Origin of the sequence: Acinetobacter sp. FDAARGOS_724, from assembly GCF_013364475.1 — a bacterium.
Taxonomy (GTDB): Bacteria; Pseudomonadota; Gammaproteobacteria; order Pseudomonadales; family Moraxellaceae; genus Acinetobacter; species Acinetobacter variabilis.
Genome location: NZ_CP054908.1, coordinates 1,496,745 through 1,554,415, shown reverse-complemented (window position 1 = coordinate 1,554,415; position 57,671 = coordinate 1,496,745). Strand labels below are relative to the sequence as shown.

45 protein-coding genes and 4 pseudogenes (2 of these 49 cut by a window edge) are annotated in these 57,671 nt (G+C 40.8%); 17 read left to right on the top strand and 32 right to left on the bottom strand.

Translation table 11 applies throughout. The annotated features are described in order from the left end of the window. Positions 1 to 1,341: the 3' portion of an Asp-tRNA(Asn)/Glu-tRNA(Gln) amidotransferase subunit GatB gene (gene gatB / locus FOC32_RS08635; protein WP_175966983.1), read on the top strand. Its footprint begins 135 nt before the window's first position; 1,341 of the gene's 1,476 nt are visible here — the last part of the coding sequence; the start codon falls outside the window, past its left edge; the stop codon is at positions 1,339 to 1,341. Positions 1,342 to 1,625: 284 nt separating this feature from the next. Here the strand turns inward: gatB and FOC32_RS08630 are convergent, their stop codons facing one another. Genes FOC32_RS08630 through FOC32_RS08615 form a run of 4 tightly spaced genes read right to left on the bottom strand, consistent with a single transcriptional unit; the run spans position 1,626 to position 4,844 of the window. Next, complete coding sequence (locus tag FOC32_RS08630; RefSeq protein WP_080633168.1) at positions 1,626 to 2,654, bottom strand: transposase; 1,029 nt, start codon at positions 2,652 to 2,654, stop codon at positions 1,626 to 1,628. A 39-nt stretch (positions 2,655 to 2,693) separates the two neighbouring features. Continuing rightward, on the bottom strand, positions 2,694 to 3,332 hold the full coding sequence (locus tag FOC32_RS08625; RefSeq protein WP_175966982.1) for an SIR2 family protein: 639 nt from the start codon (positions 3,330 to 3,332) through the stop codon (positions 2,694 to 2,696). Beyond that, entirely contained in the window at positions 3,325 to 3,873 is a 549-nt protein-coding gene (locus FOC32_RS08620; protein ID WP_175966980.1) for a non-canonical purine NTP pyrophosphatase, read from the bottom strand. Before FOC32_RS08620 ends, FOC32_RS08625 begins: the two co-directional genes overlap by 8 nt. Then, positions 3,873 to 4,844: an adenosine deaminase gene (locus tag FOC32_RS08615; RefSeq protein ID WP_175966978.1), complete on the bottom strand. Its 972-nt coding sequence runs from the start codon at positions 4,842 to 4,844 to the stop codon at positions 3,873 to 3,875. The genes FOC32_RS08620 and FOC32_RS08615 overlap by 1 nt, the downstream gene beginning before the upstream one ends. Before the next feature lie 121 nt (positions 4,845 to 4,965). Between FOC32_RS08615 and FOC32_RS08610 the strand changes: the two genes are divergently transcribed. Continuing rightward, positions 4,966 to 5,571 (top strand): hypothetical protein, encoded by a 606-nt coding sequence (locus FOC32_RS08610; protein WP_175966977.1) that lies wholly within the window; start codon positions 4,966 to 4,968, stop codon positions 5,569 to 5,571. 567 nt (positions 5,572 to 6,138) lie between these two features. Next, positions 6,139 to 7,074: an aromatic amino acid DMT transporter YddG gene (gene yddG / locus FOC32_RS08605; RefSeq protein ID WP_175966975.1), complete on the top strand. Its 936-nt coding sequence runs from the start codon at positions 6,139 to 6,141 to the stop codon at positions 7,072 to 7,074. 42 nt (positions 7,075 to 7,116) lie between these two features. On the opposite strand, the gene FOC32_RS08600 is transcribed toward yddG, so the two are convergent. The 5 genes from FOC32_RS08600 to sbmA all read right to left on the bottom strand — a co-directional run bounded on the left by FOC32_RS08600 (position 7,117) and on the right by sbmA (position 15,252). Beyond that, positions 7,117 to 7,611: a hypothetical protein gene (locus FOC32_RS08600; RefSeq protein ID WP_175966973.1), complete on the bottom strand. Its 495-nt coding sequence runs from the start codon at positions 7,609 to 7,611 to the stop codon at positions 7,117 to 7,119. A 153-nt stretch (positions 7,612 to 7,764) separates the two neighbouring features. Continuing rightward, positions 7,765 to 9,813, bottom strand: coding sequence for a M13 family metallopeptidase (locus FOC32_RS08595; RefSeq protein WP_175966971.1), 2,049 nt, complete (start codon positions 9,811 to 9,813; stop codon positions 7,765 to 7,767). A 193-nt stretch (positions 9,814 to 10,006) separates the two neighbouring features. After that, complete coding sequence (locus tag FOC32_RS08590; RefSeq protein ID WP_228761295.1) at positions 10,007 to 11,977, bottom strand: M13 family metallopeptidase; 1,971 nt, start codon at positions 11,975 to 11,977, stop codon at positions 10,007 to 10,009. A gap of 481 nt (positions 11,978 to 12,458) precedes the next feature. Further along, positions 12,459 to 13,442, bottom strand: a complete 984-nt coding sequence (locus FOC32_RS08585; RefSeq protein ID WP_175966968.1) for a hypothetical protein — start codon at positions 13,440 to 13,442, stop codon at positions 12,459 to 12,461. Between the two features lie 616 nt (positions 13,443 to 14,058). Beyond that, positions 14,059 to 15,252: a peptide antibiotic transporter SbmA gene (sbmA, locus tag FOC32_RS08580; protein WP_175966966.1), complete on the bottom strand. Its 1,194-nt coding sequence runs from the start codon at positions 15,250 to 15,252 to the stop codon at positions 14,059 to 14,061. A gap of 513 nt (positions 15,253 to 15,765) precedes the next feature. Here sbmA and FOC32_RS08575 point away from each other — a divergent pair. The 3 genes from FOC32_RS08575 to FOC32_RS08565 all read left to right on the top strand — a co-directional run bounded on the left by FOC32_RS08575 (position 15,766) and on the right by FOC32_RS08565 (position 18,803). After that, positions 15,766 to 15,960, top strand: a complete 195-nt coding sequence (locus tag FOC32_RS08575; RefSeq protein WP_125279298.1) for a hypothetical protein — start codon at positions 15,766 to 15,768, stop codon at positions 15,958 to 15,960. A gap of 571 nt (positions 15,961 to 16,531) precedes the next feature. After that, positions 16,532 to 17,377: a trehalose-phosphatase gene (otsB, locus tag FOC32_RS08570; RefSeq protein WP_175966964.1), complete on the top strand. Its 846-nt coding sequence runs from the start codon at positions 16,532 to 16,534 to the stop codon at positions 17,375 to 17,377. Further along, complete coding sequence (locus FOC32_RS08565) at positions 17,370 to 18,803, top strand: alpha,alpha-trehalose-phosphate synthase (UDP-forming) (protein WP_175966962.1); 1,434 nt, start codon at positions 17,370 to 17,372, stop codon at positions 18,801 to 18,803. The genes otsB and FOC32_RS08565 overlap by 8 nt, the downstream gene beginning before the upstream one ends. Positions 18,804 to 18,832: 29 nt before the next feature. Here the strand turns inward: FOC32_RS08565 and FOC32_RS08560 are convergent, their stop codons facing one another. From FOC32_RS08560 to katE, 7 genes are all read right to left on the bottom strand, one after another. After that, positions 18,833 to 20,080 carry an MFS transporter gene (locus tag FOC32_RS08560; RefSeq protein WP_034705524.1) on the bottom strand — a complete coding sequence of 416 codons (1,248 nt, stop codon included), beginning with the start codon at positions 20,078 to 20,080 and terminating at the stop codon, positions 18,833 to 18,835. A 204-nt stretch (positions 20,081 to 20,284) separates the two neighbouring features. Next, positions 20,285 to 20,998: a glycosyltransferase gene (locus tag FOC32_RS08555; protein ID WP_175966960.1), complete on the bottom strand. Its 714-nt coding sequence runs from the start codon at positions 20,996 to 20,998 to the stop codon at positions 20,285 to 20,287. Then, positions 20,995 to 21,609, bottom strand: a complete 615-nt coding sequence (locus tag FOC32_RS08550; protein ID WP_175966959.1) for a class I SAM-dependent DNA methyltransferase — start codon at positions 21,607 to 21,609, stop codon at positions 20,995 to 20,997. Before FOC32_RS08550 ends, FOC32_RS08555 begins: the two co-directional genes overlap by 4 nt. Next, on the bottom strand, positions 21,599 to 22,384 hold the full coding sequence (locus FOC32_RS08545) for a PIG-L deacetylase family protein (RefSeq protein WP_175966957.1): 786 nt from the start codon (positions 22,382 to 22,384) through the stop codon (positions 21,599 to 21,601). The genes FOC32_RS08550 and FOC32_RS08545 overlap by 11 nt, the downstream gene beginning before the upstream one ends. After that, positions 22,372 to 23,355: an acyl-CoA dehydrogenase gene (locus FOC32_RS08540; protein ID WP_175966955.1), complete on the bottom strand. Its 984-nt coding sequence runs from the start codon at positions 23,353 to 23,355 to the stop codon at positions 22,372 to 22,374. Before FOC32_RS08540 ends, FOC32_RS08545 begins: the two co-directional genes overlap by 13 nt. Before the next feature lie 51 nt (positions 23,356 to 23,406). Beyond that, positions 23,407 to 23,616, bottom strand: a complete 210-nt coding sequence (locus tag FOC32_RS08535; protein ID WP_175966953.1) for a hypothetical protein — start codon at positions 23,614 to 23,616, stop codon at positions 23,407 to 23,409. 57 nt (positions 23,617 to 23,673) lie between these two features. Next, positions 23,674 to 25,797 carry a catalase HPII gene (katE, locus tag FOC32_RS08530; protein ID WP_175966951.1) on the bottom strand — a complete coding sequence of 708 codons (2,124 nt, stop codon included), beginning with the start codon at positions 25,795 to 25,797 and terminating at the stop codon, positions 23,674 to 23,676. Positions 25,798 to 26,469: 672 nt separating this feature from the next. Here katE and FOC32_RS08525 point away from each other — a divergent pair. The 4 genes from FOC32_RS08525 (at position 26,470) to FOC32_RS08510 (ending at position 32,621) form a co-directional block, all read left to right on the top strand. Next, complete coding sequence (locus FOC32_RS08525; RefSeq protein ID WP_004783133.1) at positions 26,470 to 26,967, top strand: Dps family protein; 498 nt, start codon at positions 26,470 to 26,472, stop codon at positions 26,965 to 26,967. Between the two features lie 279 nt (positions 26,968 to 27,246). Then, positions 27,247 to 27,993 (top strand): IS5 family transposase, encoded by a 747-nt coding sequence (locus FOC32_RS08520; RefSeq protein ID WP_175966949.1) that lies wholly within the window; start codon positions 27,247 to 27,249, stop codon positions 27,991 to 27,993. Positions 27,994 to 28,331: 338 nt separating this feature from the next. Beyond that, on the top strand, positions 28,332 to 29,918 hold the full coding sequence (locus FOC32_RS08515) for a sensor domain-containing diguanylate cyclase (protein WP_175966947.1): 1,587 nt from the start codon (positions 28,332 to 28,334) through the stop codon (positions 29,916 to 29,918). 150 nt (positions 29,919 to 30,068) lie between these two features. Then, positions 30,069 to 32,621, top strand: a complete 2,553-nt coding sequence (locus FOC32_RS08510; RefSeq protein WP_175966945.1) for an EAL domain-containing protein — start codon at positions 30,069 to 30,071, stop codon at positions 32,619 to 32,621. Here FOC32_RS08510 and FOC32_RS08505 read toward each other — a convergent pair. Next, positions 32,611 to 33,096, bottom strand: a pseudogene (locus FOC32_RS08505) (ATP-binding cassette domain-containing protein); the annotation flags it as partial. The gene FOC32_RS08510 and the pseudogene FOC32_RS08505 sit on opposite strands and share 11 nt — an antisense overlap. Positions 33,097 to 33,171: 75 nt before the next feature. On the opposite strand from FOC32_RS08505, the gene FOC32_RS08500 reads away from it, so the two are divergent. Continuing rightward, a protein-coding gene (locus tag FOC32_RS08500; protein WP_100834114.1) for an IS3-like element ISAba14 family transposase occupies positions 33,172 to 34,316 on the top strand; the annotation gives its coding sequence in 2 pieces (ribosomal slippage) (positions 33,172 to 33,436 and positions 33,436 to 34,316; 1,146 coding nt in all). A 62-nt stretch (positions 34,317 to 34,378) separates the two neighbouring features. On the opposite strand, the pseudogene FOC32_RS08495 reads toward FOC32_RS08500, so the two are convergent. The 13 genes and pseudogenes from FOC32_RS08495 to FOC32_RS08435 form a co-directional block, all read right to left on the bottom strand. Beyond that, positions 34,379 to 34,537, bottom strand: a pseudogene (locus tag FOC32_RS08495) (ATP-binding cassette domain-containing protein); the annotation flags it as partial. Position 34,538: 1 nt separating this feature from the next. After that, positions 34,539 to 35,222, bottom strand: coding sequence for a molybdate ABC transporter permease subunit (modB, locus tag FOC32_RS08490; protein WP_175966941.1), 684 nt, complete (start codon positions 35,220 to 35,222; stop codon positions 34,539 to 34,541). 26 nt (positions 35,223 to 35,248) lie between these two features. Then, entirely contained in the window at positions 35,249 to 36,010 is a 762-nt protein-coding gene (gene modA, locus FOC32_RS08485; protein ID WP_175966939.1) for a molybdate ABC transporter substrate-binding protein, read from the bottom strand. A 14-nt stretch (positions 36,011 to 36,024) separates the two neighbouring features. Further along, positions 36,025 to 37,254, bottom strand: a complete 1,230-nt coding sequence (locus FOC32_RS08480; protein ID WP_175966937.1) for a molybdopterin molybdotransferase MoeA — start codon at positions 37,252 to 37,254, stop codon at positions 36,025 to 36,027. Further along, positions 37,254 to 38,177 (bottom strand): bifunctional molybdenum cofactor biosynthesis protein MoaC/MoaB, encoded by a 924-nt coding sequence (moaCB, locus tag FOC32_RS08475; RefSeq protein WP_175966935.1) that lies wholly within the window; start codon positions 38,175 to 38,177, stop codon positions 37,254 to 37,256. Before moaCB ends, FOC32_RS08480 begins: the two co-directional genes overlap by 1 nt. Positions 38,178 to 38,226: 49 nt before the next feature. Beyond that, positions 38,227 to 38,766: a molybdenum cofactor biosynthesis protein MoaE gene (locus FOC32_RS08470; RefSeq protein ID WP_175966932.1), complete on the bottom strand. Its 540-nt coding sequence runs from the start codon at positions 38,764 to 38,766 to the stop codon at positions 38,227 to 38,229. Between the two features lies 1 nt (position 38,767). Continuing rightward, positions 38,768 to 39,019: a MoaD/ThiS family protein gene (locus FOC32_RS08465; RefSeq protein ID WP_005234437.1), complete on the bottom strand. Its 252-nt coding sequence runs from the start codon at positions 39,017 to 39,019 to the stop codon at positions 38,768 to 38,770. A 1-nt stretch (position 39,020) separates the two neighbouring features. Then, the gene (moaA, locus tag FOC32_RS08460) at positions 39,021 to 40,073 is read right to left on the bottom strand and encodes a GTP 3',8-cyclase MoaA (RefSeq protein ID WP_175966931.1); all 1,053 of its coding nucleotides are present in this window, start codon (positions 40,071 to 40,073) and stop codon (positions 39,021 to 39,023) included. A 135-nt stretch (positions 40,074 to 40,208) separates the two neighbouring features. After that, complete coding sequence (gene mobA / locus FOC32_RS08455; protein WP_175966929.1) at positions 40,209 to 40,847, bottom strand: molybdenum cofactor guanylyltransferase; 639 nt, start codon at positions 40,845 to 40,847, stop codon at positions 40,209 to 40,211. Further along, positions 40,844 to 43,624, bottom strand: coding sequence for a nitrate reductase (locus FOC32_RS08450; RefSeq protein WP_175966927.1), 2,781 nt, complete (start codon positions 43,622 to 43,624; stop codon positions 40,844 to 40,846). Before FOC32_RS08450 ends, mobA begins: the two co-directional genes overlap by 4 nt. Before the next feature lie 185 nt (positions 43,625 to 43,809). Next, complete coding sequence (nirD, locus tag FOC32_RS08445) at positions 43,810 to 45,420, bottom strand: nitrite reductase small subunit NirD (protein WP_175966925.1); 1,611 nt, start codon at positions 45,418 to 45,420, stop codon at positions 43,810 to 43,812. A 24-nt stretch (positions 45,421 to 45,444) separates the two neighbouring features. After that, positions 45,445 to 47,991, bottom strand: a complete 2,547-nt coding sequence (nirB, locus tag FOC32_RS08440) for a nitrite reductase large subunit NirB (protein WP_217706280.1) — start codon at positions 47,989 to 47,991, stop codon at positions 45,445 to 45,447. Positions 47,992 to 48,031: 40 nt separating this feature from the next. Beyond that, a complete protein-coding gene (locus FOC32_RS08435) occupies positions 48,032 to 49,372 on the bottom strand; it encodes an MFS transporter (protein ID WP_005234426.1) in 1,341 nt (446 codons plus the stop codon). Positions 49,373 to 49,858: 486 nt separating this feature from the next. Between FOC32_RS08435 and FOC32_RS08430 the strand changes: the two genes are divergently transcribed. Continuing rightward, positions 49,859 to 50,821 carry an IS30 family transposase gene (locus FOC32_RS08430; protein ID WP_125279925.1) on the top strand — a complete coding sequence of 321 codons (963 nt, stop codon included), beginning with the start codon at positions 49,859 to 49,861 and terminating at the stop codon, positions 50,819 to 50,821. A 157-nt stretch (positions 50,822 to 50,978) separates the two neighbouring features. Here the strand turns inward: FOC32_RS08430 and FOC32_RS08425 are convergent, their stop codons facing one another. Further along, positions 50,979 to 51,680: a VIT1/CCC1 transporter family protein gene (locus FOC32_RS08425; protein WP_175966924.1), complete on the bottom strand. Its 702-nt coding sequence runs from the start codon at positions 51,678 to 51,680 to the stop codon at positions 50,979 to 50,981. Positions 51,681 to 52,011: 331 nt separating this feature from the next. Continuing rightward, positions 52,012 to 52,494 (bottom strand): annotated as a pseudogene (locus tag FOC32_RS08420) (VOC family protein). 277 nt (positions 52,495 to 52,771) lie between these two features. Between FOC32_RS08420 and FOC32_RS17250 the strand changes: the two are divergent. From FOC32_RS17250 to FOC32_RS08400, 5 genes and pseudogenes are all read left to right on the top strand, one after another. Next, positions 52,772 to 52,928, top strand: a pseudogene (locus FOC32_RS17250) (MFS transporter); the annotation flags it as partial. A gap of 504 nt (positions 52,929 to 53,432) precedes the next feature. Further along, positions 53,433 to 54,494, top strand: a complete 1,062-nt coding sequence (gene hppD / locus FOC32_RS08415) for a 4-hydroxyphenylpyruvate dioxygenase (RefSeq protein WP_175966922.1) — start codon at positions 53,433 to 53,435, stop codon at positions 54,492 to 54,494. A gap of 170 nt (positions 54,495 to 54,664) precedes the next feature. Further along, positions 54,665 to 56,065 (top strand): amino acid permease, encoded by a 1,401-nt coding sequence (locus FOC32_RS08410; protein ID WP_175966920.1) that lies wholly within the window; start codon positions 54,665 to 54,667, stop codon positions 56,063 to 56,065. Positions 56,066 to 56,094: 29 nt separating this feature from the next. Further along, positions 56,095 to 57,321: an aromatic amino acid transaminase gene (locus tag FOC32_RS08405; protein WP_175966918.1), complete on the top strand. Its 1,227-nt coding sequence runs from the start codon at positions 56,095 to 56,097 to the stop codon at positions 57,319 to 57,321. Positions 57,322 to 57,486: 165 nt separating this feature from the next. After that, on the top strand, positions 57,487 to 57,671 hold the start of the coding sequence (locus FOC32_RS08400; protein ID WP_005233700.1) for a transposase. Its footprint extends 199 nt past the window's final position; only the first 185 of its 384 coding nucleotides appear in the window; its start codon is at positions 57,487 to 57,489; its stop codon lies off the right edge, out of view.

Sequence of the window (57,671 nt, the reverse complement as noted above, 5' to 3'; positions counted from 1 at the left end):
CCAAACACTCAGGCGAGCCTTGTAGACCTTGCGATGCCGGGCGTATTGCCAGTACTGAACAAAGAAGTCGTTGATCTTGCGATTCGCTTTGGTCTGGGTATCGATGCTTACATCGACCAAGCCTCTGTATTTGCACGTAAAAACTACTTCTACCCGGATTCTCCAAAAGGCTACCAGATCAGCCAGATGGATAACCCGATTGTAGGCTTGGGTCATATCGACATCCAGCTTGAAGATGGCACGGTTAAACGCATTGGCGTGACTCGTGCGCACCTTGAGGAAGATGCAGGTAAATCAATCCATGACCAGTTTGAAGGCATGTCAGGCATCGACTTGAACCGTGCCGGTACGCCGCTTCTTGAAATCGTATCTGAACCGGATATGCGTTCGGTTGAAGAAGCAGTTGCCTACATTAAAGCGATTCACACACTGGTACGCTGGTTAGGTATTTCTGACGGTAACATGGCAGAAGGTTCGTTCCGTGCGGACTGTAACGTGTCTTTACGCCGTCCGGGTCAACCATTCGGTACACGTTGTGAGTTGAAAAACCTGAACTCATTCCGTTTCATTGAGCAAGCGATCAATGTTGAGATTGAACGTCAAATGGAAATTCTGGAATGGGACGGCACCATCGACCAGGAAACTCGTCTGTTCGACCCTGTGAAGATGGAAACCCGGTCAATGCGTTCTAAAGAAGAAGCGAACGATTACCGCTACTTCCCTGACCCAGACTTGTTGCCTGTGGTGATTGCGGATGAGCAAATCGAAGCAATTAAAGCAACCATGCCTGAGTTGCCTGCTGCACGTCGTGCACGTTTCGTGGCTGACTTTGGTGTGACTGAGTACGATGCTCACGTTCTTACACTGACTCGTGAAATGTCAGAGTTTTACGAAGAAGTCGTTAAAGCTGCTGGTGGTGCTGCGCAAGGCAAGATTGCGGCAAACTGGGTGATGGGCGAATTCTCAGGTGCTTTAAACAAAGCTGGTCTAGACCTTGCTGACTCTCCTGTATCTGCGGAAAAACTTGGTGGCATGATCGCACGTATTGTGGACAACACCATTAACGGTAAGATCGCGAAGCAAGTATTCGGCTTTATGTGGGACGAAGGCAAATCTGCGGACGAAATTATTGCTGAAAAAGGCTTGAAACAGGAAACTGATACAGGCGCAATTGAAGCGATTATTAAGGAAGTACTTACTGCTAACGAGAAGATGGTTGAAGAGTATAAATCTGGTAAAGAGAAAGCTTTCAACGGTCTTGTTGGTCAAGTGATGAAAGCAGCAAAAGGTAAAGCAAACCCTGCACAAGTAAATGAATTAATGAAAAAATTGATTGGTTAATGCTGATTAATTTTAGAATAAAAAACCCGCTTTAGAGCGGGTTTTTTATCAAGAAGATATTACGTCTAAAACTAATTTATTCTGTTTATTTCTATCTGTTTCACTAATTCCTAATTCTGCTGCAGTTATTGGCATAACATTCCATGATTTAAAAACTGTATCCAATATTTCATTATGATCCTTAACCAAGATATAGCATGGGGGCTTATTCATGCGATTCTTTTCATTCCACATTTGATTAAGCAGATAAAGAATATTTCTAATATTATAGGACTTACGCACTATTACTTATAGATTCTCTGTGGTAGCAGATGATTTTTATCGAGAATAAAGTCATCAATGAAGTTTTTGATAATTGGTCTAAATAATTTCTTCTGCCAACGATATATATTTTCAAAGATCCGCTCAAACTGGTTCTTTTGTATCTCAACGTAGGCCATCAAGGCTGAAAAAATATGATTCAAAATCAGTTTAGATCGTCTTACTTGAAACTTTTCAATATGACAAACCTGTTTAATCACCCGGTGATATTGCTCTATTTTCCAATGACTTGAATGTAATTCATGAAAACCTTCAAAGGACAATAAATCATCTTCATCTTGATGCACAATATAAAACCTCTGCTGTTCTTTTAACTGAGTCTTAAATAATTGTACAAAGCCAAAATCTTTGAGCCAGACCACTTGACCCTGATGGAAATCTGGCAATAAACGCAGTTGAAACCATTGTCCTTTTTCTGGGGAAACCTTACGGTTACAGTCGATACCAAACATAAATCGAATACCATATTTTCTTATGGTTTTTAGATTTCCAGTCGATGAATACCAACTATCACCTGTAATAAATTGAATCTTTGCACCCCAACTGAGTACTTCACTTAACATATCCATAAAGTAATCATTCTTGGTTTTACTTTCAGATTTGTCATAAATTCGGAAATTAATTGGAATATTTTGACCATTTTGATCTGTCGCATACAAGGTAATGAGATTAATACCCTTGACGGATCGGTGGTGTTTGCCTGACCAAAAATAGCTAACCAAGTCCATATGTTGACTATATGGTTTATCTAAAACAGTATCATCAATACTGACTATAAGTTTATTATTATCAATATGTTGAATTGATTCTTGATATAGGTCGTGAGGTGTGTAGTCTTCACGCTCTAGAAAGCGATTTACACTATCATGCGAGATATTATAAGTCTCGGCAAGTTGTGTGCAGCTAATAGAGTTCGGTTCTGTCATGAGAAAGCCCATATAAATGGGTAATGTACAAGTTGCTGTAGAAGCATGTTTAATTCGTCTGATCACAGATACTTTATAAAGTATTTTAATACTTTTTTGAATCCGTCAATGCGTAAGTCCTATATTATTATCTGTAAGTGAATAACCCATGAATAGAACAGTATTACTTAAGATATCGCTTCTAAACTTTATATCTAAAGGATCTTGAAATGTCATTCTTCTAAAATAACTAGATTCATTTAGAATAATACTATCATCGTCTGAAAAATCACCATGAAACTTAACAATTTGGCTATGGTTGACGTTATGAGAACTTATATCAACAATATTTGTAATTTTTGAATACGGTTTTTTATAAAACTCAAAAGCCTTCTCAATCCATTCATCATAATTAGTTGTGTAAATCAATGGAAAATTTCTATTTGCTAAAAGCTTATGGAATTCAGAAAGCTCTAATTTTTCCTGTTTATCACTAGAATGCCACTCTTGATCCAACTTTGTTCTTAAGCGACCAAAATGAGAATTTCTTTTTAAATAATAGTATTCAGCCAAAATATATGAATTATTGTCAGCATATGACTTAAAAATAGCTGAATCATATCCCAGGTCCTCAGCCATAATCTCTATCAATCGCTCCCAATTAGGTAACCCCAAAGTCGCTGATATACCAGCTCCAAGAAATAATATAAGTTTTCTATCTCTATAAGCACTTTTTAATGCTGTTAATTCCTTTAAATTAGACATAATTATCTCTTATATATTTCTCAAATTTATCAAATGCCAACTTTCTCATAGAAATTTTTAATTTTTCATCACCTAGCTCTGCAAAAGTTTTGTCGTATCCTTTTGGTATAAATACACAATCCCATTGAAAGCTATCATCCCCTCTAGGCTCATTAGCAACAATCCCTTCAATTTCACCTTCGAAATAATGATTTTGCTTTCCATCACAAAAACCTATAACCGTCTTAGCCTTTAGGGGAGTAGATTTAAAATAATGACAAAATTTTTCCTTTTGTAACTTATCCCAAAATGGCTGAGTTAATCCGCCTGGAAAACCATCAAACTCATCTAAAAATAGGCCTGTATGTTCAACTATTACAGGAGATTTAACAAATTGAAAAGCCTTTATCAACTTATCCTTAATTAGCTCTTCTACATTCAGAGTCTGGATTTCATTTATTTCTTTGGCATATTCTTTGACAGATACTTCAGCTAAACTCTCTAAATATTTTCTCAATTCAGTTTGTTTATGCGGATTTCTTGAGACTATATAAATATCCATCACACCCCCTTTATAAAAGTAAATTTTCTTTGATTATCAAAAAAATTTTGTAAAAAATTCACATCCCCAGTTAATTCATAAAATTTTAAATAATCTTCTGATATTCCCTTATTATGTAATTGTGGATTATCTGAACAAATTATAAAAGGCACTTCATATCTCATAAAGTCTAAAAAAGAATATTTTTCATCTTTAATCGAGTTAGTCAAATAATTTGAATTAGGGCAAACTTCGATGGGTATATTTTTATGAGCTACTTCTTCCATCATTTTTTCAGAAGTTACCAATGCATTAGCATGACCTAATCTATCAGCTTCGAAAACATGAATAGCCTGTTCAATATTTTGAAGTATTCCTGTTTCACCAGCATGAATAGTAATTCCAAGACCTAACTCTTCTTTAGACTTTTTGAAAAAAATGGATAAATCATTATTCACAGGAATATTTTCATTCCCTGCTAAATCAACCCCTACCAAGTTAGGAGGATAGTTTAAATTTTTCATAGCATCAAAAATAGCTAAACTTTTTTCTTTTGTAAGTTGAAATCTACTCAAAGTAACTATTAATCCTAGTCTTATACCCACTTTATTCTCAGCATTCAATAAAGCTTCTAGGAGCCACTCCAAAGCCACTTCCAAGCTGATTCGGTTTAATTCTGCTATATAAAAAACAGTATTTCTTAGTTCTGCAAATTTTACATTGTCTTCTGATAGACCTTGAGCTGCATGTAATACTTGAAGATTTAAGTCGCTTTGACTTGTTGGAATTTTATTCAAAACTCGCCACGGCTTTAGATATTCCTCCAAACTCGTTTGCCTTTCTAATATATTTAAATCAGTGTCAATATTGAAATTATCAGGTAGGCTGATGGCATTTTCCAATAGCATTTTCTTAATCAAACTGGTAGGTATAGCCCCGTTTAAATGAAGATGAAGATCCCCTTTCGGCAATTGCTTAATATGTTCGTACATTACATTTTTATCAAAATAAGTAACTATATTATATAAGAAAAAAATATTCTCGTGATACTAACTCTTATACGCTAAAATATTGTTTTTGACTTAAGCCTTAAAAATTCACTCAAAAAACAACATGACCATCAAAAAAGTAAGCTCCATCGCCAAACTCGAAGACTTAGGACGTGTTCAACTATCAAAGTCCTTTTTCATGCGTGACTTCCTCTATAGCGAAATTGCCAATTGGTACGGTGTACCTAACTTCCCAGACCATCCAGAAAAAGCTATCTACACAGGTACACAACTGTGTGAGCAACTGCTCGAACCATTACAAGAGAAATTCGGACGTATTGCCATTCGATCCGCTTATCGTTCGCCACAAGTGAATCAACTCGGCAATGAAAAAGGACATAACTGTGCTAGCAATGAAAAAAACTTTGCCAGCCATATTTGGGACTATCCCGACGAAAAGGGTTATGGTGCAACGGCGTGTATTGTCATTCCGTCATTTTTAGAACTTTATGAGAAAAACCAAGCCAATTGGCAACAACTTGCCTATTGGATTCATAACAATTTGAACTATAGTCATCTGCAATTTTTCCCAAAACTTTGTGCTTTTAATATTGGCTGGCACGAACAACCAGCACGGGAAATTTATAGTTATATTCAACCGAAAGGTTATTTGCTGCGAGGTGAAGCGGTGAATCCAGAGTTTGAAAAGTTTTATCCTGATCTTATTTAATTGTTCCTCTCATCCTCTGCCTTCTCCCAGTGGGAGAAGGAGCTTTCATTACAAATTTGAAATCCCTCTAAATCTCCCTTTAAGAAAGGGAGGCTTTGCCATGTGATTAAAATGATACGCGGTGTTCCCTCTCCTGAGCGAGTTTTAAAGCATTGCTTTTAAAACAAAGCGTAAGAAAGGACGAGGGCTAGGGAGAGGATTTAAAACATGCTATAAAATCAAAAAACAAACCGAAGAAAAACAAAAACATGTCAAATTACATTATCTTAATTAGCATTATCCTGATCATTCTTGTGTTTATCATTGGCGCATATCAGTCAAGACGACGCAAACCCATCAAACCACGGAGGCACACAGCCAGAGAAAGCAAAATTGCTAATCTTTCCGATGGTATCGAGCTAATTTTCACGCCCATTTTCTGGATCATTAAACTCATGATCGGGATATTCAAATCATAAAGCGGTTATTAACGATTTTTTTGAATTTGATCATAAAATCGTGTCTGTCCCATATTGAAAATCACTCAACAGGAATACAATCTGCACATTCTCCCATCCCGCCCTTATCATGTCGAAAAACCTCGCTACGCTGATTGGCTTAAGTGCTATTTTACAGTGGTCATCTATCGTAGGATTGCTCAAAAAAATCAGTTTTAGTATTGGACCTGACCTGGCTGTACTCATGATGTATAGCTTAAGCACCCTGCTCTTACTGGCTGTTTTTGGCGTTCCCAAACTCAAAACCATACCCAAATTTTATCTGCTGAGTGCAGCTGTATTATTTCTGGTATATGAAATCTGCTTTGCCTATGCCGTAGCACTTGCACAAACTGCACAGCAAGCCATTGAAATTAGTTTAGTGAATTATCTGTGGCCCAGTATGACCATCGCCATGCTGATTTTATTTCATGAACTAAAATTTCACAGCTTAGTAGTGGTAGGGCTCAGTATTAGTCTGGCAGGTATTTTTTATATCCAGACGGGCAACGGCGATATTCATTTAGCAACCGTCATTCACAATATACAAGGCAATCCGACCAGTTATATATTGGCATTTATTGGGGCGAGTTTATGGTCGCTATATTGTGTATTTACCAAAAAATACAGCCAAGGACATAACCCGATCGTGTTCTTTTTCGCGATGGTAAGTGTGGTTCTCTGGAGCAAGACGCTGCTGTTAGATCCCGAACAACTACCACAACTTCTTAATATTGACTTGAATATCATGCTATATATGTTGCTGGTGTCGATCGTAACTGGCTTGGGTTATGCAGCGTGGAATATCGGAATTAACCAGGGCAATATCGCAATGCTGGTCGCGTTATCTTATTTTAGCCCGATTTTTTCGTCTGTCATTTCCATGTGGGTACTGAATACCAGTCTATCCCACACCTTTTGGATCGGCACGATGATGGTTACCTTAGGTTCCTTTATTTGCTGGCTATCGACCAACTGGGATGAAATTCGAGACCGCCTGTTTCCAGGCAAGCTCTACAAAACTTAAACCACATTTTTGCGGTTTAAGTTTGGCTGCATCTGCAATTAATTAACGGGTGAGGCTTAATCTATTCCACACGTCAGGTGTCAAAAACGTCGTGACCAATTTGCTCATATCGATATATTTGAGTACGCCACTTAGCTGACTTTTGATTTCCGGATTTTTCAGTATTTCCTCACCTGTGACCTGCCCAAGCTCCTGGAAACTTTCACCCACTGCTTGTACTCCTTCAGCCTGAATCACCGCTTTGGTTTGGGTTGGACATTGCTCAACCAGAATCCGCTGTAAAACTGTCGCTAAATTTCTGTCGAGTGTTTCCTTTTGAGTTGCGGTTACATTGCTAAAAGCTTTCAGATCGGGATGATTACCCAATGCCACAAAGGTCCATTGCAAGACTGTGGTTTTATCAGTGGCTGTCGTGGATTTCATTAAACAGTCACTAAGCTGATCAACTGTTGGACCAGCTGTCGCAATCTGAGTTGCACCCAGTAATGCTGTAGTCATGAAGACTGCCCGAAGACCAGATAAAACTTTAAAACCCATAATCTTTCCTTTTTCACCCGTTCAAACTGCTTGAACAATGTAGTTTCTTTGTAGCATGTAAAAGGTTGGAAAACCTGTAGAACTCTGTAACCTGAGAGATAAAAAAATCCCGACATCAGCCAGGATTTTTGGAATCGAATGAGGAAATCAGACTTACCAGATTTTTACCCGTTTATCTTCTTCCAGATACATCGGATCTTCTTGCTTGACGCTAAAGGCTTCATAGAAAGGTTTCTGGTTAACTAAGGTCGCACGGCCACGAATGGCTGCTGGTGAATGCGGATCTGTTTTTAACAGCTGTAATGCCAGTTCCGGACGAACTTTGGCACGCCATGCTTGCGTCCAGCCAATATAGAAACGCTGATCTCCAGTATATCCATCAATCACCGGTGCAGACTTGCCATTCAGTGACAGTTTATAAGCTTCATAGGCAATCGCCAGACCTGAGTTATCGGCAATATTTTCACCTAAGGTCAGCTCACCATTGACATGATAGCCCGGTATCGCTTCATAAGCATTATATTGCTCGACCAGAGCTTTGGTTTTTTCCTTGAATTTTTTATCGTCTTCTTCAGTCCACCAGTTTTTCATATTGCCGTCCGCATCAAAACGGCTGCCCTGATCATCAAAGCCATGACTGATTTCATGCCCAATTACTGCCCCGATTGCCCCATAGTTCACGGCATCATCGGCATTCATATCAAAGAATGGCGGCTGTAAAATCGCAGCAGGGAAAACAATTTCATTGCCCATCGGGTTGTAGTAAGCATTTACCGTTTGCGGCAGCATATGCCATTCTTCACGGTCAACCGGTTTGCCCAGTTTATCCAGCGCGATGTCATAATTGAAACTGTTGGTACGACGCAGATTACTAATCAGGTCGCCATCTTTAATTTCCAGCTTGCTGTAGTCACGCCATTTATTTGGATAGCCGATTTTCACTCTAAAGCTTTTCAGCTTACGGTGTGCCTGTGCTTTGGTTTCTGCACCCATCCAGTCCAGTTTTTCCAGATTCTGTTCAAATGCCAGCAACAGGTTCTCTACCAGTTTTTCCATGCGCTGTTTCTGTTCAGGCTGGAAATGTTTTGCGACATAGACTTGTGCCAGACTTTCACCGAGTACCGCATTGGTCATATCAACCCCACGTTTCCAGCGTGCCCGTTGCTCGGTCACACCGCGTAAGGTTTTGCTGTACATTTCAAAGTTTGCATCAGCAAATTCCTGACTTAAGTAAGGTGCAGCACCATCAATCAGATGGAATTTGAAATAGGTTTGCCATACATCGAGGGGTGTGCTGCTTAAAATCTTGTTTAAATCTTCAAAATAACTTTTTTGCGCCACAATTACGGTTTTGGTTTTTTTGTCTAAACCCGTCGCTTTAAAATAGGTTTTCCAGTCAAATTCTGGCACCAGGCTTTTGACGTCTTTTAATGTATAGACGTTATACATTTTTTCGAGATTACGGTTCTGCACGTTATCCCAATGAATTTTGGCAATTTCAGTTTCTAACTTCAGAATAGATTGTGCATGTGCAGCCGCTTCTGCCTCTGTTTCACCCGATAGCGTCAACAGCTTAGCAATGTGTTTAACATAAGTTTCACGGGCACTTTTCAGTTTTTCATCGTCTTTTAAATAGTAATCACGATCCGGTAAACCTAAACCACTTTGACCCAAAAACACCGCCATTTGATCAGACTTTTTCAAGTCAGGCATCACGCCAAACTCAAAAGGCGTGCTGACACGGTTTTTTGCATAGTCTGCAAGCAACAAAGTAAAATCTTTCTTGCTTTTCATGGCCTCAATTTTGGCGATATCTGCTTTTAGCGGCTGGATACCTTTTGCATTTAAAGTTTCCGTGTCCATAAAGCTGGCATACAAACTCCCCACTTTCTGCTCATTGCTGCCATATTCCGATTTGGTTTTCGCCAGCTCTTCTACAATGTCATGTAATTGCTGGGTCGAATTTTCACGCAAAATTGTGAATGCACCCCAGTTTGGCATATCAGCTGGAATTTCCTCATGCTCTAACCAGTGCCCGTTTACATGCTGATAGAAGTCCTGTTGTGGTGCGATTTTTTTATCAAAATGTTGAAGATGAATCCCCGAGCCAAGTGCTGCAATAGCGGTTTGATCTGAAGCATAATTTGCAGAGGAAACGGCTAATAAAGCACTTACCAATGCGGTTTTTAGAAAAATTTTCAAAGCTTGCTATCCTCGCGCTTCACTGCGCAGTTAAATTTATCAATACGTGTTGACCTAATAATCAAACACTTAAATCTTTACAAGCAGCATATATGCCAATTTTTAAACTGGTCTTGGCTCTGCCTGCTGGTCGTTTAGATAAAAAAATAGGCCTGTCTCTTTTCAGATAAATAGACCTGTTTTTTAAAACCTGTTACCAGATGGAGATTCGTTTTTCAGATGATAAATACATCTTGTCCCCTTCTTTAATCTCAAAAGCTTCATAGAAACTTTGCTGATTACGGACAGCGCCATTGCCACGTACATGACCTGGTGCATGGCTGGCAAGGTTTAGGCTATTTAACAGATATTCAGGATTACTTTTACTACGCCAGACTTGTGCCCAGCCTATATAAAAACGCTGATCTCCACTAAAGCCATCAATGACAGGTGCTGGCTGACCCTTGAGCGATAACTTGTAAGCCATATGAGCGATCCCTAAGCCCAAGTTGTCAGAGATATTTTCACTTTTATTTAATTCCGCATTCACCTTATGCCCTGGGAGAGCTTCGTATTGTTTATATTGCTCGACTAAGGCTTTAGTGCGTTCATTGAATTTTTTACGGTCGCGCTCGTTCCAGGTTTCTTCACCCTTGCCTTTGGCATCAAAGCGGCTTCCTCTGTCGTCAAAACCATGACTAATTTCATGTGCGATAACAGCCCCTATAGCACCATAATTCACCGCAGGATCATGACTATCATCATAATAAAATGGCGCCTGCCAGATGGCCGCAGGTAATACGATTTCATTGAGCTTGACGTTATAGTAAGCATTGGCTGTTTGTGGCGACATGTGCCAGGCTTCTGGATCAATCGGCTCTCCCACCTGATCCAGTTCACGCTGGTAATTGAACAGCCGGGTCCGCTGAATATTACCAATCAGATCATCTTTACGAATCTCTAGGGCTGAATAATCCCGCCATGTTTTCGGATAGCCGATTTTAATATTGATGCTGTCCAGTTTATGCCGTACTTGTTTTTTGGTATCCGAACCCATCCAGTCTGCCTGATCCAGTTTCAGATAAAAGGCTTTACGGACGTTTTCCACCATTTCCAGCATCGCTGGGCGCTGGCTTTCATTAAAGTGCTTTTCTACATAAAGCTTGCCAAGCACATTGCCTAAAATACCATTAGTTAGCTTCAAGGCAGAGTCATTCCGTGGAGAACGTGCTTGTACACCCTCTAGCGTTTTGTCATAAAATTCAAAATGATGATTTTGAAAAACTTCTGTTAAAAATGGTGAATAACTATTGATCAGGTTGAATTTCAAATAGGTTTGCCAAGTTTCAATTGGAACGACCTTCCATAACTGATCCAGCTGACGCAAATAATTAATCTGCGAGATCGCAACCTCTTTTCTTGCACCTTTTAAGCCCAGTTCTGAGAAATAATTCATCCAGTCAAAAGAAGGCATATAGTTAATGATATTTTTAGTCTCAACGAGATAGGTTCTCACCTCATCATTGCGTAGCTCCACAGCGGACCAGCTAATTTTTGCCAGTGCCTTTTCCAAAGCCAGGATAGTGCGAGCATCTTCAATCGGCTTAGGCTGACCGGCAAAATTCAGGGTATTGGCGATATAAAGCAGATAAGTATTGCGAATTTCCTGTTGTCGAGGCTGCTCACTCAGGTAAAAATCACGATCAGGCATCCCCAAGCCACCTTGCCCTACATACATCATAGCCTTGGAAGAAGCTTTACGGTCCTGATAAAAACGGGTAGAGAAGGGCAAATTCAAATTGATTTTTTCCGCATAGGCAAAAAACTCTGCCAGATCTTTTTTGGTCTTGATACTTTCAATCCGCTGCAGGTCTTGTTGCAATGCCTCAAGCCCAAGTTGTTCCAGCCGATCGGTATCCATATAACTGGCATAGAGATCTGCGACCTTTTGTTCATTGCTACCTTGCGGATACTGTTTTTTAGCCAGCTCATTAAAAATGTCAAATAACTGCTGGGTTGATTTCATACTCACTTCAGCAAATGCACCCGACAATGCCTGATCTTCTGGAATCTTTGCGGTTTTCAGCCAGTTTCCATTCACGAATTGATAAAAATCCTGCTTTGGATCAACCGTCCGATCAATCGCATTCAGATCAATTGCCGATTTTAATGAAGTTGTACTCACTGCATAACTCACAGACGAATGTAGAAATGCACCCACAAGAATCAAATGACTTAAAATATGTTTTCTCAAGCGATAAATCTCATTATTGTGTATGTTAAAAATCAATTAGTTTTTCTTGCTCAGTCCATAAGCACAAGACTGATAATTTTTAAGCAAAAGATATACCAATAATTTCTAAAATATGCCGTTGAATTAGCTTGTATTTAACAGGAGATATAGAAGAGAAAATCTGAGATGGCGATGGGAGATTCACTGTGAAATAAGGTTCGATTTGCAACCTAATACTAATTAATTTTTATTCCTATCAACAGAATAACTATTTATCTTTTATCATTGATCTTCAAAAGAAAAATATTATTTTTAAGTCCGCCTATGCTTAAGAAATACTTTTTTCAATATCACCAATCCTTAAAGTAGATGACTTTTCATGAGCATCTAATCTGCTAAATAAATGATCAAACTGCATGTGAAAATAATAGACTTATTTTAACTGTCTCAACTGATTCTTCGCCCCAGTATGGTTATAGTTGGTGGCCAGATTCTGCAGTATTCGTTTGGCCTGAACCTTGGAATTTGGAATACGGTTAGCATAGACTGGAATACTGCTTAAACAGCGTGCCACTAACATACCTGATTCAGTATAGACACGTGTTCCTTCTGTACCCTGTAATTTGCCATAGTTATAGGCACGCTGGGCATTATTGCAGGCATTGTTCAGGTTCTTGCCGCTATTGATATCACGACGTGCAGCTACATACAATTTCATCTGTTGCTGTTGTGGCGTTTCGATACTAGTTGTACGAGCAGCAGGGACAGCAACCACTGTCGGTTCAACAGCAGGTATTTTTATTTCTTTCTTATCAGCTTCTTTTTTATCTAATTCCTTTTTCTCATCTTTGACTGAGGTTTTGGCTGCATTCTTCTCGGCAATTTTATTAGACTTAGTCGTAGTCTTATGGCCCTGATAGAAATGACGCGCTTCAGCTGGGCTTTGAAGTTTGCTTAAGATCCGGACTACACGCGTAGTATTATTCTTATCTGGCTGATGTTCAGAAATCGGCTCAATAGAAACAATCCAGTTTTGCCCTTGGGGCATCGTACATTGATAGGCACCAATACCCTGAGTGACATAACGGTTTTTGCTTAAACGGTTCTTCTGGGCAGAATCTTTTACTGAAGCCAATTGGCTCTTATACAGTAGAGAAAACTTGCCGCCCCGTTCATGACAATACTGGCTTAAGGTGGTTCGTGGATAGAGGGATTGTGGCTCCAGATGCTGCTTGGATTTTTCCCATGAATAAACATATTCTTTTGCCGAACCGTCAGCCTGATTCAAGTTTCTTTTAACAATCAGTTCTTGAGGACTTACATAAGGATGCTGCATATCTGATTTCATTTGCTGAATACTGTTACATCCAGCCAGGCTTGCTACACATATTGTTGGAATTATTAATTTTAGCTTCACTGCTTATCTCCCCCAAGCCTCTATAACATATAGCAAATGTGCCAAAACAACAATCTCAACAGATTGATAAATATAAAAATATAGCGAGACCTATCACTAAAAATGGGAAATAGAATGCCTAATTCATCTAGCTTAAAGCCAAATAAATTGATCAAATTAACATTCTTCAATATCAATAAATACGCTGGATTACTCATCAATTGAAAGATGAAGCAGTAGAAAAAAGATATAAAAAAACCGAAGAAACAGATCAGTTCTCCGGTTAGTCATTCAACAAAAATTAGAGATATTATTATCATGTATGATAACGGCAATTATGCTCTCTATCGCTGTCTGAATGAGATTATAATTTGAATAATTTCCTTTACGTACACTAATTGTTTTTATACGCCATATTATTGGAAATTAAATACCACCCTGGCTGGCCTTTAAAATTCTAGACAAAAAAAATAGCTTGAATACCCTAATATTGGGATGTTTGGGTACCACTCATCCTATTTTTTTGTACTTCTGCAGATCGTAATTTTCAATTTGATTTTGGATAAAAATTAATCAATAAAAAAGCCAAACCTATGCTGGTCTGGCTTTTAAAATTGTCTATGAATATAAGAAAAAATTATTCGAGATGGGATTCAAATGCTTTCAAACGTTTATAGATGGAGAGTAATTCAATAATCGTAGGCCAGGATAAAATCAGATACTGGAAAGACTCACGAACCTTACCGAAAACATTCAAGATCTGCATCATTAAACCCAGTGTAATCGCACCCGCAGCAATACTTGGAAACAAAATAAATAATCCGTAAATATTATTCAGTTGTAGATACCAGATGCGGACCATATTGAAATAGGCATAGTGGAAATACAAGCGGAAATAATTCTTACGGACCCGGCTAAACAGTTCTTGCAAGGTAAGCGGGTGAGCACGATCGGCATAATCTTCACCATAAACCAGCTCTTTACGATAAGCTGCTTCTACTTTCTGATTATTGAATTCCAACCCAGGTAGTTTCATCCCGACAATCATTAAAATCACAGTTCCCAGAACTGCCCAACCGATCGACGCCCACATTAATGCATGCGGTATTTCACCGACAATCGGCAGTACTTTTACATGACTCGATAATTCATACAGGATTGGCAGGAAAGCCATTAATAGCATCAGAGATTCAATAAGTGAGACACTCAGCTGTTCCGTAGTTTTGGCAAAACGCATGGTATCTTCCTGAATACGCTGTGACGCCCCTTCAATATGACGTAACTTTTCCCAATGCGCCGTATAGTAGTCATTCATCGCCGTACGCCAGCGGAATACATAATGACTGACAAAGAACAGGTTAAACACCGCCAGCGTGACATAGACCATGGCAATATAAATAAAGGTCAATGCACCTTGATATAATAGGCTGACATCTCCGCCCCCTTGGGTGAGCATATTCTGGATCTGGTCATAGAACGGGCTATACCATTCATTTAAGACGACATTAACCTGCACCCCAAACCAGATATTGAACAGGATAAAGGCCGAGCCCCACACGGACCAGCGCTGCCAGGGATGTTTCGCTTTAAAATACCAGAAGGTAGCGAATATCGCGGTACTTACAAAAAACCAGAGATAGAACCAGAGAAATTTTGGCGCCCAGAAACGGCTGATTCCTATCGGCATTTTAAGATCATGATAACCTTCAGTCATACCTAAATAGACACCCCAGCCTGATCCACCACTATGCCAAAGGCCAAGATTGATCAGAAACCACAGTACCAGACTACTAAAAAACCACACTGGTTGTGGAAAAAATGACTTAAACATTGGGGCTTAATTCTCCTTATAGATGTAGGGGTCATCCAAATGACGCACAGTTTATTCTTATTTTCAGACTTTCAACGAACTGCAGCATAAATTTGCAATTCAATGTAAAAAATTACATACAAACACAAAATCGCTAAAGCCAAATTAATATCAGATTATATGATTCTTGCTTTAATACTAGCGCATAACGTATGCAATAGAATGGAGGAGATCATGACTGGCCTGTCAAAAAGTGACAAGCAGATTTTGCGCTAGATTTACTATTTGGGGCCGTTTGTCTCCTTCTCTTCTTTTCGTTAGTAAATGGACTAAAATGTTCGGGTTTAAGAAATACAAATCGTTTGAAAATTAAATCTTAATCTCTAGCCCTTTAAGTTACTGGCTTCAGCGTTTTTTAAGAAAAAATTGACCGACTTGTTGACTTATATCTCGGTTTTTCAAAAATTAGTTAAATTTGCAAAAATCATGTTAAGATTAAAAAATAGCGAAGTATCAATATTTGGGAATAAAAATATGGAAAGTTCTGTGATTGAATTACTTAAGCCAGTGACCTTGGAAAAGGAAAACTGTCACCCGATTATTTTTGAAGCTGGTACTGTTTTAAAAGTTTTGATGCAAACCCCTACCAGTCTTTTAGTCAGTAATGATGATGACTTTAACTTTACTATTCCATTGAAAGATGAGAACGATGTCTGGAGAGAGCTATAAGCACTCTGCTCTCCTCTTTATGATGGGGTTATGTCTACACCTAGTCTCTCAACGATATAAACCTCTCTCTTCTATGTAGCACCAAGATTTTATAATTTATCCTTCCTTTCAAAACCGGCTTTAATAAAAAATTAATAGGCTGCGCTATATTTATATTTTATATTAAATGTGTTTTTAAATATTTCTAATTTAATGCCTATTATTTAATAGAAATCTAATGAATTAATTTCTAGAAATATAAATTAAAACCATTTTTTACACTAAATAATCAAAAGAATCTTATTTATAGCAATTAAACTTACTCAATCACTTAATATGCAATACCTTAAATATCATTATTAATATATTAAAAATCACTGAAAAATTATTTTACAAATACATAAAGAATATCAACCTTTTCTGCTGAATATTTCCAAATTTTACAAAGTAACTTTACATGTCAAAAGTGTTTCTTTTCTGCGCCTAAAGCCATTTAAAAAAATAGAATATGTTATAAAACTAATTAGATTAAAAATCACACAGTTTAACTCTAAATTTTAATCTATTTTATATCATGCACTTAGGTGGATTTATGTCAGGCATACATAGGGAACAAGATTTAGAAGATTCATCTAGCTCATCTTTTTATATATCGCCAAAGATGATTTTAAATGATTGCAACCTGAATATGGACTCAGACCAGGTTGTTTTATTTCTTGATATTGACGGAACAATCTCTGAATTTCACCCAGATCCAGATAAAAGTATAATTCATTCTGAAATTATAAATATATTGGAAAATTTACAACAATATATTCAGCTGATATTAGTTACGGGTCGTTCTATTTTACAAGCACAAAAACTTATTCACCCTCTGCAATGGAATATCGCTGGATCACATGGTCTGGAATTAATCTATCAAGCTGATTTAAAGACATTAATCTCTTTAAATAAGTCGCAGCTACAAGCCCTAAAACAATATATTCAGGAACAGGCAGTTCAAATCCCTGATTTGCGGATCGAGGTTAAAGATTATTCTGTTGCGCTACATTTTCGTGAACATCCTCAACTAGAAGATCGCGTACATGCTTTTGCGCTGGAATGTCTCAACCAGTTTTCCGACTTTGAGTTAAAAGCTGGCAAGTATGTTTTTGAACTGGTGCCCAAAGGCGCCAATAAAGGTTCAGCGATTCAACAGATTATTCAGCAATACCATCTCACTGATCATTACCCCATGTTTATCGGCGATGACCTGACCGATGAAGCCGGATTCAAGGTCATCAATGCCCTTGACGGCTGCTCAATCAAAGTAGGCCCTGGCCAGACCCTAGCACGGTACAGACTGGAAAACGTCTCTCAAGTTCAGGCCTTCCTGAAAGAATTTTTAAATGTAATTGAAGTACAAGAACAACAACGATTGGAGAAATCACATGTCTAAACTCATTGTGTTATCAAACCGTGTGAATCTACCTAACCCAGAAAGTATGAAGGCTGGTGGATTGGCTGTTGCATTGCAGGATGCATTGCAAGATATAGGCGGTATCTGGGTTGGATGGAATGGCTCCAGAGTTGACCAGAACAAGGAACAGAAATTTCAGATTCTGAAACATCAGAATGTGGAATATCATACCAGTGCACTGAGCGAAGCCCAGTACCAGGGTTATTATTGCGGCTTTTCTAATAATGCCTTATGGCCGTTAATGCATGACCAGCATCAACGTGTCGAATATCAACCGCAGGATTTTAAAACCTATAAAGATGTCAATTTGCGTTTTGCCAAACACCTGAAACAGGTGGCTTCACCGCATGACATCATCTGGATTCATGATTATCATTTTCTGAGTGTTGCGCATTACTGTCGTAAATTAGGCATGCGCAACCGGATTGGGTTCTTCCTGCATATTCCTTTCCCGGAACTGAAACTTTGGCAAACGCTGCCTCCTTATCAGGAACTGGCCCGACATCTGGCAGATTTTGATGTCATCGGCCTGCAAACTCCACGCGATCAGGCCAACTGTATCGATTTCCTGGAACAGGTATTAAATATCCAGCATCGCAATGATGAAATCCTGAGTTATCAGTCTAAACGGATTTATGTGAAGGCTTATCCAATCGGTGTACATCCAGCACAAATTCAGAAGCAGGCTGCAGAGAGTCAAGTCACTGACCTGCCCTTTGATCTGGATAAAGCCCATGCCCATAAGACCATCATTTCGGTTGACCGGATTGATTACAGTAAAGGGCTGCTGGAAAAAATTCATGCATTCCAGGAGTTGCTGGATGAACAGCCTGAATTTAAAAATCAGTTCCAGCAATTACAGATTGCCTGCCCATGCCGACTGGATGTGAACAGCTATAAAAAACTTTATGAACAGTTCCAGGCTGCGGTGCAGAATTTAAACCATCAGCATGGTAATGCAAACTGGCTGCCTTTTGACTGTAGCTATGACACTTTGGGTCATGAAGCCCTGATGCAGCTCTATCGTAAGGCGGATATTTGCTGGGTGAATTCAATCCGTGACGGGATGAATCTGGTCGCCAAAGAATATATTGCTGCGCAAGATCCATTAGATCCAGGCGTATTGATTCTGTCTAAATATGCCGGGGCTGCCGAGCAAATGAAGGAAGCCTTACTGGTCGATCCTTATGATCAGGACAGTATGGCCAAAGCCTTGAAAAGAGCCTTGCGTATGCCTAAGTCAGAACGTTTGGAACGTTACCGCTATTTACAGCAAGGCTTAAAGAATTTCGATATCATTCGCTGGCGTGATCAGTTCCTGTCGGACCTGAAAAAATCACAAAGCTTGCGAATTTATCGACCAGTGGCCAAAGGCATCTCGACCCAGTTCAATATGCATGCATAAGTCTGAAAAGCCCATAAAAAACACCAGCTTTATGCTGGTGTTTTATGGTCTAGGCCGGCAATAAGACCTTCTGCTTTTTCTGATTCTTTGTGACCGGCAGTCAGATGGTTCAGGATTACAATGCTCATTAAAGCAACTGCGATGACCGTAAATACTAAACGCAAGCCAATAATTTCACTACCGAAACCTACCAGCGCTGGTCCGATCAATGAACCGGTATAAGCAAATACCGATACATAAGATAATGCTACATGAGAAGCCATAGTTTTTTGACGGCCTGCACGAGAGAACATCAATGGAACAATGTTAGCACTACCTAGACCCAAGATCGCATAACCGGTTAAAACGACTTGCCATACTGGTGCAAAGATCACCATGAATAAGCCTGCTGCAGCCAGTAAAGCACTTAGTAAAATAGTGATTTTTTCACCCAAGCTTTGAATGATGAGATGACCGCTAAAACGTCCAAGAACCATTAAGCCAGCAAAGAAACTATAAGCCAAACCGGTATGCGCTGCAGGTACATTAAACTGGGTTGCCAGATAAATACCGCTCCAGTCCATTGCTGCACCTTCAGACAGGAAAGATACAAAACAGATCAGGCCAATACCTAAAATTGCGAATGTTGGTAGCGCTTTTTTCGCAGGTTTTGCTGTAGCTGTATTAGTTTCTTCTGTAGTTGATGACTGACCACCTAAGCAAAATGGAATTGCAAGCATCGCAATCGCAAGCAACATCACACTTACGACCAGTGCGCCAGTTAAAGGTGCCAGACCAAATCCCATTAACGTGGTCATGCCCAATACACCAACCAGACCACCCAAGCTACATACGCCATGGAAACCCGACATCAAACTTTTATCCATGAGTTTTTCAATCTGGGCAGCCTGAATATTTACAGTTACACCTAAAGCGCCTGCACTGGCCCCAAAGAAAAACAAGGTAATTGCCATCATCAAGCTGGTAGGACTAATCGCTAGCGCTGGCAAGATGAACAGAAATGCAGCCAGAATAACAGCCAGTACTGTACGGCAACCAAACTTGCTCGCCATACGACCTGCCAATGGCATGGCCAGCATTGAGCCAACTCCGGCACATAGCAAAAGCAAACCAAAGTCAGCATGGTTCAGCAATAAGCGCTGCTGCGCATAAGGAATTAATGGCGCCCAGGCAGCTGTACTAAAACCTAGACTAAAAAAACACAGTGCAGTGGCGATTTTCTGCCAGAGATACGGTGATGGAGACTGAAGACGAGAAATTAGCTGTGAATTTAACATTGTCATTCCAAAAGAAAGAGCTCAGGCATCCATTACCAATCATCCATAGAAAAACCCCGCGGACTTATAGCTGAAAAATATAAGTAGCAGGGCTTAATTTGTGTGAATTATAAACAGAATTTTTCTAAATGAAATAGCTTTTAGAGATGAATTTTTAAATTTTTTACAAGTAATTGATTGTATAAAATTTATAATTTTATAGTTTTATTTGTATACGCTAATCGGTTTTTTCATTGCTTCCTGTAACTCAAGATTTTGTAAAAAACAGGCGAAACCTTCAGCAACTTTTGATTGTAGTCGACTACTGGTCGCTACCCTCAATTGATTGGACCAGGTAATGTCGACTCCTGCCTGTTGTAAACGGCGAACAAAGTCGACATCTTCATGACAATCTAGCTGGCGAAACCCATTAAAATCATTATATATACTTGTTTTAAAACATAAATTTGCACCATGAATATGGCGATGATCCATTTTGTCCTGATAGTGACCTAAATATTTCAATCGGGCTTCCACGCTAAAATTTTTCCATTCGTCTACTTCAACGACCCCACAAATTGCGTCAGTGGGTTGGTGCTGCCACATGGTTTTGAACCAGTCCTCCTGAACACATGAATCCGCATCGGTACAACAGATCCAGTCGCATCCTTGTTCAATTACTTTTTGAATTCCTAAATGACGGGTCTTACCCACCGAACGAAAGTCACAACTAATGACTTCTACCCCCAGTTGCACCGTTTTGATCGCGGTTTGATCGGTACAACTGTCTAAGACAACTAAAATCTTAATCTCGGGAATATTTCCAGATGAACCAAGGTATTGATAAAATTCAAATTGTGCTTTTTTTAAGGCCAGCAGGCAACGTTCTATATAGGCTTCTTCATTACAGGCAGGAATGACCACACCAATTTTATTCATTTAAGCCCCTCTTGCTCTGCCACAGACTGTGGGCTATTTATCCAGACATCAACCAGAAAATCAGGTTCCTGAAGTTGTGAACATTTTTTATAAGGCAGGTGAGTATTTAGATGGTCATGAATATCATCACCAGTAAAGCTAAAACCTGAAATCGGTGCCCGCCAGTGACAAACCAGAATACAGCCTTCTGCATCAAGGGCATGCTGCAGCCAGTGGGTCAATTTCTCTAAAGCGGCCTGATCCAGATAATATAAAACCTCACTCAGTACAATTAGCTGGAACTTACGCTCTGGCAAGTCTTCCGGAACAATGCCTTGGACAAAACTGACATGGGAATAATCTTGCAGACGTTGTTGCGCTAGCTGGATCGCTGTCGTATTGGCATCCAGACAGATGAGTTCTCCGGTATGAGGAGCTAGTTCCTGACTTAGCATGCCATTACTGCAACCGATTTCTATGGCAGATTCAAAATGCAGTTTGGGCAAGAGCGCTTTACAAATCTGACGTTTACGCTGTTCATACCAGCGCTGTTCATAATGCCATGGATCTCCCTGATTCAGCGCATATAAAGCATCAAAATAGGCATGATCATAAGTTGATTTACTGTTCATACAGATAAACCTCCCATGGCTGTAAAACACGCTCCAATGCATGTTCAGGGACAATCGGTGCCTGTTCTGTCGTCGGGTCATTCTCAATCTGACTCTTGAAACATCGTGCAGCTCGGGCTTTACATTTTAATTCTTCATCTGTCAGCCTGAGTTTGTGCGCAACAGCCCACGGAATTCGAGTATCTCCTGGTGTGGCCCAGTGCCATGCCCAGATTAAAACTTGAATATAAGGTAACTGTAACTCAGTCGCGAGCTGCTGGACGACCTGACCAGTTATTTCATGGTCTGGATGCCCATCATGAACAAAAGTCGTGACCAATATATCATTAGGCTGCAAATACGAATGCAATTGCTGTTTGAGCAAACCTTGCTGCTCGGCCACTTTTCCATCCTGAATATCCAAAGCAATCCGAAGAACCGGCTGTTCTAAGGACAATTCTTCCAGAGCCTGACGCGTTTCTGCTGGACGAATCTGGTTCAGTTCTTCTGGCGTATACAGACTCGAACCGGGATGGCTGGCCGTACCATTAGTTACTGCAAACAGTACAATCTTATAGCCGAGTTTATCCAAACGTTGCATCAGTCCACCACATCCCAGAATTTCATCATCCGGATGCGGTGCCACAATACAGACTCTGGCATCTGCAGGAATTACACTGGAAATATCAAATTCTGGCATCTGCTGTAATATTTCGCAGTTACGCCATTCTTCTACCCGCGTCCCTTCCCCATGGATCACACGATCTTCGACAATCTCATGTTTTAAAGTGCCCATAGTTCTTCCTCCTGTGCGCTTAGCTCTCCAATACGCTCAAGATCAAAGGCAGCATGGCTTTGACGGATAAATACCGGTAGATCTGCTGCGAGCTGGGCAAAATAAGAATTGGTACAATAAGGCGCTGCGCCAAGCGCTTTTCCAACCTGGTTCAGTACATTTAATGCAGTGGCTTCAACCTGCGCGCGCAAAGCCTGAATCTGAAGTTGATGAGGAAATTTGGGTTGCTGGTCAATCAATTCTGCAACCCGATAAAACAAAGCCTGAGTAGCTAAAAGATCACAGCTGATTTCACCCAGATACATGGCTTTATACATATGCGGTTTTCTTAACTGTTCCTGCTGCAGATATTCAGCAAGAGCTACTGTCGCACCATACCAGCAAGCAGCAACGCCTGCTGCTCCATGCCAGAATCCTACCCGATCCAGATATGCATGTGGATCAGCGACTTTTTTGACAGGAACCTGATTAAATTCTAGCTGTGCAGTGGATGTATGCTGCATTCCCACAGCTTGCCAGACAGTATGATCATGCTGAATACCGGGCTGCTTCATATCTACAATTAGCAATTGAGAGTAATTTTGTTCATCCTGATAAGTCAGTAAGCCTGCCTCTACCCAGCTAGAAGCGGAACACCAGGTCTTAATGCCAGTCAGCTTATCTTCATTCAGCTGCAATGGTTGAGGCCCGCCTTCTGCTGCCCAGACTGCCCAAAGCTGATGAGGATGTGCCGGAATATTTAATTCATGCAGAATCGCAATTGCATCCAGATGCGACTCAAATATTTTGCCCAGACTTAAATTGGTTGCCGAGATCTGGCTTAAAATTTGCCAGCGTTTTAAAGTTTCCCCTGATGCAGGAAAAGGAACCTGATCCGAAAGTTGCACCAGTTCCTTCAAAGTCGTTTGAATATTTTCTTTAGGTTCTAATGATGAATTTTTAAATCTTTCTAATATTGAACTGAGGTCCATAAAAGTGCTTCCTCAAAAATATCGATATTGTGGTCATTTGATGAAAGCCAGTTAAGGAAAAAGTCTTTTCATCTGTTTTAAACGGGTCATTAGTCCTAGTACCTTACGGCGTGCCATAATTTCTTCTTCACTAAAAGGCAATTTTTCTCTAAGTTGACTCATGGGTAGATGGTTATGTTCGATCAGATAAATATCGTGCTCCCTACTCCATTGCGCATTTTGTATCTGTGCCAGTAATTTTTTAGGATCTGGTCTCGCCATAAACTTTTTATTCCTTGAAATAGAGAATAGAAGCCGAAGTTTCTATTCTCATAGTATTTATGCAGGAATAGTTTCTGAGATCAATTCACGCGCCCAAACACGATGATTCATGATCAAGGTCTTGAAGCTATCTTGCACAGTATCGAATTGAGAATTTGCTAAAGTACCCTCATCACTGATCAGTTTTAGATCTTCAATCAGCTGACCTTTATCTCCCAGAAATACAATCGGTTTCAGATGCTTATAAGCTTCAAGCAGATAGTGAGTCGCGATACCATCTTTCAGCACCATGTCATAGTTATCGCCATCGACAATGACTACAGCATCATAGGCAATCGACGGTTCAGCTTTCTGCATACCATCAGATGAGATCACTGTACCTTGCTGGCTCAGAACTGGTCCTGGACGAGGTGTTAACACATCAGCCACAGCACTCTCTGATTCAGCCCAAGCCTGTACAGCTTTAATACTGGCTTCATTGGCTTTGTCATGTGCCAGAATCGCGATTTTACGTGCCTTAATATCGGCAGGTTTAAACGCTTCAAAAGACAGACGCTTAGAAATCAGTACATCAGGCAGTTTGGCAGCTTTTTTCTCAGCTGGGATTTCAATACCTAATTGATCCGCGACCTGTTGAGCCAGCGTCAAGTCAATATTGCACAGCACTTCAAGCACTTCACGTTCACGGATATTTTGGCGCTGTACTTTACTCAGTTCGAAGACATAGGCATCAATAATATGCTTCTGCTCATGCGGTGCCTGGCTTTGATAGAATAAACGGGCATGAGTGAAGTGATCGTTAAAGGACTCACTACGCTGGCGGATTTTATGACCGTCAATACGCTCCTGATAGCTTTCGAAACCACCTGCCTGAGTCACACCTGGTGCTTCAGCTGGCCAGTTGTCATCAATCGAGTTTGGTTCGTAGTTGGCCTGTCCGGTGTGAATAAGACGTTGATGCAAACCATCACGCTGATTGTTATGGAATGGGCAAACCGGCTTATTAATTGGAATCTGATGGAAGTTTGGACCACCCAAGCGGCTCAGCTGAGTATCAGTATAAGAGAACAGTCGTGCCTGTAGTAGCGGGTCATTGGTAAAGTCAATGCCTGGTACAACATGCCCTGGACAGAAGGCTACCTGCTCAGTTTCACCAAAGAAATAATCAACATTACGGTTCAACACCATACGGCCAATTGGAGTCACTGGAACCAGTTCTTCCGGAATGATTTTGGTTGCATCCAGCAAGTCAAAATCAAATTTCATTTCATCTTCTTCAGGAACGATCTGTACACCTAATTCCCATTCCGGGTAATTACCTGAAGCAATTGCTTCATATAGGTCACGACGATGGAAATCCGGATCCTTACCTGCCAGTTTTTGCGCTTCATCCCATACCAGCTGTGTCAGACCTTGTTTAGGCGTCCAGTGGAACTTCACAAAAACAGCTTTATTTTCAGCATTAATTAAACGGAAGGTATGCACACCAAAACCTTGAATAGATCGTAAATTACGTGGAATTGCACGATCCGACATTGCCCACATCACCGCATGTGCAGATTCAGGTACAAGAGAGACAAAGTCCCAGAAAGTATCATGTGCTGACGCACCTGATGGAATCTCGGTTTGTGGTTCAGGTTTCAGCGCATGGACAAAATCAGGAAACTTGATGCCATCCTGAATAAAGAATACTGGCGCATCATTAGCCACCAAGTCGAAGTTACCTTCATCCGTATAAAACTTGGTCGCAAAACCACGAATATCACGTACCGTATCTGCTGAACCGCGAGGACCTTGTACTGTAGAGAATCGAACAAAGACTGGAGTCTGAGCACCGGTATTGGTTAGAAACCCGGCTTTAGTCCATTTTTCATTGCCTGGATAAGCTTCAAAAAAACCATGTGCCCCAACACCACGTGCATGCACAATTCGCTCTGGAATACGCTCATGATCAAAATGGGTAATCTTTTCACGGAGAATAAAATCCTCCATTAAAGTTGCCCCACGAACGCCCGCTTTTAGACTGTTCTGGTTATCCGAAATCTTGACACCTTGGTTGGTAGTCAGTGTCTGTTCGGTTGAGTCGCTACGATATGCATCAAGCTGCTCACTTTTTTTATTGGTATTCTGCTTATCTAAACCATTTTTACCTGTGGCTGGACTGTTCGCCTTAATTTTCATGACATTTTCCTTGCTGATCTTGAGTTTAGTAAAGTCTTTTTTTGCCTATCTCAAATTCGCTTGAGTTTTATTCAACATCTTGCCGTTTTTACAGAAAAATAAAGTTCCACTTTTATCTGTATATGGTGAGCTGTTGCTGAGTATGAAAATCTTTTTATTGATTTCGTCTGTATCCCTAACATAACGAGATTTGACGAATACATTGCTGAGTCTTTGTAGTGGCTTGTTTAATAAAGGCACAGTTCTGTTATTTTTCTTAACTACACAGTTTTTTTTACCGAGTAACGATCACAAAGTTCGAAAAATTTAAAGCTGATAGTTTTTACTAAAAGATAAAATCATGAAATAAAGGCTTAATCATCTAAAAGTGAAAACAATTTTTTAAAAAAACTGATCCAGACATTTGAGTTTTATAAGGTAAAATTAATTTCTTTATACAGTTACAATCCTGTCACCAGGCTATACAGAACGCCTAAACTTATATCTTTGCCCGTCCTATAAACTATATAACTCATAACTCAGAAGTACTTAAATTATTTCCACATATAAATAGTGGCAAAAATCTATTTCATATAAAAGGTCATGTTGCCAAGATTTCCTATCTTTTCAACCATGACTGGCAAACTTCTATTTTAAAAGATATCTCTCTACAAAATTGTTAAGGAGTAAAACATGGGCTCTTCAGAAAAAAATGCTAAAGCTATGAAAATTGATATTGGTATTTCTTACGAAGACCGTGCCAAAATCGTCGAAGGTCTATCTAAATTATTGGCAGACAGCTATACCCTCTATTTAATGACCCACAACTTTCACTGGAATGTCACCGGACCACAGTTCAATAGTCTGCACAGCATGTTTATGACCCAATATACCGAACAGTGGAATGCTCTTGATCTGATTGCAGAACGTATCCGGGCCTTAGGCTTTGCCGCACCCGGCACTTACCAGCAATTTGTTAAGCTGACTGCTATTAAAGAAGTAGAAGGTGTACCAGATGCCCAAGAAATGTTGCGTTTATTGGTAAATGCTCATGAAACGGTAGCTCGTACCGCACGCAATCTTTTTGAAGTTGTTGATGAAGTCAACGATCAACCGACTGCAGATTTAATCACGCAACGTCTTGATGTGCATGAAAAAACAGCCTGGATGTTAAGAAGTACTTTAGAGTAATTAATTTTTCTCATTGAGAAAACAACTGTAAAATCAGAAAATTAGCTTTTCCTAAAATGAATAAGTGTTCAAATTTAATTGATATCCTTTTGAGCACTTATTTATCCCACCTTTCACCCTATAGTGAAGGCTTTGAAAAATAAATATTTACCTTTTAAAAGATTATTTTTTAATCAATAAATCTTTATTTATTATCTATTTAGGGTGTGTTGACACTTTTAGCTTAAAAAATAGCGAAGTAGTAAAATCAAATCGCCAAACCCAATTTTACTATTCGCTATGCCTCGTACCATGCTGACAGATCAACACTGGCAAAAGTTGAAAACTAGTTTGCGTAATTTATCTATTCATCACAACTCAAATTTACGTAATTTTATTGAAGCTATTCTCTATAGAATTAGAACAGGCTGTCCGTGGCGAGATATTCCTTCTTGTTTTGGTCATTCCAATTCTATTTTCAAACGTTTTAATCGTTGGTCAAGCAGCGGTAAGTTGCTTAGATTATTCAAATTATTAGCATCATGCCCCGATATGGAGTGGATTTTTATTGATGGCTCTCACGTACGTGCTCATCAACATTCTGCCGGTATAGCGAATCAATCCATTTCTAAAAGTGTAGGAGGAAACTCCTCAAAAATACATTTGATTGTTGATGCAAATGGCAATCCTGTTGATTTCATGATTACCGATGGAACCACACATGATGTCAAAGTTGCACCTGATTTAATATCAACATTAGATTTAAAAGAGACAAAAGTGGTCTGCGCAGATAAAGGCTATGATTCAGAACCACTGCGTGAACAGATCAGAAAAACAGGGACAAAAGCGAATATACCAAAGAAAATAAATAGCCAATCGAACAATGATCATATGGACTGGTATTTATATAAAATCAGGCATTTAGTTGAAAATATGTTTTGTAGATTAAAGCAATTTAGAGGAATAGCTACCCGATATGACAAGCTCAAAAGAAATTATCAAAGTGCTGTTGCCTTAGCCTGTATATTTTTATGGCTACCTTTATAGGTTTAATTATGAACAGTAAATGTCAACAGACCCTAATTATATTAGGCTAGATAGAAAATTTAGCTTTTAAATAAAATTTTCTTATATTATAAAAATATAATTTTTACTAAATCAGTATTTTATTATTTTTTTGATCTTAGTCTTTTTCCATATCTTTTAAATATATTGAAAAAATGGACCAAACCATTTCTGCTTACAAAATAAGCAACAGATTAAGCTTCAAAAATGCTTACAAACTGAATATTATTCATCTAAAATAGAGAACCACATCACATAATATAATTATTGAAATATATTGTATACATTTTGTATTTCTGAAAGATTTAGGGGATTAAGTTATGAGTGTTCAAAAGTTGCTCATTTCACTCAAACTTAATTTACGTAAATTGATTTTAATCCTTTTACTTGTGAGTCTGGTGATTCTTTTTTCAATTACATTGATTGTGAGCAATGTAATTCACCGACAGCAACTGATTAATAATTCTCTTGCAACTAATTATGAGTATGCAGCTAAAGTTGCTTCTATTTCTGATTTATATTTTAAAAATATATTTAATGATTTAAGCCTCAGTGCCAATATTATTAAGAATGGCTTTCATAATGAGCAGTTATTAAAAACTGAATTAAACAGATTGATTCAACAATCTAATTCTTTTAGCAGTGTTTTGATCAGCGATGCAGATGGTCATGTCATCGAATATGCGCCTGAAACCTTGAAATTAGATAAAGTTGCGATTATCCGGTCTTTGGGCTTTAGCAAATCACTCGAATCAAAGAAGCCTTATATTTCCTCACCCTATTATTCATTAAAAGGTAATCTGGTCGTCCTGGTTAGTTTTCCCATCTTTGATCAGAATAATAAATACCAAGGCTTTATTGCAGGGTTTATCTATTTACATGAAGAATCCTTATTAAAGACACTTTTAAGCGAAAATTATGGTTATAAAAATAGCTATTTATATGTTTTTGATAAAGAAGATAAAATTATTTATCATCCAGAAAGAGAGAGAATTGGAAAAACATTCCAACACAATACCGGTTTAGCTTATATGGAGTCTCATAGCTCAGGAAAAATAAAATTAAACAACGATATGGGAGTTAGCGAACTAGTAAGTTTTGCAAAAATTCCTACGACTAACTGGACCGTGGTGTTTCAGCAGCCTACAGAAGATTTATTCGCCCAAGCCCGTCTTCTTGCCTACAAAGTGATTGGCACAATTTTTGTTATCTATATTATTATCTTTTTAATCATCTGGCGTATTTCAAAATTTATTACCTCTCCATTAAATGATCTTGCCAAAATGGCAAGTCATTTGAATGATCCAGGTATCACTGAAAAGATTAATCATATTAAGCCTTGGTATTTTGAAGTTTTTAAATTCAAGAAGTCCCTATTATCTAGTGTAAACGTTTTTAATCAGGAAATCGAAGAACTTAAACAGGACACTTTAACCGATCCTTTAACCGGCTTTTATAATCGCCGTGGCTTTGAACTATTTTTAAATGATTTGATTAGCAATAAAATTTATTTTGCTGTGGTGGTTTTAGATATTGACTATTTCAAGAAAATTAATGATCGTCATGGGCATGATATGGGTGATGTGGTATTAACCAAAGTTGCCGGATTCATTCGGGAAAGTTTTCGTGAACAGGATATTTGCTGTCGGGTCGGCGGTGAAGAGTTTATTATTCTTGCGCCAGTTAAAGAGATTTCACAAGCCACTAAAATTGCTGAAAGATTAAGGCACAAACTGGCATCGACTTATTTACTAGAAGTTGGTGTAGTGACTGCCTCACTTGGTATTGCACACTGGCCTTTAACTTCTTCTGATATTAAAGAAGTTTTAAAACAAGCAGATACAAATTTATATCAAGCCAAACATTTAGGGAGAAATCGTGTGGTGACAGGTGAAAAAAGTGCCTAGTAATAATATTTTTATACAGTTATTAAGTAGATAATTTAAATATATTATTTTGTTATTGTGTTATAGCGTTTAGATCTTTAATTCCAAAAAACAGTATAATTTCTCTAATACTTCTAGGTTTATATAGAGGTTTATACTTAAGGATACAATATGACTTCTTTTTATAATGGAGGCACCAGCCAAGAGATTTTTAATCTGATTGGTCAAGCTGCTGCCTTAGAGGATATCATAGATGCGATTACCGCATGGTTAGGAGATAAAATTCCGGATGCGTTGGTATCTGTCATGTTGTATTCGGAACAGGAACAAACGCTTAATTTAATAAAAGAACCAGCCTATTTTTCCAGAGAATATATAGCCGCTTTAAAGGATCTAAAAATCGGTCCGAATGTAGGCGCTTGTGGTGCAGCTGCATATCATCGTCGTTTAGTGGTCTGTGAGGATTTACTCAATGATCCAAACTGGGTCGCATATAAAGATCTGGTTAAACAAAATGGTTTAAGAGCCTGCTGGTCCGTACCAATTGCCCATGGGAGTGGCAAACTTTTTGGCTCTTTTGGTACGTATTATCGTTCGATCAAGTCTCCTACTCCCAATGAAATTGACCTGCTGCAATATGCAGCTTCGCTGATCGCCTTAACCTTTGAGCTGTATGAAGAACGCAAAAAACGAAATCAACTCAAAGATAAATATCAGTCATTTTTCTCTTTTCATCCCGATGCAATTTTTGAGCACAATCTGGATGGCAATATTGTAGATGCCAATCTGGCCACCAAGTTTTTTAACGAAGTTGGTGTTAAATCGCATATCGGAACTAAAATTGACCATTTTATTGAACCTGAACATCGCCCTCTTGCCTTAGAAGCCTTTGAGCAGGCCAAGCATGGTTTGACTGGACACCTTGAAGTTCAGGCACATAACTCGGCAGGACAGAAATACTGGCTCGATTTAACTTTTTTGCCAATTAAAGTGAATGAGGAAATTGTCGGTATCTTTAGCGTGGCACGCGACATTACTGAACGCTATCAAAACAATGAAATGCTGCGCTTAATGAAACGTAGTGTCGATGCAAATCCGCATGGCATTATTTTAACTTCGGCAGAAAATGACCAGCCTATTGAATATGTTAATCCGGCCTTTGAGCAGATTACCGGTTATAGCCTGGAAGAACTCAAAGGGAAAAATTGCCGCATCTTGCAGGGACCCGATACTTCAGCGGAAAGCGTCCAGCAAATCAGCGAAGCCATTCAGAATAAATCTGAAATCAAGATTGTCCTGAAAAATTATCGTAAGGATGGACACTGGTTCTGGAACAAGCTGAATCTCGGCCCGGTCTTTGATGAAAATCATAAATGCACTCATTTTATTGCCATTCAACAGGATGTGAGTCAGCATGTTGCCCAGCAAGAACTAATCGCTTATCAGGAATCACATGACCATTTAACCGGCTTTATTAACAATAAGCTGTTTGAAGAAGTGATACAGGAAAAACTGCATTTAGCTCAGACAGGTTCTACAAATCTGGTGCTTTTATATCTGGATCTGGATGATTTTGAACCTTTGAATCAAAGTCTCGGTCATGATATTGGCGATAAAATTTTAAAACTGGTGGGCAATCGTCTGAGTCAAAATCTGCAGCCTGAAGATGTGATTTCCAGATTTTCAGGAGATGAGTTTGCAATTTTATTAACTCAAATGATTGATCTCAAGCAAGTCGCTGTACGTGCCGAAGAAATCATCGCCGGATTATCTCAACCTTTCCATGTGGATGGCTATGATATTCACCTGAGTGCCAGTATTGGTGTGGCTGATGCTGATCCAGACATTAAATGTGTTAAGCAGTTTATCAATGCTGCTAAAGATGCCATGCGTGACGCCAATGCCGAAGGGGGTAATACCTGGCACTGGTATAATTTCACGAAAGAGCCTTTACCGAAGGTAGATTATGTACAGCTTCGTCATGAACTGATGGTCGCTCTGCATGAACAGCAGTTTAAACTGTTTTATCAGCCGATTTTGGACAGTGAAACGGGTAAGGTCAAATGTCTGGAAGCTTTGATTCGCTGGCAACATCCAGAAAAAGGCTTTATTTCTCCTGCCGATTTTATTCCTTTTGCAGAAAGAACCGGGCAAATTGTCTCGATTGGCGAATGGGTACTTAGACAGGCTTGCGAGGAAGTTAAAGCCTGGAATATGCAGCATGAGACTCAAATTTCGGTTGCCATCAATCTATCTCCTTTACAGTTTAAAAGAAGCGGGTTCCTGAGCGATCTACAGCAATTATTAGCAGAAATTGAATTCCCTCATGAGTTACTAAAACTGGAAGTAACTGAAAGTATGTTGATTGCTAGCGGTGATAAGTCGATTGAGATCTTAAAAAATGTCCGGGCTTTGGGTATTAAAGTGTCGGTAGATGACTTTGGCACTGGTTATTCGAGTTTAAGTTATTTACGTAGCTTACCGATTGATGAGATCAAATTGGATCGCAGCTTTGTCCAGCATTTACCCGGCAATCCACGAGATGAGGCAATTATTGAAGCTATGATTACCCTAGCGCATAAGCTGGATCTGGAAGTTGTTGCGGAAGGAATTGAAAATCCTGCACAGGCTGAGTGCTTAAAGTCGCATCATTGTGATTATCTGCAAGGTTTTTACTATGCAAAACCTGCCCGTCTCAATCAGCTGGAGTTAATCAGTTCCTGATTAATATGCCCTGTTTGAACTGTACAGTTTTAGCTTCTAAGTAAGCTAACTCTTCTAAATGATGGGTCACATAAATCATGGGTAGATTTAACTCATCTTTCATCCGTTTTAGAAAAGGTAAAATCTGTTGTTTTAACTGCTGATCCAGGCCTGTTAAAGGTTCATCCAGCAATAAAAGATTCGGTGAAGACAGTAATGCTCGGCCGATAGAAACGCGCTGCGCTTCTCCACCTGAGAGCTGATGTGCTCTACGATATATTAAAGGTTTTAATTCTAATAATTCTACGATGTCTTCAAACTGGAATTTTCGATTTTCTCTAGATACCAGTTTTTCTGCATAGCATAGGTTCTGCTGCACGTTCATATGTGGAAACAGCAAAGCATTCTGGAAAACTAATGCAATCTTGCGCTGATGCATTGGAATATTAATTTTCTTTTCTGTATTGATTAAGTCCTGCTGATTAAACTGAATATAGAGATGGATCCGTAAATTTGAACAACTCCTATAAGTGATATTCTGCTCCTCAAATGATGTTATAAACATCAATATATGGAGTATTTTATGGCACGTAGACCAAGAAGAAATCATTCAAATGATTTTAAAGCTAAGGTAGCACTTGCTGCGATTAAAGCAGAAAAAACACTTGCTGAATTGAGTGCTGAATTTGATGTTCATCAAAACCAAATTATTGACTGGAAAAATCAATTGATCTCAGCTTCCTCGCAAGCTTTCGATCAATCAAAAGCTCCATCAGAACCCCCCATTGATCTTAAAAAGTTACATGCAAAAATCGGTGAGCAGGCATTAGAAATTGATTTTTTAGAAGGTGTGTTGAAGAAACTGGGCCGCTTCAACCACAAAAGTTAATCGACGACTCACTTCAGATTTCAGTATCTAAGCAAGCTAAGCTGCTGAAAGTCTCCCGTGGTTGTTATTATTATCGCCCAAAACCTGTTAGCTCATCAGATCTGAAGCTGATGCGATGTATTGATGAATTACATATGCAATATCCTTTTGCAGGCAGTCGTATGATGCGTGATTTGTTGAATCGTCAAGGGCATCATATAGGACGACGTCATACACGTACTTTAATGAAGAAAATGGGTATTCAGGCGTTATATTGCAAACCAAATTTAAGCCAGGCTAATCAAGCTCACCGTAAATATCCATATCTGCTCAAAGGGTTGGCTATTCAGCGCAGTAATCAAGTGTGGTCTACGGATATAACGTATATCCCTATGGCAAAAGGCTTTGTTTATTTATGTGCTGTGATTGATTGGCATAGCCGCAAGGTACTTGCGCATAGGGTATCGATTAGTATGGAGGTGGATTTTTGTATTTCGGTTTTAAATGAAGCGATTGAAAAATATGGATCACCTGAAATATTGAATACAGACCAAGGCAGTCAGTTCACCAGTGATGCATTTATTGATGTATTGAAATCAAATGGCATTCAAATCAGTATGGATGGTAAAGGTCGATGGGTAGATAATGTGATGGTTGAACGATTATGGCGGAGCGTTAAATATGAAGAGGTGTATCTCAAAGCTTATAGCAGTGTCACAGATGCGAAAAAGCAATTAAGTGCATATTTTGAGTTTTATAATTTGAAACGACCTCATTCGAGTCTAGACAAAATGACACCAAATGAGTTTTACTATGATCAGCTACCCCAACAAAACAAGGTGGCTTAACTAGAGCGGAATATCACTTATAAATACGCTTTTAGTTGTTCAAACAAGTGGGACCACCTCTTATATCCTTGGTCAGGTTTTAATAGTCCGACAATATTTTTGAGTAAAGTACTTTTTCCACTTCCAGATGTACCGACAATCCCTAATAGTTGCTGCGACATTTCCAGTTTAATATTCAACCCGAAATCGGCTTGTTGATATTGAAAATCACATTTCAACATTTCAGCCTCCCAATTTCCGTTGATAGTTTTGCAAAATAAAATAATTGGCAATTAAGGCAGTAAATGCCAAGAAAATAGACAATGTCACCAGACGCATCGCCATTTCTTCACCATTTGGTTGTTGCAATAAGGAATAAATTGCGATGGGAATAGTGCGGGTTTCATCCGGAATATTTCCCACAAAAGTAATGGTGGCGCCAAACTCACCCAGACTGCGGCTAAAACACAAGATGCTGCCAATCAGCATACCGGGAATCGCCAGAGGTAAATTGATACTCCAAAATACTTTCCACGGTGCTGCGCCCAATGAACCTGCGATGTGTTCAAGTTGCTGATTCATGAGCTGAAAAGACAGACGAATCGGTTGCACCATCAATGGGAATGCCACAATCATCGAGGCCAATACTGCCCCTTTCCAGTTAAATGCCAGTTGCAGTCCGAGTGTATTGAAATATTGGCCAATCATGCCTTGATTGCCAAACAGCACCAGAAGCAGATAACCCAAGACCACGGGTGGCAGCACCATAGGTAATTGCAAACATGCTTCGACCACAAACTTAAGCCGAAATTCATATCTGGCCAAAACCCAAGCCAATGCTACTGCAAAAGGTAAGCAGAATAAGGTTGCAAAGCTGGCCACTTTGGCAGACAGATATAGCGCACTTAGTTCTTCTAGACTTAACATCTTGCAGTTATTTCTCCAGTCATTGTCTAGGGATTCAGCCTAAATCCATATTTTTGAAAGATGACTTTGGCCTGTGTACTTTTTTGTATAAATTGTTCAAATTGAATGGCATCCGCATTTTTTTCGCCCTGTTTGGTCAACGCAATCGGATAAATAATCGGATGATGCGAATCTGCCGGGAAGGTACCAATAATTTTCACTTTTTGGCTGATTAAGGCATCAGTTTTATAGACAATGCCCACATCACACTCACCACGTTCAACAAAAGCCAAGGCTGAACGAACATCATCAGTGCCCACAATCCGCCCCTTTAACTGATCTAGCCAGTTCAGTTTGGTCAGACTTTGCTTGGCATATTTCCCGGCAGGCACTGACTCCATCTGTCCAGTACACAATCGTCCTTGAAAGGCTTTGGCGAAATTAAAACTGGATTGGGGTTTAAAAGGAATATTCAAATTTTTCGGGCTAATCACCACCAGCTGATTAAACAATAATGGCTTGGCTTTATTGGCCTGAACGATTTGCTTTTTGACCAGATAATTCATCCAGTCCAGATCTGCAGAGAAAAACAGGTCACTGCTGGCCCCTGCTTCGACCTGTTTCGCCAAGGCTGATGAAGCACCAAATACCGCTACAACATCTGTTTTAGGATGTTGCTTTTCATAAATTTTTTCAATATCGCTGATGGCATTGGTCAGACTGGCTGCGGCATAAATTTTGACAGTATCTGCATGTGCAGCTGAAAATATAGAGGCTAGGCAGACCGAGAAAAATAGGGATTTTTTCATGATTATTCTGTTCCTTAATGAATAAATAAACCGTGCACAATCTGTCCTTCAGATAAAACTGCTCCCGCAGGAATGCGGACCAGACAATTGGCCTGCATGAGATTGCTCAGCATATGCGATTGCTGTTTGGACAGACTTTTAACTCGTAAAACCGACTGCTCAAAACTGGCGGACATTCTTAAAAAGCGCTCTCTGGCATCCATTTTTAGATCATGGGTGAGTACAGCATTAAACCAGTTCGGCTGAGATTTGTGTCCTTGTAAGGCATTTAATAAAGTTGCGGTGTATATCTGCATGCCCACATACACTGCTGCGGGATTTCCCGGTAAACCCAGCAGATAACAATGTGAACTATCATCGCGCTGTAACTGAGCAAAGAACATCGGCTTGCCCGGCTTCTGTTTTACTTTCCAGAATATCTGTTCGAAACCTAAATTTAGTGCTACAGGCCGAATGAAATCATAATCTCCGACAGATACCCCACCCGTGGTTAAAATCAGGTCATGGCTTGCTGATAATTCTTGAATGAGATTCCGTACTGCCGCCTCAGTATCTGCAACATGAAAAATTTCAACCTGCTGCCCGACTTGCTGAAACCAAGCTTCAATCAAGGGACCGTTGGCATCAAAGATTTTACCCGCTACAAAGTCTTCTATACTTTCAGCAACTTCATCACCTGTAATAACTACAGCCACTTTAGGATATTGAAGAACCTCAACAGTATTGATCCCCGCCATGCTTAAAGAGGCAATTGCACCGACTGACAGTTGCTGACCTTTGTTGGTTAATAATTGCCCGACTGAAATTTCCTCGCCCACATCGCGAATATCGGCATGAACTTTAAGCTGTTCCGTAATTTTGATTCTGGATAAATCGATCGCTTGAACGATTTCCTGACGTGCGACCGTAGTAGTCCCGAGGGGAATTTTAGCGCCAGTAAAAATCCTGACTGCCTGACCATCCTGAAGTTGCAGCTCATCCTGTTGCCCTGCCCGAATTTCACCGATAAGCTGAAACCCACTTTCTGGTTCAATTGCAGATTGGGTACACAACGCATAACCATCTACGGCACTTTGCGAAAATAACGGTAGATTAATCCCAGAATAAATATCTTCTGCCAGATAACGATTTAAGGCCTGATTCAACTTCAATCGTTCAGTTGCTAACACTTGAATATGCTGCAAAATTAATTCTAAAGCCTGATCGACTGTAATCAGACCATGTTCTGCTCCGCATCCAGACATTATTGATAACCGCCTTGATGTGGAATATTTTTTTGCACATCAAATAAATGTACCAACGCTGGTAGTACCGCAATTAAAGATTCTTTGGCTCCTTGTCGGCTGCCCGGTAAAGTCATTACCAAACTGTTATCAATATAGCCAGCAACGCCACGACTTAAAGCCGCATACGGCGTTCGTTTCTGGCCGAAACTGCGTGAAGCTTCCATGAGTCCAGGAATTTCCCGTTTCAGTAAGGGCTGTAAAGTTTCAACCGTTAGATCTTTAGGACCTAAGCCTGTTCCACCCACAGTCAGGATCAATGGGTAGTCATTTTTCTGTTGATGAACCAATGCCAATAACTGTTCAGGGTCGTCTGGAATTACCTGATAGGCAATATTTTCAAAATTGGCTTCTTGTAATATTTCTAGGACATTTTGCCCTGCTGTATCCGGTTTTTTACCGGCAGCGACTGTATCTGAAAGCACAATGATGGATGCTGGCAAGGCTTCTTTTAAGACACGGGTAAAATGCGATTTACCGCCTTTTTTCTTTTGTAATTTACATTGATCCAGACATAGATCTTCCGGTTCACAATGTGGTTTGAGCATATCGTAAAGGGTCAATCCAGCCAGACTAACGGCAGTCAAGGCTTCCATTTCCACACCAGTTGGACCAATAGTCTCTACTGTGGCAATAATTTCGACATGCGCATCACACAGCTCATACTCCACATCTGCACGATAAATTGGTAAAGGATGACACAGCGGAATCAGTTCATCAGTACGTTTAGCCCCTAAAATCCCGGCAATGCGAGCTGTCTTTAGTGCATCACCCTTTTCCGTATTGCCATTCCGTAATAATTCAATGCAATGTGGCGGTGCATGCAGAATCCCTGTAGCTACTGCAGTCCGATAACTTTCTGCTTTCATCCCGACATTTTTCATTGCATGTTCCTATAGTTCATTTCTTCTTAAAACGTGTGTCTATTCTGACTTATATCGGCCATTGATAGATGAATGGTGTATTCTCTTTGGCATGATGACAATGTTGATGCGTCTCATCTGAATGAAGATGCGTATGAGCAGTTTCTACATCTTTACGGATACAACATCCCTCAACATATTGACTGCTGCCATCCATATAAAACTCTTCTTTCCAGACTGGCACTTCATGTTTAACCCGCTCCACTGCTTCCTCACAAGCGGCAAAAGCCTCACGTCGATGTGCAGCATAAGCAATCGCGATAATGGCTTTTTCACCAATATCTAATGCCCCAATTCGATGAATCACCCGCACATAGGACACGCCGTATTTGGCCTGGATTTCCTGTTCAATCTGGCGAATCATTTTTTCTGCAACAGGTGCATAGGCCGTATATTTCAGTGCATTGACCGCTTTACCTTCATGGTGATTGCGTACCGTTCCGATAAATACGCCGACTCCACCACATTCAGGAAAAGACTGGATCGGATCAAAACTTTCTAGATTTAAAGCAGTTTCTTGTATCCTAGAAAATTGCTTGAATTCGCTCATTTCAGCCTCCTGCTACAGGTGACAACAGCACCAAAGTACTGTCAGCATTAAGAGGTGTCTGACGTGAAATGATGTCTTCACCGATGGCACAGGCACAGCGTTCAATCATGCCAAATGCATCTGGATAATCTTGTCCTACCTGATTCAAAACTTCAGATACGGTACTTTGAGATTTACAAATAATTTCGAGATCTTGCGGTAACTGTCGTTCTACCGCACCGAAGGCTTCAATTCTGATTCTGATCTGTGACATCTTAGCCTCCTATCATGTGCATACTAATTTTGCGGCTGTTTTGATTCATACTTTGATTTTTTAAGTGCTGCTCTATGGCGTGAAAGCCCTGTTCTTTGTTCCAGATATATCGGGATAAAGCGCCATACAAATTCAACTCACTTAGAGCGGTAGATGAATTTAGTGATTTGATTTCATTTTTAAGATTCAAGCCTTGAGGTGCAAACAGGCAATTGTAAAATTCACCTTGTGCAGTCAATCGCAAGCGGTCGCAGCTGCCACAAAATGAGTTAGTAATAGTTGAGATAATTCCAATCGGATGGCCATCAATCAAATACTGGCGTGCGGGTTCCGAAGCTGATTGGGAAGCATTATTAGTTTTTTGAGTGAGCCTAAATTCGGTCGCCAAAGTTTCTAAAATGTATTGTTCACTGACTACATGCTCAGTAGACCAATTGTGATCACCATCAAGTGGCATAAATTCGATAAAGCGCAGGACAATATTTTGCTGAACTGACCAGCGCGCTAATGGCAGGATCTGATTATCATTGATACCCTGCATCAATACGGTATTGATCTTAATCGGTAATCCAGCGGCTTGTGCTGCCTGAATTCCTTCCAGCACAGGTGCCAAATCTTTTTGAGTTAGCTGCTTAAACTGATCAGCATCCAGACTGTCCAGGCTGATATTCAGGTCATCCAGTCCTGCCTGCTTTAAGGCTTGTGCATATTGTTTTAAGTAATGCGCATTGGTGGTCATGGAAATACGTTGTAATCCCAGCTTTTTCAACGCTTGCAGTTGTTCAACAAAATGAACCACTCCCTGACGCATTAAAGGCTCACCACCAGTAATGCGGATATACTGGATACCATGACGCACCATAAAATCGCAAAACTGATACAGCTCTTCAAAACTGAGCAGATCGTGTTTTTTCATCCATTCTGGATGTTCAGGCATACAATAAACACATTTGAAATTGCAGCGATCGGTCACTGAAATCCTTAGCTTGCGCTTGCCACGACCGAATTGATCGACAAACAAGACATCATTTTTAAGCTGTGTCATCATATTCATGTTGAACATCCATCTTCAGGCATTGGGTGGGTTGTTGCACATATACAGTGCGCGAAACTTAAATCGCCCAATCTTGTAATAATTAGATTTGCAATAAGTGTTCCAACTTTGTGCCAAAAGCAAAATATTCAGTTTTTAGTGCAGAAATTTGAGCTGTTGATACTGTTGCAGTTCATCCAGCGAGTTAATACTGTGAAAAAATAGCGCACGATTTTTAAAACGTGCCACTTGTGCGTGCAAATCAGCAAAACAGTGTTTAAGGCTGCGCTGTTCCTGTTCAAGATATAAATTCAAGGTTGCCAGACTGCTGCGTTTGACCAGACAAAATGGATAAAGTGGCTTACCGTTAATTTCCACATAAGCCACTTCAGCCAGATTGTTTTTGGCTAGAGCCTGATGCAACTTGAGCAATACTCTGGAAGGAATATAAGTTAGGTCACAAGGAACAAACAGCACATAATCCGACTGTACATGCGACCAGGCACTTTTCATGCCCATTAACGGCCCCTGGAATCCTGGCTCATCATCTTGATAATAATGAACACTAGGAATAAGTTTCTGGTAAATGGAATAGTCGCGATGGCTGTTAATCCAGACCTGTGCAACATTCAATTTCAGCTGTTGGTGAATCTTGATCAGCTGAATCTGGTCATCGAATTTCTGCAATAGTTTATTGATGCCATTCATGCGTCTTGCCTGTCCACCCGCAAGAATCACCAGATCAGTACGTGGATAGGCTATTTTATTATTTTCTCTCTCGGCTCCTTTTTTCATTCTACCGTCTCCAATTGACATGTTTTAATCAGGCCACGGATTTCAGGTAAACACGAACCACAATTCCCTCCGGCTTTTAAACATGCGGTCACCTGTTTTTCATCCGTAATATTTTTAGTTTTAATGGTTTCAATGATGCGGTTTTTACCGACTTTAAAACAGCTACACACCAGTGGACCTTCATTATTTGCCATCGACATCGGCTGTCCAGCAAGTAAGGCTTTACGGTGCATAGCACTTAAACGTTCACGTTTAAACAGACTTGCCACCCAGTCGCGGTTCGGCAATAAGGCCTTCGGTGCAATATATAGACTGGCAATCACATGACCATCCTGAAGTATCACGCTATGACTGATGTGGGCGGTCTGATCTTCAAGATTCAGCCATTCAAAACTTTCATCCTGAAATGGCAATAATTCTTTTAAATGCTCAGTGGTGTAGCTAAATTTCTTCCGGTCTGCCAGTTCATAACGTATTGCCTTGCTGGTAGTGATTTTAGTCCACCACACGGTGGCTTCAATCGACGGCTGTACGATTTTTTCAAAGCCTTGACGCACATAAAATACGCCTTGCCACTGGCTATAAAATGGATGGATGATAACCGGAGTATGCTTGAATTCTGGCTCACCCGAAATAGCATCCACTACCGGATTCACCACCTTGCCAATCCGGGCATCGGATGCGACCTGATCATTCCAGTGAATCGGGGCAAAGACCTGTCCACGGCGGATATTGTCACTAATAGTCGCACGCAAGACACAATTGCCCCACTGCGATTTCACCTCAACCAATTCACCATCCTGAATCCCGTACTTTAGTGCATCATTCGGGTGAATTTCACAGTAAGGTTCGGCACGGTGCGTACTCAAATTCGCCGATAAACCGGTACGGCTCATGGTATGCCATTGGTCACGAATCCGGCCAGTATTCAAAATTAAAGGATATTCACTAGAGGTTTGATGAACCGGATTGACCGCTGAAATTGCAATGAATTTGGCTTTGCCATCTGCATGGCTATACTGGCCTTCGCTATAGAGTCGAGCTACTGAATCTTCTGCCTGATCTTTTCTCCATACTGGCCACTGTACCGGTTTCAGTTCATCATATTCAGCTAGGCTTAAATCGGTTAGGCCTTTTAAATTAAAATAGCGGAAATATGGCGTTTCAGATCGCTGGCTTAAATCAGAGTTTTGCTCGGCAGATAATTGGGCATGCTCCAGAAAAATGTCATGGCTATTATTAAAATCAAAACCTGTGAAACCCATCTTCTGAGCCACTTGACTGATCGCCCACCAGTCAGCTTTGGCTTGCATCGGTGCATCTAAAAAAGCACGCTGTCTGGAAATACGACGTTCTGAATTGGTCACGGTGCCATCTTTTTCCCCCCAACCTAAAGCAGGTAACAAGACATCAGCATATTGTGTGGTATCCGTATCCTGACAGATATCAGACACTACCACGAATTCACATTTGTCCAGGGCGCGTTTGACCTGATCTGCATCTGGCAAGCTGACCACCGGATTGGTGGCCATAATCCAGATCGCCTTGATCTTGCCGCTTTCAACGGCCTGGAATAAATCGACTGCTTTCAGTCCTGCTTGTTTAGGAATATACGGGCTTTGCCAGAAATTTTGTACCAGCTGCTGATGTCCCGGATTTTCTAAATCCAGATGTGCAGCCAGCATATTGGCTAGACCACCGACTTCACGCCCGCCCATCGCATTTGGCTGACCGGTCATGGAAAATGGCGCTGCACCGAGTTTGCCGATTTTACCGGTGAGCAAATGACAGTTAATAATACTGTTGGCTTTATCGACGCCACGTGATGACTGGTTTACGCCCATGGAGAACAACGTTATTACTTTGTCTGTCTGGGCAAATTTTTCAAAGAATTGAGTGAGTTTAACTGCTGAAATACCGGTACGTTCAGCCACATCCTCAATCGAAGCTTCAGTAGAACTGCTCGTTAAAGCCTGTTCCAGCCCCTGGGTATGAGCAGCAACAAATGCTTGATCAACGTAACCATGCTGATGCAAGTACTGTAATAAGCCATTAAACAGCGCCACATCCTGACCCGGGAGAATTGGCAAATGCAAATCTGCTGCTTCACAGGTGCTGGTAAAGCGCGGATCAAACACGACTACAAACAGGTCACGTTGTTCCTTGGCTTTCATAATGCGCTGATACAGCACTGGATGGCACCAAGCGGTATTGGAACCGACCAGTACCACCATATCGGTATGTTCAAAATCTTCGTAGCTGGCTGGAACCAGATCTTCACCAAAAGCTCGTTTATGTGCAGCAACAGCTGAAGACATACACAGGCGTGAATTGGTATCAATATTCGCCGTACCGAGATAGCCTTTGACGAATTTGTTCACCACGTAATAATCTTCGGTCAGCAACTGACCTGAGACATAAAACGCAATACTGTCTCGGCCATATTGATCGATGCATTGCTGGAATTTATTGGCAATGGACGAAACTGCAGTATCCCAACTGGTAACTTCACGCAGATCTTTCCGACCCAGCATTGGCTGCAGTAAACGGGTTTCCAGTCCCAAAGTATCTGCCAGATTACTACCTTTGATGCATAACTTGCCGAAATTGGAAGGATGATTGGCATCACCTTCAACAGTCACTTTAGGGCCTGATGTGGTCGGCGTTACATGTGCAGTCACACCACAACCTACGCCACAATATGGGCAAGTGGTCTGTGTGGTTTTAGTTTTTAATTCTGTGGAGCTATGCAGTTCCACTACTGGGATACTATTCATTGCTGCTGTGCTCCTTAATCATCTAAATTCACTTATCTCGCCAAATCTAAAATGTCTAGCTTTTACAGATTTGATTTAAATTTTTTCTTGGTCTCAAAAGCTTTAATCCTCCCCAACCCTCCTTTGTTAAAGGAGGGAGGTTCCCCTCTTTTTAAAGAGGGGTTAGGGAAGATTTATGTGATGGATTACCCTGCTTTCTTTAATGCAAAATCCCGACCAAACAGCAGTTTATTTCGAATCGAAGTGATCGGTGTCTGATCTGCAATCAGTTCGGCATACCAGGTACCGTCTTCAGTATCACCAAACAGCACTGCACCAATGACTTTATCTTTTTGAATAATAATGCGTTTATAGATCTGACGTTTCTCGTCATTCAGCACGATATCTTCAAAATCCTCTTTTGGTTCGAAGTCACCTGCCGAGAACACGTCACAACCACTCACTTTCAGCTGAGTCAGAACGGTTGGCGCTTTAAACGTCAGGCTTCCATGCTCGGCCAGATGTGATGCACAAATGAACGCCTGGCCCCAAAGTGGTTCAACCAGACCAAAGGTTTGACCACGGTGCTCGATACATTCACCCACCGCATAAATACTTGGGTCAAAAGTCTGCATAGTGTCATTCACCAGCACACCGCGGTTACAACGCAGACCGGCACTTTGCGCCAATGCGATATTTGGACGAATACCCACAGCAAACACCACCAGATCGGCAGCCAGCACGGTGCCATCTTTGAGTTTCACTTGGGTCACATGACCGTCTTCACCAATCAGACATTCGGTATTCGCTTCAGTCAGAATATTGATACCTTTCTGCTCAATCGCTGTTTTCAGCATCTGGCTGGCTTTGCTGTCCAGCTGACGATCCATAATGCGATCCATCAGATGCAATACTGTGACATTCATGCCTTGCTGTTTCAGGCCATAAGCAGCTTCTAGGCCCAGTAAGCCACCGCCGATGACGACCGCATTTTTCTTGGTTTTGCAGTAGTCCAGCATATTGTTGACATCATAAATGTCGCGGAAGCTGAGTACGCCTTTTAAGTCGCTACCTGGAATTGGCGGAACGAATGGCTTGGAACCCGTCGCCAGAATCAAACGGTCATAACTGATCACTTCGCCTTTTTCGGTATAAATCTGCTTACGCGGACGATCAATACGAACCGCCGGATCACCTGCAATCAGACGAAAACCTTTGTCGGCATACCATGCATGCGGATGCAGCATGATGTCATCAATGGTTTTCTCGCCAGAAAGCACTGGCGACAGCATGATGCGGTTGTAGTTGCCCCAAGGCTCTTCACCAATCACGGTAATTTCATAACGGTCTGGTGCCATATCCAGCAGGTCTTCCAGACAACGCATGCCTGCCAGACCATTACCGACCAGTATTAGTTTCATTTTTTCCGGTGAAATACCGTTGTTGGTGATATAGGTTTTTTGTGGCACTGGGCTAATGAACACTTTGCCATTTTCAATTTTGCTCGGGAAAACCAGTAATTTTTGATCTTTATCTTCTAAACAACGGCCAGTCGCCAGACTGAAATGCTGCTTGTAAATTGGTGAAGCGACAACACGCTCGCCTTGCAGATCACCAATGATGCCGCGCGACATCACAAATGCTTTGCTAAATGGATCCTGATTGCTTAAAGCGTAAATACGCTTTTCATTACCCACACGAAACAAAGCAATTTGCTGATCTTCTACCAATGCCGCTACGCCAGTATTTGGTGTAATGTCATCCAGTGCACACACTTCAACCCAATTCAGTTCATTCATATCTTTAAACATTGTCATATTCTTGCTCCTTTATTCTTTGAATCAGGCTTCAACTACTGGAATACGTGTGATATCGCGTTCAGCTTCAGTTTTCGGACGGATCTGGCCGCGTACTTCAGTAAATTGAACATGAGGATCGTTTTGCTGTTCAGCTTTGGCATTGATAAAGGTTTTAAAGCGTTTACGCACTTCAGGATCTTCAATCGCAGTACGCCATTCATCCTGATAAGTACCCACTACATGCTCCATACGACGCTCGAGTTCTGTTGCTAGACCCAGTGAATCATTTACCACGATATCTTTCAGGTAATCCAGGCCGCCTTCGAGGTTGTCACGCCATACCGAAGTACGTTGCAGACGATCAGCCGTCTGGATATAGAACATGAAGAAACGGTCGATATAGCGGACTAAAGTTTGGGTATCCAGATCTGATGCCAGTAGTTCCGCGTGGCGTGGTTTCATACCGCCGTTACCGCAGACATAGAGGTTCCAGCCTTTTTCAGTGGCAATGACACCCACGTCTTTACTTTGCGCTTCGGCACATTCACGGGTACAGCCAGACACGGCCATTTTCAGTTTATGTGGAGAACGTAAGCCCTTGTAGCGGTTTTCCAGATAGATCGCCAAGCCCACAGAATCGTCTACACCATAACGGCACCAAGTGCTACCGACACAAGATTTCACTGTACGTAGTGATTTACCGTAGGCATGACCAGACTCAAAACCGGCATTGATCAGTTTTTCCCAGATTTCTGGCAATTGATGCACTTGTGCACCAAACATATCGACACGCTGGCCCCCAGTCAGTTTTGTATACAGACCGTATTCTTTAGCAATTTGACCAATTGCAATCAGGCCTTCTGGTGTCACTTCACCGCCCGCCATACGTGGCACAACTGAGTACGAACCGTCTTTCTGGATATTACCCAAGTAATAGTCATTACTGTCTTGTAAACCGGCGTGACTTGGCTTCAGTACAAAGTCGTTCCAGCAAGATGCTAATATATTTGCCACAGTCGGTTTACAGATATCACAACCCATACCATGACCATGTTGATGGATCAGGTCATCAAAAGTTTTGATCTCGTTAACACGTACCAGGTGATACAGCTCTTGGCGTGAATAAGCGAAGTGTTCGCAGAGATGGTTGTTTACGGTAACGCCTTGACGTTGTAATTCAGACTTCAGGACTTGCGTCACCAACGATGCACAGCCACCACAAGCCGTTGCGGCTTTGGTGCATTTTTTCAGAGCACCGAGAGAAGTTGAACCATCGGCAATCGCAGAACAGATATCTGCTTTAGAAACGTTGTTACATGAACAAATCGTCGCGCTGTCTGGAAGCAGATCTACACCGCTACCACCCGCTTTTGCAGTCGCTTGATCAAACCCCGGCATGATCAGGCCTTCCGGATTTTCCGGGATTTCCAGACCATTCAGCATCATTTGTAGCAGATCGTTATATTCTTTGGCACAACCCACCAGCACTGCACCAAGCAGTTTGGTTTTTTCTGCATTGACCACAATTTTCTTATAGATCTGTGCCGCTTCATCGGCATAGAAGTAGCTGAATGAACCTGGTGTCATGGCATGTGCATCACCCACTGATGCAACATCAACACCCATCAGTTTCAACTTGGTGCTCATGTCCGCGCCAGCAAATGCTGCACATTCTTCTTGCAGTACATGTTTCGCAGCAATACGTGCCATGTCATAGCCTGGAGCCACCAGACCAAAAATCTTGTTATTCCACAGCGCACATTCACCAATTGCGTAAATGTCCGGTTTCGAAGTCTGGCAGTAATCATTGATCATGATCCCGCCGCGCTCACCAATCGCCAGGCCGCTTTGACGTGCCAGTTCGTCACGTGGACGGATCCCCGCAGAGAACAGGATAATGTCGGTTTCCAGTTCAGCACCATCACCAAACTTCATCACGTGCTTGGCATTGACACCATCTTCAATAGACGAAGTTGCTTTTTGAGTATGGACTTTTACGCCCAGATCTTCGATTTTGCTGCGTAATACTTTACCCCCAAGATCATCAATCTGTACTGCCATCAGGCGTGGTGCGAATTCGACCACATGCGTTTCCAGATTCAGGTCACGCAACGCTTTTGCCGCTTCCAGCCCCAGCAAACCACCACCGATCACAACACCGTTTTTGGCTTTCAGGCTCGCTGCCCGGATTGCATCCAGATCTTCAATGGTACGATAAACAAAGCAATTTTCACGGTCGTTGCCTGGAATTGGTGGAACAAAAGCATAGGAGCCGGTAGCTAAAACCAGTTTGTCATAAGTAATCACATCGCCATGATTAGTGGTGACTGTTTTATTAACAGTATCGATTGCAGTCGCTTTGGTACTCAAACGCAAATCAATTCCATACGCATCTGCAAAGTCATTACGGCAAAGGGTTAAATCCTTGGCTGATTTTCCAGTGAAATATTCAGTTAAATGTACACGGTCATAAGCCAGACGCGGCTCTTCTGCCAGAATCGTGATTTCAACCTCATCACCTGCATGCTCAAGCACAGATTCAATAAATTTGTGTCCTACCATGCCATGGCCAATCATTACCAGTTTCATATTCCTTCTCCTAAATTTTCTAAATCTTGTATCTTGTGTTTTAAGCCAGGTTGTTTCGTTCAAGGACAGCTTCTTCATACAGCTTTTGCTCTTTGGCTTTATGCTCAACCGAGAAGCGAATCATCAGAACAAAACTTGCTGCAATCACGACCAGGCCGCCAAGTGCCATCAGACAGGTTTGAATATCCAGCATGCCTTTAAGTAAGAATCCTGCTGCGACCGCACCCACGTTACCGCCTGCACCGATAATGCCAGCCACCCCCCCTAAAGCATCCCGGTCAATAAATGGCACTAGCGCATACGTTGCACCACATGCCATGTGGGTAAATAATGCGAAGACAGTCATTGTGATGATGGCCAGCATGGCACTGTTCATTTGCGAGAATAAAATCAGGAATAAGCCTTCCATCAAGATCATGGCAAACAGCACTTTGGTACGTCCGTCCAGGCCTTTTTTGATGGCGACTTTATCTGAAACAATGCCACCCAGTGCACGGGCAAACAGTGCTAGCAGACCGAAGATCCCGGCCGTCATACCTGCTTCTTTTAAACCAAAGCTGAAGTTTTCTACGTAGTACATGGCTACGATGTTATGAATGAAGATTTCGATACCGAAACAGGCCGCATAAGCGCCAAATAAAATCCAGACACGGTAGTTACGGGCCGCATGCATCAGAATTGCCATGCCACCTTTTTTCTCGCTACCAACCTGAATTCCTGCTGCACGCAGTTCTTTAAAGTTGCCTTGTGGACAGTCTTGGGTAAATTTCCAGTACAATGCACCGACGATCAGCATCATCAGGCCTGGAACAATTAAGGCAATTCTCCAGCCCATCGCCTGTTCAACACCGAACAGCACTAGCGCAGCCAGAAGTAATGGCATCAAGGCTTGAGTCGCACCGCCACCGGCATTTCCCCAACCTGCTGATGCAGCATTTGCAGTACCCACGACATTCGGCGCAAACATGATGCTGGTGTGATATTGGGTAATGACGAAACTGGCACCAATGGCGCCAATCAGTAAGCGGAAAAACAGAAAGGATTCATAGCTATTCGCAGAGGCCACACCAAAGACCGGGATACTGCCGAGTACGAGTAAGGCGGTATAGGTTTTCCGTGGACCATATTTGTCACATAGCGGACCGACAATCAGTCGAACCAGAATGGTGATCGCGACTGCTGCAATATTGATATTGGCGATTTGATCTTTGGTTAAGCTGAATTCACCCGCGATCACAGGCATCAGCGGTGCACAGGCGAACCAGGCAAAGAAGCAGACAAAAAACGCGAGCCAACTCATATGGAAGGCTCTCATTGCTGCGCTGCTGAAATTCAAAAGACTTATTTTTGTTGCTTTCTTTTCATATAAATTTGAAGACATCACCATCTCCTTCCAGAACTGAACGTATAGGCTTATCTGCTATGCGAATCGCTGCACACCAGATGCGATCAGAACGGACGTCATTGGCCGTCTTACAAATTTCTTTAGAGTCGTCTTTGACTCAAATTCTATTAAGCACAAAGCGTGCCGATAAAATAATTCTATAAATAAGTATTTGTATTTGTATTATTTATCTAAAAGTACTTTTATATTTTTTCTAAATTATAGTGACTTCGAACCAAGCTCTCTTTTATTTTTCTCAGCATATTTATATCTGGATTTTAAAATTGCCACTTCACTGCACTATTTGGCACAGCTTTAGTGCAAGGAAGAACATAATCAAACTAGATATTTTTAATTAAAGAAAAACTTATCGTTAAAACTCGCAGATTCAAATACCAAGTGCGACATATTTGTAGTTAGTTGAAAAAGTTAGGTGTATTAAAATCATTAGACTTTTTTCAACTCGCAATTGGAAAGCACCCAATGAAGCAATACACCCAACTTTCTCAAGATGAAAGATACGAAATTTATGCTGCTTTGAAAAGCAAATCTTCAATCTCTACCCTTGCCAGGGAGCTTGGACGTTCTCGATCAACCCTTTATCGTGAGATCAAAAGAAATACTGGAAAACGTGGATATCGAGCTCAACAGGCAGAGAAATTTTCAAGTCAAAGACGATATCGATCCTCTTCACAAATGACGGATTTTGCTCTCGTTTATATTCGTTATCTGATTGGCTTAGATTGGTCTCCTGAGCAAATTTCAGGTGCTTTAACACAACGAGGTTGGCTTGATGTGCCTTCACATGAATGGATTTATCAGTACGTCTATCTAGATAAATCTAAAGGCGGTAAGCTCCACATTCATTTAAGACATCAAAAGAAATATCGTAAACGAGGCTATAAAAATACAGACCGTAGAGGCCAACTCGTTGATAGAACAAGTATTCACTGTCGCGATGAGGTCATCGAGAAACGTCAACGCCTAGGTGATTTTGAAGGTGATACCGTGATAGGCAAGAATCACAAGGGGGCATTATTAACTCTGGTTGAGCGCAAAAGCTTGTATGTACATATCGTTCATTTGGGACAAACTAGAACCACAACTAAAACGATCTCGTGTGCTTTAGCATGTTTGCGCAGCAGTCATGCCTACAGTGTAACCTTTGATAATGGTAAGGAGTTCTCCGAGCACCGGCGGATAACGGAAGCAGGGATAGAGACGTACTTTGCAGATCCATACAAGTCGATTCAACGAGCCAGAAATGAAAATACCAATGGTCTGATCAGGCAATATCTGCCAAAATCATCTTCGTTTGATGAAGTGTCAAATGAACAAATAAAGCAGATAGAATTTGCTCTCAATCATCGCCCTAGAAAAACACTAGGCTGGTATACGCCTAGTGAAGTTATGGCTGGTTTTTATACTGTTGCACTTGCTGCTTGAATCCGCCACTTAATTTTTTTAAATGAGTTAGCTAATTAAGTATCTAAATGTGTCTAATACACTTAAGTTTGGAAAATTTTAATTTCAGATTGTCTACTTTAATTAAATTTTGGATATATCTAGATCAATAAAAATTTATTCCATATTTTTTAAATAATTACGTACTAGCAATATTAAATAGAGAGCCAATCCAGAAACTGAATAACATAGCAACGATGCCCCAAATCATGACACGCAGTGCGCCTTTCCACATACTGCCACCGCCTGCATAGCTGGCTAATGCTCCCATAATTCCCAGACTAAGCACTCCCACCAGCATGACGCCCTGATCTAGCAAATGTGAAGGCAGAAATAAAATGGATACCAATGGAAATAAAGAACCTACCGTAAATGCTAATGCTGAAGAAAATGCTGCCGTAAAGGGCCGGGCAGCTGTCTGTTCCAGAATTCCAATCTCATCACGTGCATGCGCATCCAAGGCATTATGTGCAGTAAGCTGTTTTGCCACTTCTTCGGCCAGATCAGCTTCTAAACCTCGCTTGATATAAATATTTTTTAGCTCTTTTAATTCATGTACGGGATGCAGATTTAATTCCCGCTCTTCCATGGCGAGATCATTTTTTTCAATATCCTGTTGCGACTTAACCGAAATATATTCCCCAGCTGCCATCGAGGCTGCACCAGAAATCAGGCCAGCAACACAAGCAATCAAAAGTGTTTGTGAAGAAGCGCCACTGGCTGCCATCCCAACAACCAGACTGGTCACGGAAATAATTCCATCATTGGCACCGAGCACTGCGGCACGCAACCAGCCAGAACGTTGTATATAGTGTTTTTCATGATGATGGGAATGAGGCATGTCTTTCTCGTTCTTCTAGCGGATGAAATAAGATTTTAAATTTTAGTCACTCATTATTTTATCATCTTACTTTAAGCCAAATATTTCAAATATAAGTCTTCACTTTCAGAGATAGCTTCGAGTTTTATTTACTTATTTTTGAAAAATAGAAATTACTTATCGAGGATGTTTAAATGGGTTTTAGCCAGCGGTCGCAATAAACAACCCACTGGCGATACCTTAAAGGATGAATTCCTGATTATTATCAATAACCTTTCACTTTAAATAAGTAATAAGGTCAAAAGCTTAAACCAAATGCATTGCATCAAATAATTGATATCAACACCACTTCTTAACCTCGGATGGCAGCTTCAATTGCAGCGACATCAATTTTCTTCATGGTCATCATGGCATCAAAGGCTCTTTTAGCAACACCATGGTTTGAACTGTATGATGCTTCAAGTAAAGCTTTAGGGATGATTTGCCAGGAAACTCCTCATTTATCCTTACACCAGCCGCATTCACTTTCCTGCCCATTATTGTTCACAATCGCATTCCGGTATCGGTCCGTTTCTTCCTGATCTTGTGTGGCCACTTGAAAGGAAAAAGCTTCATTATGCTTAAATTCTGGTCCACCATTTAAACCAATACATGGAATACCCAGTACGGTAAAGTCTACTGTGATGACATCACCTGTTTTACCAGAGGGATAATCTCCAGGTGCAAGAACAATGGCACCTACAGATGAATTTGGAAAAGTTTCTGCATAAAACCGTGCAGCCTCTTCAGCATCGTGATCGTACCAAAGGCAGATGGTATTTTTTGCAATATTCATGATCTCGCCTCTGCGTAGAGATTAAGAGATGACGCATTTGTTTAGCCCTGCTTTACGCTTTTGAGTGGCTAAACAAATTTATCTATGCGTTCTATATTCGACCTAAGCTGGCAAAAGGCCAGTTTCTTTATTGTGTTTTTATTCTTCGAATTGTAATAACAGGTACTTCTTGATCTGCTGCAGATTTTATAAAGTGCTTTGCAGCTGTTCTAAGCCACTAAAATGTTTATAAAGTTGTCGATGTCCAGGTCAACAATATACCTTGCTTTTTTCATTTGCGCTGATTACAGACCGCTACTTTGAAAATACCTTAATGGTCGGAAACTCTATCTCTATCGTCAATGCGATGGCTGGGGTAATTGGTGTTTTCCTACTGTATAAAGGCTGTCTATATCTATCGTGAAAGTATGAAACTGGAAAAACTGACAGATTAAATTCCTTCCCCACAGTAAGGCCCTCAATCATTTAAGGGTTTTTTCTTTCTTTGTGAAAAATTAATTTAAAACCAAGGTCTGGATATTTCAATTTTTCAGGTTCTTTTCCTAAAAACCTGAGCTCAGCAAGCCTTGCAAAATAGCTCGTTTAAGACGACTTAGCCTTACAAAAAGCTACATTTCCAGTGCGTTAATTTCCTGGAATTATCTAAAAAATATTTTTATGAATAACATTAATTTATGTTATAAATTACAGCAATATTTTATTAAATTATTTATTGCGTAACTAAATTACGTATTGAATAATTAAAAAGATCCAGTATGATGAGTTAAATTCCTTCTTTTTCTTGTAGGCATCAGGAATCGATGCAGTTGAGCAAGTCAAAGAAGTCAGGCAAACGGATTTGTCTGCTCAATATAAAATGGCAGTGATACATCCGTGAGCCCTGAACAAGACAGTAAAAGATGAGCAATAGGATTGCTTTTAAATAATGAGGATGTTGTATGAATGAATTAGCCAATCCATTAGAACTGTGCGGATTCGAATTTATTGAATTTGTCTCTGAAGATGGCCAGCTGGATCCTGTTTTTCAAACCATCGGATTCACTAAAGTGGCGAAGCATAAATCGAAAAATGTCTATTTATGGCGCCAGGGCAATATTAATATCATTCTGAATTATCAGCCTGAATCATATGCAGCATTTTTCTATAAAGAGCACGGTCCTTCTGCTTGTGCAATGGGCTTCCGTACCAAGAATGCGGCAAAAGCTTTTCAAAAGGCGATTGAAATCGGTGCAGAACCGATTTATAGCAAAATCGGGCCAATGGAGCTTAACATCCCTGCGATTAAAGGAATCGGTGGTTCTCCAATCTTCCTGGTCGATTGTGACATTTACCAAAATGATTTTATCTTCTTTGATAATGTTCCATCGCGTCCAGCCGGCACAGGCCTGAATGAAATCGACCATTTAACGCATAACGTTTATAAAGGTCGTATGCAGTACTGGGCAGATTTCTATGAAAAGATTTTCAACTTCCAGGAAATCCGCTACTTCGATATTAAAGGCGAATACACTGGCCTGACTTCTAAGGCACTAACAGCACCAGATGGTAAGATCCGTATTCCACTAAATGAAGATTCAGACAAAGGTAATGGCCAGATCGCTGAGTTCCTGAACGAATTCAATGGAGAAGGCATTCAACACATTGCCTTTATCTGTGATGACCTGCTTGAGACCTGGGACAAGCTGAAAGCTTTAGGCACCAAGTTCATGACGCCACCGCCAAGCACTTATTATGAAATGCTGGATGAGCGCTTGCCGAACCATGGTGAGCCTGCGGATGAGCTGCAAAAACGCGGCATTCTGCTCGATGGCAATACCAAAGATGGTAACAAACGCCTGCTGTTACAGATTTTCTCTGAAAATATGATTGGCCCGGTGTTCTTTGAGTTTATCCAGCGCAAAGACGATGATGGTTTCGGTGAAGGTAACTTTAAGGCCTTATTTGAATCAATCGAACGTGATCAGATCAAACGTGGTGTTTTAGACATTTCTAAAGCCTGACCTTTTTAAAACCATACCGGTGTCTATGTAGTCTCATATGCATCGGTATGGTTGCCTCTGTTTCAACGTATACGCTCGTATAACACTTAAGATTCTGCATCGATGACGGCATAAAAATAATAAAGCACATCATAGCTCAGCACTTAATCTCACATGGATGATGAATAAAAATGCAGCATATTGAACAAGGAAACCTGAAAAAAGGTTTAAGTAACCGGCATATCCAGCTCATCGCACTCGGTGGTTCAATTGGTACCGGACTGTTTCTTGGAATTTCACAAACGATCAAGCTTGCTGGGCCTTCTGTTATTTTAGGTTATGCCATTGCAGGCTTGATTGCCTTCTTAATGATGCGCCAGCTGGGTGAAATGATTGTACATGAACCTGTGAGCGGTTCTTTTAGTCATTTCGCTTATAAATACTGGGGCAAATTTGCCGGATTTATGTCGGGCTGGAATTACTGGGTACTGAATATTCTGGTCTGTATGGCCGAATTAAGTGCCGTCGGTCTTTATATCCATTATTGGTGGCCAGAAATTCCGACCTGGGTCTCTGCCCTCGGCTTCTTCATTTTCATCAATATCATTAATTTGCTTCACGTGAAATTATTCGGTGAAATGGAGTTCTGGCTGGCGATCATTAAAGTTGGTGCAATTATTGCCATGATTGCGTTCGGCAGCTACTTGCTTGTCAGTGGTAGCGGCCATAGCCAGTCCAGTCTGGAAAATTTATGGCAACTCGGCGGCTTCTTCCCGAATGGAATCATGGGCCTGATTATGGCGATGGCTATGATCATGTTTGCTTTTGGCGGCATTGAGCTGGTCGGGATCGCAGCAGCAGAAACTGATAATCCGAAAAAGACTTTGCCTAAAGCAGTCAATCAAATTGTCTACCGTGTCCTGTTATTTTATATCCTGAGTCTGGTAGTGATTTTATCACTTTACCCTTGGAACATGATGGCGCAAGGTGGTAGTCCATTTGTGATGATTTTTGATTCTCTCGGCAGTCAGACAGTTGCCGGAGTTTTGAATTTCGTGGTGTTAACCGCGGCGGTTTCGGTATATAACAGTACTAACTACTGTACCAGCCGTATGCTCTTAGGTTTAGCCCAGCAAGGTAATGCGCCGAAGTTCTTAAGCAAGATTAATCAGCGTGGCATCCCTGTGAATGCGGTGATGGTTTCAGCGTTTTTCACCTTGATGTGCGTTTTATTAAATTATCTGGTACCGGAAAAAGCCTTTAGCATGTTGATGATGCTGGTGGTTGCTGCCATCGTGATTAACTGGCTTGTTATTTCCTATACTCATTTGAAATTCAAGACCTCAATGAATCGTACGCAGACTAGAACCGATTTTCCAAGTGTGGCTTATCCATTTACCAACTATTTATGTATCGCATTCATGGGCGGTATTCTGCTGATTATGAGCAGCACCCCGGATATGCGTGTTGCTGTCATCATGATTCCAGTCTGGATTGGTATTCTCTCGGTTGCCTACTTCTTTAAGCGCAAACAGGAATCTCAAACTACAATGTTAGACAACAGCAAAATTAGCACATTACCAGAAGCGTAATCGCTTATTGATTAGATTAGGATAGATTCATGTTTCAACATATTGATACTTATGCCGGCGATCCGATTCTCTCTTTAATGGAAGAATTCAACAAAGATCAGCGTAATAACAAAGTTAACTTAAGCATCGGCCTGTATTACAACGAAGATAATATCGTGCCGCAGCTAGACTCAGTGCAAAAAGCCTATACTTACCTGACCCCTGACTATAATAAAGTTCGTGTTTACTTGCCGATGGATGGTCTGAACAGCTTTAACCAGGCTGCACAGGAATTAATTTTTGGAACTTCCAGCCCTGCCCGCGAGCAAGGCCGTGTAGTCACGATTCAGACCTTGGGTGGCTCAGGTGCGCTAAAAGTCGGCGCTGACTTTTTGAAAAAATATTTTCCAGAATCTGAAATCTGGGTGAGCCAGCCGACTTGGGAAAACCATATTGCCATCTTTAATGGCGCTGGTATTCAGACCCATTTCTATCCTTATTATGATGCAGAAACCAATGCCGTTAATGTACCGGCGATGCTGGATTGCTTAAAACAGCTGCCCGCTCAAAGTATTGTGTTATTACATCCATGTTGTCATAACCCGACCGGGGCAGACTTACAGCCACATGAGTGGGATCAAGTCATTGAAGTATTAAAGGCTCAATCCTTAATTCCGTTCCTGGATATGGCATATCAAGGTTTCGGTCAGGGTCTGGAACAGGATGCCTATGCCATTCGTGCACTTGATCAAGCCAGAATGAACTTTATCGTCAGCCATTCATTTTCCAAAATCTTCTCTTTATATGGAGAACGTATTGGTAGCTTAAGTTTTGTCTGTGATGATAGCAGCAGTGCGCAAAATGTTTTAGGCCAGTTGAAAGCGACAGTTCGCCGGATTTATTCAAGTCCAGCGGCGAATGGTGCGCTATTGGTCAGTCAGGTGTTAAATACTCCAGAACTGTTTGAGCAATGGCAGGCTGAAGTTAAAGAAATGCGCCAGCGTATTTTACGTATGCGAGGCTTACTCAAAGAAAAATTGTCTCAGGCACTACCAGAACTTGATTTCAGCTACCTGACCCAGCAACAAGGCATGTTCAGCTATACCGGCTTAACTGCTGAGCAAGTGGATCTGTTAAAACAGCATTACGGTATTTATCTGGTCCGTAGTGGCCGGATGTGTACAGCGGGTCTGAACCTCAGCAATATTGATTATGTTGCAGAGTCGATGGCTGCGGTGATCAAAATGCAAAATGAAGCTGAACCGTTGATTGCTTAAAAATAATTAAGTTGTTAGAAGCCTTCTAGCTTAAGTGCTGGAAGGCTTTTTTTATGAATAGTGATTTGATCTTTTTAAAGTAAGCATCCGGCTAACACAGCCTTACCAAGCGATCCTATAAGCCTTAATTTAGTTCCCACCTAAAAACAAGTGGGGACTTAATCCATGAACATGGATATATATTCAGCAACACCTCCTGTTGCTAAAAAACGCCGAAAATACAGCAAAGAATTCAAACTCAGTATTGTCAATGCCTGCAAAAATCCTAATACCTCGATCGCTTCGGTCACACTGCAACATAGTATTAATGCCAACCTTGTCAGTCGTTGGATCAGGATCTTCAGCCATCA

What these genes read in the sequence shown, in the direction of transcription:
- FOC32_RS08540 (WP_175966955.1), bottom strand. Translation starts at nt 23,355, where the DNA reads ATGGACCTCAGTTCAATATTAGAAAGATTTAAAAATTCATCATTAGAA.
- FOC32_RS08510 (WP_175966945.1), top strand. Translation starts at nt 30,069, where the DNA reads ATGACTTCTTTTTATAATGGAGGCACCAGCCAAGAGATTTTTAATCTG.
- FOC32_RS08535 (WP_175966953.1), bottom strand. Translation starts at nt 23,616, where the DNA reads ATGGCGAGACCAGATCCTAAAAAATTACTGGCACAGATACAAAATGCG.
- otsB (WP_175966964.1), top strand. Translation starts at nt 16,532, where the DNA reads ATGTCAGGCATACATAGGGAACAAGATTTAGAAGATTCATCTAGCTCA.
- FOC32_RS08610 (WP_175966977.1), top strand. Translation starts at nt 4,966, where the DNA reads ATGACCATCAAAAAAGTAAGCTCCATCGCCAAACTCGAAGACTTAGGA.
- FOC32_RS08470 (WP_175966932.1), bottom strand. Translation starts at nt 38,766, where the DNA reads ATGAGCGAATTCAAGCAATTTTCTAGGATACAAGAAACTGCTTTAAAT.
- katE (WP_175966951.1), bottom strand. Translation starts at nt 25,797, where the DNA reads ATGAAAATTAAGGCGAACAGTCCAGCCACAGGTAAAAATGGTTTAGAT.
- FOC32_RS08515 (WP_175966947.1), top strand. Translation starts at nt 28,332, where the DNA reads ATGAGTGTTCAAAAGTTGCTCATTTCACTCAAACTTAATTTACGTAAA.
- FOC32_RS08450 (WP_175966927.1), bottom strand. Translation starts at nt 43,624, where the DNA reads ATGAATAGTATCCCAGTAGTGGAACTGCATAGCTCCACAGAATTAAAA.
- FOC32_RS08575 (WP_125279298.1), top strand. Translation starts at nt 15,766, where the DNA reads ATGGAAAGTTCTGTGATTGAATTACTTAAGCCAGTGACCTTGGAAAAG.
- FOC32_RS08600 (WP_175966973.1), bottom strand. Translation starts at nt 7,611, where the DNA reads ATGGGTTTTAAAGTTTTATCTGGTCTTCGGGCAGTCTTCATGACTACA.
- nirD (WP_175966925.1), bottom strand. Translation starts at nt 45,420, where the DNA reads ATGACAATGTTTAAAGATATGAATGAACTGAATTGGGTTGAAGTGTGT.
- hppD (WP_175966922.1), top strand. Translation starts at nt 53,433, where the DNA reads ATGAATGAATTAGCCAATCCATTAGAACTGTGCGGATTCGAATTTATT.
- moaA (WP_175966931.1), bottom strand. Translation starts at nt 40,073, where the DNA reads ATGAATATGATGACACAGCTTAAAAATGATGTCTTGTTTGTCGATCAA.
- mobA (WP_175966929.1), bottom strand. Translation starts at nt 40,847, where the DNA reads ATGAAAAAAGGAGCCGAGAGAGAAAATAATAAAATAGCCTATCCACGT.
- FOC32_RS08560 (WP_034705524.1), bottom strand. Translation starts at nt 20,080, where the DNA reads ATGTTAAATTCACAGCTAATTTCTCGTCTTCAGTCTCCATCACCGTAT.
- FOC32_RS08550 (WP_175966959.1), bottom strand. Translation starts at nt 21,609, where the DNA reads ATGAACAGTAAATCAACTTATGATCATGCCTATTTTGATGCTTTATAT.
- FOC32_RS08565 (WP_175966962.1), top strand. Translation starts at nt 17,370, where the DNA reads ATGTCTAAACTCATTGTGTTATCAAACCGTGTGAATCTACCTAACCCA.
- FOC32_RS08525 (WP_004783133.1), top strand. Translation starts at nt 26,470, where the DNA reads ATGGGCTCTTCAGAAAAAAATGCTAAAGCTATGAAAATTGATATTGGT.
- FOC32_RS08405 (WP_175966918.1), top strand. Translation starts at nt 56,095, where the DNA reads ATGTTTCAACATATTGATACTTATGCCGGCGATCCGATTCTCTCTTTA.
- FOC32_RS08480 (WP_175966937.1), bottom strand. Translation starts at nt 37,254, where the DNA reads ATGTCTGGATGCGGAGCAGAACATGGTCTGATTACAGTCGATCAGGCT.
- sbmA (WP_175966966.1), bottom strand. Translation starts at nt 15,252, where the DNA reads ATGTTTAAGTCATTTTTTCCACAACCAGTGTGGTTTTTTAGTAGTCTG.
- FOC32_RS08425 (WP_175966924.1), bottom strand. Translation starts at nt 51,680, where the DNA reads ATGCCTCATTCCCATCATCATGAAAAACACTATATACAACGTTCTGGC.
- FOC32_RS08555 (WP_175966960.1), bottom strand. Translation starts at nt 20,998, where the DNA reads ATGAATAAAATTGGTGTGGTCATTCCTGCCTGTAATGAAGAAGCCTAT.
- yddG (WP_175966975.1), top strand. Translation starts at nt 6,139, where the DNA reads ATGTCGAAAAACCTCGCTACGCTGATTGGCTTAAGTGCTATTTTACAG.
- FOC32_RS08410 (WP_175966920.1), top strand. Translation starts at nt 54,665, where the DNA reads ATGCAGCATATTGAACAAGGAAACCTGAAAAAAGGTTTAAGTAACCGG.
- modB (WP_175966941.1), bottom strand. Translation starts at nt 35,222, where the DNA reads ATGTTAAGTCTAGAAGAACTAAGTGCGCTATATCTGTCTGCCAAAGTG.
- FOC32_RS08545 (WP_175966957.1), bottom strand. Translation starts at nt 22,384, where the DNA reads ATGGGCACTTTAAAACATGAGATTGTCGAAGATCGTGTGATCCATGGG.
- FOC32_RS08520 (WP_175966949.1), top strand. Translation starts at nt 27,247, where the DNA reads ATGCCTCGTACCATGCTGACAGATCAACACTGGCAAAAGTTGAAAACT.
- FOC32_RS08625 (WP_175966982.1), bottom strand. Translation starts at nt 3,332, where the DNA reads ATGTCTAATTTAAAGGAATTAACAGCATTAAAAAGTGCTTATAGAGAT.
- FOC32_RS08465 (WP_005234437.1), bottom strand. Translation starts at nt 39,019, where the DNA reads ATGTCACAGATCAGAATCAGAATTGAAGCCTTCGGTGCGGTAGAACGA.
- nirB (WP_217706280.1), bottom strand. Translation starts at nt 47,991, where the DNA reads ATGAAACTGGTAATGATTGGCCATGGCATGGTAGGACACAAATTTATT.
- FOC32_RS08620 (WP_175966980.1), bottom strand. Translation starts at nt 3,873, where the DNA reads ATGGATATTTATATAGTCTCAAGAAATCCGCATAAACAAACTGAATTG.
- FOC32_RS08615 (WP_175966978.1), bottom strand. Translation starts at nt 4,844, where the DNA reads ATGTACGAACATATTAAGCAATTGCCGAAAGGGGATCTTCATCTTCAT.
- FOC32_RS08430 (WP_125279925.1), top strand. Translation starts at nt 49,859, where the DNA reads ATGAAGCAATACACCCAACTTTCTCAAGATGAAAGATACGAAATTTAT.
- modA (WP_175966939.1), bottom strand. Translation starts at nt 36,010, where the DNA reads ATGAAAAAATCCCTATTTTTCTCGGTCTGCCTAGCCTCTATATTTTCA.
- moaCB (WP_175966935.1), bottom strand. Translation starts at nt 38,177, where the DNA reads ATGAAAAATGTCGGGATGAAAGCAGAAAGTTATCGGACTGCAGTAGCT.
- FOC32_RS08435 (WP_005234426.1), bottom strand. Translation starts at nt 49,372, where the DNA reads ATGTCTTCAAATTTATATGAAAAGAAAGCAACAAAAATAAGTCTTTTG.